Raw genomic sequence first — 55404 nt, forward strand, 5'->3', positions numbered from 1 at the left:
TCCGGGCCGGTAGCGCGCACCTGTGCCAGGTCCACACGCAGCTTGCGCGCCAGCGCGCGCACCACCGGCATGGCGCGCACGCCGCCGACGGTAATGGCCTGCTCGCTCTGCACGGCGTTGGAGCTCTGCATCGCGCCGACCACGGTGCCGGCATCGTCGCGATCGCCGCTGCCATCGCCAGCATCGGCATCGGCATCGGCAATTTCGCCGCCGTTATCGGAGGCCACCACGCGCGTGGTGTGCCCAGCCGCGCTGTCGCCGGTGCTGGGCGTGGGTGCGTGCGTCGGCGCCGGTCCATGCGAATGGCCGGTGTCCTGGCCGTCGGCGCGTTGCGGCTGCGAGGCATCCAGCGCGAACTGCGCCAGCACCGAGCCGGTCACGATCACATCGCCGGCGGCGCCGGCGAGCTTGACCACGGTCCCGGAAAACGGCGAGGGCACCTCGACCACCGCCTTGGCGGTTTCCATCGACACCAGCGGGTCGTCCAGGCGCACGGTGTCGCCCTCCTTGACGAACCATTCCACGATGGTGGCGTCGGGCAGGCCTTCGCCCAGGTCGGGCAGGTGGAAATTCTTGTTGTCGCTCATGGCAGGTTCTCTTGCGCGGCCGGCAGCTGCGGCGTGGTGTCGTCGAGGAGTTCAAGGTCGGCGGCCGGCAGCCAGCCCTGCGTGCCGTCGGCACGTTCGGACCACCACCAGCCACCGTGTTCGTGATGCAGCAACACGTCCTCGCCTGTCTGGGCATCGAGTTCGCGTGCGTCGTAGTCGCGCAGGGCTTCGGCCCGGCCGTCCCCCAGCGGGCGCAACCAGGCCAGCGGCGCCCAACCGGCGCGTCCGCTATCGGTCGTGACCCAGGCAAACGCCGGCCATTCTTCGTCGCGCACGCCCACGCCAACCTGCTGGCCTGCCTGGAAACGGACCGGGTTGGCATAGGCGGCGCGATGGTCGCAAAGCAGACGGGCGCGCATATCAGCCGGCAGCCACCGCGCGACGTGCCGCGGCGACGATGCGCTCCACGCTCGGCAGGAACTTCATTTCCAGCCGGAACAGCGGGATATGCGTGTCGTAACCGGTGACGCGTTCCACTGGCGCCACCAGGTCGTACATCGACTGTTCGGCCAGGCGCGCGGCGATTTCCGCACCGAAACCGGCGGTGCGCGGGGCTTCCTGCACGATGACGCAGCGGCCGGTCTTGGCCACCGATTCGGCGATGGTGTCGAAGTCCAGCGGGCGTAGCGTGGCCACGTCGATGACTTCGGCGCTGATGCCTTCGCCAGCGAGTTTGTCGGCCGCTTCCAGCGCCTCTTTCACCTGCGCGCCCCAGGTCACCAGGGTGACATCGGTGCCGTCGCGCAGCACGAAGCACACATCCAGCGGCAGCGCTTGCCCATCGTTGGCCACTACTTCCTTGTACTGGCGATAGATGCGCTTGGGCTCCATGTAGATGACCGGATCCGGGTCGCGGATGGCGGCCAGCAGCAGGCCGTAGGCGCGCTGCGGCGAGGACGGCAGCACCACGCGCAGGCCCGGCACGTTGGTGAAGATGGCTTCGTTGGCTTCGCTGTGATGTTCCGGCGCGCGGATGCCACCGCCCCACGGCACGCGCAGCACCATCGGGCAATGCAGGCGGCCACGGGTGCGGTTGCGCAGGCGGGCGGCGTGGCAGATCAGATGGTCGACCATCGGATACACGAAGCCGTCGAACTGCGCTTCGGCGACGGGCTTCATGCCTTGCGCAGCCAGCCCGACGCTCAGCCCGGCGATGGTGGTTTCGTCCAGCGGCGTGTCCAGCACGCGGTCGCTGCCGAAGCGTTGCTGCAGGCCGGCGGTGGCACGAAACACGCCACCGTTGACGCCGACATCCTCGCCCAGCACCAGTACCGCGGGGTCGTGTTCCAGCTCCCAGGCTAGCGCCTGGGTGATGGCTTCGATCAGGGTGATGGGCGAACTCATGGCGATCTCTCCGCGCGTTGCCGCAGCGTTGTAGGGGGCACTGGCGTGCTGGGAGGTGTCGGCAGGCACATGGGTGAGCTCATCCATGGCGCGACTCCAGCGCCATCACCTCGGCGCGCTGTGCCAGCAACTCGGCCGGCGGGTCGCCGTAGAGGTAATCGAACATCGCTTCGACCGGCTGCACCGGCGTGTTGAGATAGGCGTTGACCTCTTCGTCCACGCGCGCGCTGCATTCGGCCTTCCAGGCGTCTTCCTGGGCGGCGTCCCACAGGCCTTGCGCGGTGAGGTAGCGGCGCAGGCGCAGCAGCGGTTCGCGCGCCCAGCCCTGCTTGACCTCTTCCTCGCCGCGATAGCGCCGCGCGTCGTCGGCGGTGGTGTGGTCGGACAGGCGATAGGTCAAAAACTCGATCACCGTGCCGCCATCGCCGGCCAGTGCGCGCACGCGTGCCTGACGCATGGCTTCGAGCACGGCAACCAGATCGTTGCCGTCCACCTGCAGGCACTGCAGGCCGCCGGCCAGGCCCTTCTGCGCAAGCGTCTGCGCGCCGGTCTGCGCCGAGCGCGGCACCGAGATCGCCCAGCCGTTGTTGATCACGCACAGGATCAGCGGCAGCTTGTAGGCGCCGGCCGAATTGAGTGCGGCATAGAAGTCGGTCTTGGAGCTGCCACCGTCGCCGCAGCAGGCCACCGCAACCTGCGGTTTGCCCTGCAGCTTGAACGACAGCGCCGAGCCGGCGGCGTGCAGGCACTGGGTGGAAATGGGCACGCAGATCGGGAAGTCGATCGCCGCATCGGCATCGCGCGGATAGTCGCTGCCGCGCTCGTCGCCGCCCCAGTACAGCAGCACATCGCGCGGGCGCACGCCGCGTTCGAACATGGTGCCGTATTCGCGGTAGCTGGGCGCGAACACATCGCCGCTGCGCATCGAAGCGCCGATGCCCACATGCGTGGCCTCGTGGCCGATGCAGGCCGCGTAGGTGCCCAGCTTGCCGGTGCGCTGCAGGGCCACTGACTTGGTGTCGAAGGTGCGCACGAACAACATGCGCTTGAACAGGGCGAGCAGTTGTTGCGGGTTGGCAGCGTCGGCCGGAAGGTCGTCGCGGACCCATTGGCCGTCCGCGTCCATGTATTGCAGATAGTCGATCTGGAACTGCGCGGCTACGCTCATTGCGACGACACCTTCATCAAGAAGTTTCAAATGATATGAGTTGCCATGTTAAGGACGGCGAAGCAAAACGCTGTCCTGCACCGCAGCAGACAATCATGCTGGCTTGCACAAAAAAAAGGGCGCGGACCAGGCCGCGCCCTTTGTCGCAGTAGAGAACTGCGACGTGTTGCACTGCGATTAGCGGCGCCCATCACCTCCGCCGATCGGCGTCACGATCAGCGCAGTGTTGTCGGCTGGGTTGGCATCGGGCGAACGCGAGGTGGCCGTGGCCTGCACCCGCACCGCGCCGTCGGCCGGGATGGGCCTGGCAGCGACGGTCAACTGGAAAGTTGCCTGCGCGCCGGGCAGTACCACCGCGGCGGTGCTGCAGACGAAGCGGGCCCGACGCAGCGATTGGGTCTGCTTGTCGCAACGCCAGCCTTGCGGCGGTACCAATTGCGACAACGCCGACACCGTGTTGCCTTCGAACACCAGGCCGGAGCCTTGCGCCGGTGCGGCGCCGACATTGCTCACCAGCACGCGGTAGGTGGCGCTGAAGGCGGTGGTCGGCAGGCTGCTTGGGCCGTCGAAACGTACCGCCAGGTCGCTGCGGGGTTGCGCCTGTACCGTCACGCTGGCCGCATCGGTGTCGTTGCCCGACTGCGGATCGGGGGTTTGCGAAGCCGCCGATGCAGCCAGGGTCAACGTCCGTCCGGCCAACGCCGCACCCGCCTCCACCTGCACCGAGAAGTTCTGCGCGTTACCGGCTGCCAACGCTGCAATGGTGCAGGTGACCACCGTCTGGGTGCCGGTCTGCGGCGGTTGGCACACCCAGCCAGGTGCGGCGGTGACGCGTGGGCTCACTGCGGCATCGAACGCGAAGGCAACCGCAGCGAACGCCGCACTGTCGGGGCCGCGGTTTTCGACGTCCACACTGAAGTCGATGCGCTCGCCTTCGGTGACCTGATCGCGCGCAGCAGTGACCGCCACGCCCAGGTCCGCATTGACCTGTTTGGTCATGCGCAACAGCACCACGGTGGGATCGTGATCGGACAGCCGCGTCGGCGTATTGGCATCGTTACGCGCGGTGCCGGGGAAGTCGGCATTGATGCGCGCGTGGCCCACCGACAGCGAGGCGATCTGCGGCGCGCGCATCAGCGCATCGTTGGCCAGGATGTGATCCAGCGACTGCACGTTGCCGTCGAAGGCGTATGAGTAGCTCTGGTCGGGCGTGTTGAACCAGGTCAGGTCGGTGTAATCCGGGTTGACCAGATCGGTGCCATCGCCGCCCACCACGGTCTGCGCATCCGGCGCCGGTTTGCCGGTGACGGTGCCCATCGCATCCACATAGCCGTCGTTGAATTCGAAGGCGTTGAAGTCGCCCATGACCAGCACTTTTTCGTCAGGGTTCAATTGCTGACGCGTTTGCAGCAGGCGCGCCAGATACTCGGCCTGCGCCTGACGTTTGGCGCGGATGCGCATGCCGGCGGCATCGTCGGTTTCGGCGCCGTTGAGCGAACGCTGATGCACCACGATGGCGGTCAGCGGCAGCACGCGGCCGTCGGCCTGGTGCACGTTGGCGGTGAGCACCAGCGGCGGGCGGTCGTTGAGCAGGCTCACGCCGCCACCCGGCTCGGTCCAGGTGGTGGTCTTGCCTTCCTGAGCGATCGAGAGAACTTCCACGCGCGCCACGCCGCCAGCGATCTGTGCGGTCTTGACCAGGAAACCGACGTCGATGCCGCCCACGTCGTTGCCTTCCTGCAGGTACGCCACGTACTTGGGATCCTGCTGGCCGGCGGCCACCGCATCGGCGTTGACGCGTGCGGCCAGCGTCTGCAGCACGCTGAGGTTTTCCACTTCCACCGTGCCCAGGATGTCGGGCGTGTGCAGGTAGTTGCGGATCGCCAGCGAGGCCTTGTTGAGGCGGGCCTGGAAGGCGGCCGGCGTGAGCACCGGTTCGCCGATCGCCGGGTCGTTCTGGTCGTCGAAGAAGCGCTCCATGTTGTAGGTCGCCACGGCCACGTCGTCGGCCTGCGGTACCGGTGCCGGGCGCGGTTGGTCGGCACCGTTGCAGCTCACCTGCGGGGTGCGTTCCGGATACAGCGTGTAGCGGCGGAAGCTGTAATCCAGCGGGCCGACCACATCGAGCACCTGGCAGCCGGAGGCCAGATCCAGCCGCTCGGCGCCGACGCCGGCACTGCCGACCGCGATCACTTCGGGATTGGTATTCCAGCGCGGCACGCCGGCAGGCGAGCCGGCCGGCAGCGGGTCGGGCAATTGCACGCCCGGCTCGCGGTAGGCGCGTGGCACGCCGGTGACCACGGCATGGAAGACGCCATTGCTGGTCGCCGTGGCGTTGGTCTCGTTGACGCTGCCGCCGGTGGGGGTATTGACGGTGAGGCTGGCGGCGGCCACGCGCATGCCTTCCAGCGCTTCGAGCTGATCGAAGGCACCGTTGGGGTTGGGGAAGTTCGCGCTCAACGCCACCGGCATCGGCAACGGGTTGCCGGTGGAATCGGCCAGCACGGTCAGGCTGCCGCCGATCTCGGTGAGCGGTGGCTGGGTGGGGTCGGCGGTGGGCACGTATTCGATCACCGTGCCCTGCACGCGCACCCGGTTGCCGATGGCGGCCGCCTCCGGCGGTGCGCTGCCGGTGTAGACGTACACGCCTTCGGAGGTGGACGGGTCGGCGTCGGCTTCGCTATCGGGTGCCTGCAGGAAGAACCCGGCGCTGCGGCGTGCGGTGACGATGCCCGAGGTGGCCACCACCTGGCCCTCCAGCGGCGAGCGCGCACCCTTGCCCTGGATGGCGTGGATCGGCAGCAGGCTGAAGTCGTCGTTGAGGATGGTGCCGGTGGCGCTCAGCGTGGCCGGCAGCGCGCCGGTGAGGCCGCTGATCTGCAGCCGGAAGCTTTCATCCGGCTCCGGCGTGGTGTCGCCCAGGACATCGACGGAAATGGTGGCGCTGCGTTCGCCAGCGGCGATGCGCAGGGTGGTGGCGGGCAGGGCGACATAGTCGCTGCCGGCAGTGGCGGTGCCATCGACGGTGGCGGCGGTGAAGCTCACCCCGCCCGCACCGGCCGGCTGGCTCAGGCTCAGGGTGAACACCAAGCTGCGGGTGCCGGCATTGCCTTCGGCCTGGCTGACATCGGCCAGCGTGGCGACCGGCTGGCCGCCGCCGCTGCACAGGCGCGCGGGGCTGGCGGCATTGCGCGGGGCAGGCGCGCCGGTGGCGAAGTCGGCGGCGTTGTTGTCGGTATCGGTGCAACCGTCGTTGCCGCGCAGCACCGCCAGCGTGTTGCTGGGGGCCGGCGTGGGCGCATTGCCTTCGGCGCAGCTGGCCGTGCTGCCATAGCCGACCAGATCGGCATTGCCGGTGGGGCAGGTGCCGCTCAACGCGGAGGCGCTATTGCTCAGCGCCACCTTGCCGGCGGTGCCGCTCATGGCCAGCGTGCCGGTGGCATCGGGCGTGGGCAGCGCCACGCTGCCGCCGCTGCCGTCGGCCTGCTTGATCAGGTAATAGCCGCCGGCCGGGACAGTGCCCGCCAGCGGGGTGACCTGCCAGCTGCTGCCGGCCGCGGAGGCGTACTGCACCGACCAGCCGTCCAGGCTGACCGGGGCACCGCCGATGTTGTGCAGCTCGATGAAATCGCTGCGGAGGGTGGCGCCGCTATTGCCGCCACCGCCGTAGACCTGGCTGATGACGACCTGGGCATTGGCGTGGCCGGCCACGGCCAGCGCACACAGAAATACGGCTGCACGACGCTGCAACACATGCATGAGATGAGAGTCCCCTGATCCTTGAGACGTGAAACGCTCCCCTGGTCCGGCCACGTCCCTGGCCGGCAGCGCCGTTCGATTCTGCATGAATTTGCAGACCTAGGTTGACGATATGGTGACAGCGGCGCAGTGGCTGAGACCGCACCGGGCGCCTGCCAAGTGGTTCAAAGCTGAAGGAAGCGGGCTCGACGCTGAGGCCTGGGCGTGCCAATCGTGCATACGGATTTCTACGAGGCACCTGCGCACGTATCTCGCTGGCCCCGATCCCCTCAGGCAATCCCGCCAGGGCTGCAAGCAGCCAGCCAGGGCCGGCGATAGCCGTGGGCCAATACGCTTCGCCATCCGCCATCCGCCATCCGCCAATCCCGAATCCCGAATCCCGAATCCCGAATCCCGGCCGCTGCGTTACCCTGCGTGGCCCGATCTTCAGCGCGATGCCATGCCCGTCGACAAGAACCTGCGTGACCTGGAACCTGGCATCCACACCGACCTGGAGGGGCGGCTGACCTACGGCGGCTATCTGCGGCTGGATCAACTGCTGTCTGCGCAGCAGCCCCTGTCCGAGCCGGCGCATCATGATGAAATGCTGTTCATCATCCAGCACCAGACCTCCGAGCTGTGGCTGAAGCTGCTGGCGCACGAGTTGCGCGCGGCCATCGTGCATCTGCAGCGCGACGAAGTCTGGCAATGCCGCAAGGTGCTGGCGCGCAGCAAGCAGGTCCTGCGGCAACTGACCGAGCAGTGGTCGGTGCTGGAAACGCTCACCCCGAGCGAGTACATGGGGTTTCGCGACGTGCTGGGGCCGTCGTCGGGCTTCCAGTCGCTGCAATACCGCTACATCGAGTTCCTGCTCGGCAACAAGAACCCGCAGATGCTGCAGGTGTTCGCCTACGACCCGCACGGCCAGGCGCGGCTGCGCGAGGCGCTGGAAGCACCCAGCCTGTACGAGGAGTTCCTGCGCTATCTGGCGCGCTTCGGTCACGCGATTCCGCAGCACTACCAGGCCCGCGACTGGACCGCCGCACACGTGGCCGACGACAGCCTGCGGCCGGTGTTCGAGCGCATCTACGAAAACACCGACCGCTACTGGCGCGAGTACGCGCTGTGCGAGGACCTGGTGGATGTGGAAACCCAGTTCCAGCTGTGGCGCTTCCGCCACATGCGCACGGTGATGCGGGTGATCGGCTTCAAGCGCGGCACCGGCGGCTCCAGCGGCGTCGGCTTCCTGCAGCAGGCGCTGGCGCTGACGTTCTTCCCGGAACTGTTCGACGTGCGCACCTCGGTGGGCGTGGACGGCCGCCCCCCGCAAGGCGCCCCGGACACCGCGCAGGGCTGAGCAAGGCCAGGCATGCGCAAGGGCAAGGCAAGCGCACGCAAGCGCTTGTGTTTTCGGAAGAGGGCCGGCGCGATCTCACGCCGGCCCCTGGTGCCCCAGCACGCGGCCAAATTCCGCCAACTCCACCCACGGGCATCAGGCAGCTGACTCCGGCGAATTTGACGCGTACATGACGTCTAAGTGATCCTCGCGCGTCGCCCGGGCTCGCCTCGGTGCACCCAGCCATCACTGAATACGCAAGGGACCTCTATGAGCGTTGACGCGACCGCGCCGACATCCGCCTCCACACCGCCGCAGCCGCCGGCGCCTCCCGAGTTCCCCACGTTGCTCGGCCACCCCCGGCCGTTGTGGCTGCTGTTCATGACCGAATTCTGGGAACGCTTTGCGTTCTACGGCATTCGCTGGGCGCTGGTGTTGTACATCGTGGCGCAGTTCTTCAATGGCGATGCCACTGGCCAGGCGCCGGCGGGGCGGACCTATGGCGCCTACCTGGCGCTGGTGTACGCGGCGGCGATCTTCGGCGGCTACGTGGCCGACCGCGTGCTCGGTTACCAGCGCTCGATCCTGGTCGGGGCGGCCGTCATGGCGACCGGCCTGTTCCTGATCGCCATTCCCGACCACACCATGTTCGAGATCGGCCTGGCCACCGTGGTGGTCGGCAACGGGCTGTTCAAGCCGAACATTTCCACCATGGTCGGCAAGCTGTATTCGGTGGCCGATCCGCGCCGCGACAGCGGCTTCACCATCTTCTACATGGGCATCAACCTGGGTGCGATGATCTCGCCGGTATTGACCCAGTTGCTGGCCGAAAAGGTGTTCGGCACTGAAGTCATGCCGTCCTACAAGATGGTGTTCATGGCTTCCGCCGTGGGCATGCTGATCAGCCTGGTGTGGTTCTGGTTCGGCCGCGTCCAGCTCAAGGGCATCGGCGCACCGGCGCCCAACGCGCAGGGCATGGGCCGCGTGCTGATGGTGCTGGTGGGCTGCCTGCTGGCGATTCCGGGCGTGTACTTCCTGCTCGCCGTCGGTGCGGACGTGTTGCAGATCGTGCTGACGGTGCTGTTCATCGGCCTGTCGGTGATGCTGCTGGTGGAAGGCATCCGTGAAGGCAAGGTACAGCGCGACAAGGTGATCGCGATGCTGATCATCTTCGCCTTCAACGTGCTGTTCTGGATGTTCTTCGAACAGGCCGGCAGCTCGTTCACCTTCCTGGCCGACAACATCGTCAACCGCAACTTCGGCAGCTGGACCTTCCCCACCGCGTGGTTCCAGTCGGTGAACTCCATCGCCATCATTGCGCTGGCACCGGTCATCGCGTGGATCTGGGTCAAGTCCGGCCGCTTCAATCCGTCGATTCCGCGCAAGTTCGGCCTGGGCCTGCTGTTCAACGGCCTGGCCTTCCTGCTGCTGATGTTTGCGCTGTCCAGCCTGGTCAACGACGCCGGCAAGATTCCGTTCTGGACCTTGTTCATGGTCTACGTCATCCAGTCGGTCGGCGAGCTGTGCCTGTCGCCGATCGGCCTGTCGATGGTGACCAAGCTGGCCCCGGTACGCCTGGTCGGTTTCGGCATGGGTGGCTGGTTTTTGTCCACCGGCATCGGCAACAACCTGTCGGGCATTTTCGCCGGCCATGTCAGCGGAAACGAAGGCATGAGCGTGTCCTCGGCGCTGGGTGGGTATACGTTCGGGTTCTGGGCGCTGGTGGGCGCCGGCGCGTTGCTGTTCCTGATCGCGCCGCTGATCAATAAATTGATGCATGGTGTGAAGTGAGGAGAACAGCGATGCCGATCAAACCCCTTGTCTGTGGCCTGCTGCTGACCGGTCTGTTGAGCGCCTGCGGGCAGACCAGCAGCCCGCAGGAGGCGCCCAAGCCGTTGGATACCTCGATGCAGAAGCCGCCCAGCGCCGATCCCAGCCAGCCGGTGTCTTCGGGCAACACGCCGACCGCGGCCGACATCGCCGCGGCCGCTGCGCTCAATGCGCAATACGACCCCTCGCGCGATCCGGCGGCCGATCTGGAGACGGCCAAGGTTGAGGCCAAGCGCGGCGGCAAGCGCATCGTGCTCAATGTCGGCAATGCCGCCTGTGAGCCCTGCAAGGCGCTGGACGAGTTGATGGGCGGCGATGCGGAGCTGCGCAGCTTCCGCGACGCGCACTTCGTGGTGGTCAAGGTCAACCGCGATGCAGCCAACGAGAACGCTGCCTTCCTGTCGGCGTTCGCCCAGCTCAACGACGCCCCGTCGCTGCTGGTGCTGGACAGCGACGGCAAGCTGCTGACCACGCAGTCCGGCCCGGAGTTGCGCAAGGGCGAGGGTTTCGACCGCAAGAAGCTGTTCGATTTCCTCAAGCAGTGGGCGCCACCGCAGGCCTGACGTTGCGCGAACACGTCACACAAAAACCCCCGCATTGCTGCGGGGATTTTTGTTTGCATCGTGCCGATGGCTATCGCCCGGCGCGAACTCAGCCTGTGACTTCCACGCGCGCAGCCCTGGCGCGATGTGATGAGGCCTTGCTGGCGACGGCAGCCACACCGGCATGCGATGCGCTGCGTCAATGCGCGATTTGCGAGCCAGCGAACAGTCGTTTCCGAGCGCGCCGACAATCTATCGAAATCGCGCGACAGCGCCGCGGCACGGCATCCAGGCCAGTGCTGCGCCAGCGCCGATTGCAACCGGATCCGATCCTGGGCGGCGCCAAGGCACCACGCATTGGCTCCCGGCGTAGCGCTGCTCAGTCCTTGCTGGCCATGCGCGGCAGCCCGTCCTTGGCCAGCCGGTCGATCAGCGTTTCCAGGACCTGCTGTTCTTCGGCGCTGAACACCGACATCAGCCGTTGTTCCATCTCGTTGACCAGCGGCGCGACGGTCTCGTAGACCTGCCGCCCGGCTGGCGACAACGCCAGCATCGAGCGGCGGCGATCGTCGCCATGGGTCTCGCGGCGGATGAAGCCGCGCTCCAGCAGGCGCGCCACGGCGCGGCTGACTGCCACCTTGTCCATCGCCGTGCGGTCGGAGACCTCGCTGGCCGAGGAACCCGGATACAGCGCCAGGATCGTGATCACCCGCCACTCGGGAATCGCCATGCCGTAACGATCGCCGTATACCTTGGCGATGTTGCTGCTGATACGGTTGGACAGCACGCTCAGGCGATACGGCAGGAACTGCTCGAGGTTGAGCAGCACGGGATATTGCGGCGGGTGGGGGCTGTCGAGATCGCTCATGTTGCACTGTGTCTTGATTTTGGTTTCATTTGCAACTACAAACCGAGGGTGGCCTGCGCATTCTCGCGGGTCTTCTGCTACTCCGCATAGCCCTGCGGCCCCCCAAGCGTGGAGAAACGAAGATGAGCGCACAACCGAACACCACTGCAACCCGCCCCGATCCTGGCATGCAGGTCACCACCTTCGACAATCCGATGGGCATCGACGGCTTCGAGTTCGTCGAATTCGCCGCACCGGCCGGCCAGGGGGAACAGCTGCACGATTATTTCCGCAAGATGGGCTTCAGCGCGGTACTGCGTCACCGCAGCCGCCCCATTACCGTCTATCGCCAGGGCGGGGTCAACTTCCTGCTCAACGAAGATCCCGATTCGTTCGCTGCCGATTTCGCCGCCGCGCACGGCCCCTGCGCCTGCGGCTTTGCCATCCGCTTCCGCACCCCGTCCGAGACCGTGCTGCAGACGGTGCTGGGCAACGGCGGTGAAGCCGTGCAGAACAAGCCCGACACCCGCGCGGTCCCGGCGCCGGTGGTCAAGGGAATCGGCGATTGCATGCTGTACCTGGTGGACCGTTACGGTGAGGCCGGCAGTATCTACGACGCCGATTTCGAGCCGATCGACGGTGCCGACCAGCACCCGGCCGGCTTCGGACTGACCTTCATCGACCACCTGACCCACAACCTGTATTTCGGCAACATGCAGCGCTGGTCGGACTATTACGAGCGCCTGTTCAACTTCCGCGAGATCCGCTATTTCGACATCAAGGGCGCCAAGACCGGCCTGGTGTCCAAGGCGATGACCGCGCCGGACGGCATCGTGCGCATCCCGCTCAACGAATCCTCCGACCCCAAGAGCCAGATCAACGAGTATCTGGACGCGTATCAGGGCGAAGGCATCCAGCACATCGCCTGCTTTACCGACGACATCTACACCAGCGTGGAAAAGATGCGCGCCGCCGGCGTGAGTTTCCTGGATACGCCGGACACGTATTTCGATGTGGTGGACCTGCGCATCCCCGCACATGGCGAAGATGTCGAACGCCTGCGCCGCAACAAGATCCTGATCGACGCCGACCCCGATACCAAGCAGCGCAAGCTGCTGCAGATCTTCACCACCAACTGCATCGGCCCGATCTTCTTCGAGATCATCCAGCGCAAGGGCAACGAAGGCTTTGGCGAAGGCAATTTCCAGGCGCTGTTCGAAAGCATCGAGCGCGATCAGATCAAGCGCGGGGTGCTTTGAGGGCGGGGATTGGGTATTGGTGATTCGGGATTCGGGATTCGGGATTCGCTTGGAGCAAGACCCTCGAGCGCCACCTCAGCAAGACCAGGCTGTCTGATAAGAAAAGCCCATGAAAACGGACGTGCTTGAAGCCCCTCTCCCCACGGGAGAGGGGTTGGGGTGAGGGTACGGTGGAGCGATGAAAATCAAACCGCCATTGCCTACCGTCACCCGTGCCCACGCACGCGCATTGCGTCGCCACATGACCGACGCAGAGCGTGCACTTTGGCGCCGTCTGCGAAGCAATCAGCTACAAGGCTTCAAGTTCCGAAGGCAGCATCCGATTCCACCGTACATCGCAGACTTTTGTTGCATTGAAGCTAAGGTGATTGTTGAGCTGGACGGATCGCAGCATCAGGCATCCTTCGATCAGGCAAGGACGCGGTGGCTTCAATCGAAAGGCTGGATCGTGCTGCGCTTTTGGAATAACGATGTGCTGCTTTCGCTGGATACTGTGGTTGAGGCGATCTTCACGATAGTCGCGACGCCGTACCCTCACCCCAACCCCTCTCCCGGTGGGAGAGGGGCTTGAACATTGCGTTTCTCTAACATCGCACCTCCCTGCAACGGTGGTGCCGCAACCAAAGAGCCCACGCCCATGCATGACCAGACTTCCTACATGACCGGCTTCGGCAATGAGTTCGCAACCGAGGCGGTGGCCGGCAGTCTGCCGGTCGGGCAGAACTCACCGCAGCGCGTGGCGCATGGCCTGTACGCCGAGCAGTTGTCCGGCACCGCCTTCACCGCGCCACGCGGCGAGAACCGGCGCAGCTGGCTGTACCGCATTCGTCCGGCAGCGGTGCATGGGCGTTTCTCGCTGATCGAGCAGTCTCGGCTCCACAACGACTTCGGCGGCGGCCCGGTGCCGCCGGACCAGATGCGCTGGAGTCCGTTGCCGTTGCCGGTCACGCGCACCGATTTCGTCGATGGCCTGTACACCATGGCCGGCAATGGCAGCCCGGAGGCGATGACCGGCGTGGCCGTGCATCTGTATGCGGCCAACGCCTCCATGCGCGATCGTTTCTTCTACAACGCCGACGGCGAGCTGCTGCTGGTGCCGCAGCTTGGCCGGTTGCGGGTCTGCACCGAACTGGGCGTGCTCGAACTGGAGCCGCAACAGATCGGCGTGATACCGCGCGGTGTGCGTTTCCGGGTGGAACTGCTCGATAGTGAAGCGCGTGGCTACGTCTGCGAAAACTTCGGCGGCCTGCTGCGCCTGCCGGACCTGGGGCCGATCGGCGCCAATGGCCTGGCCAATCCGCGCGATTTCCAGACCCCTCGCGCCGCCTTCGAACAACGCGAAGGCAGGTTCGAACTGGTGGCCAAATTCCAGGGCCATCTCTGGCGTGCCGACATCGGTCACTCGCCGCTGGATGTCGTCGCCTGGCACGGCAATTACGCGCCTTATCGTTACGACCTGCGTCGCTTCAACACCATCGGCTCGATCAGTTTCGATCATCCCGATCCCAGCATCTTCACCGTGCTGACCTCGCCCAGCGACACGCACGGGACGGCGAACATGGATTTTGCGATTTTCCCGCCGCGTTGGCTGGTGGCACAGCACACCTTCCGCCCGCCGTGGTTCCATCGCAACGTCGCCAGCGAATTCATGGGCCTGGTGCATGGCGTCTACGATGCCAAGGCCGAAGGCTTCGCGCCCGGTGGCGCCTCGTTGCATAACTGCATGAGCGGGCACGGCCCGGATGCGGCCACCTTCGACAAGGCGTCACAGGCAGATCTCACGCGCCCGGACGTGATCGCCGACACCATGGCCTTCATGTTCGAAACGCGCGCGGTGTTGCGCCCTACGCAGCAGGCATTGAACGCCGCCCATCGGCAAGCGGATTACCAGCAGTGCTGGTCCGGATTGCGCGCTGCGTTTCAACCGCCGACAACGGAAGACGCAACCTAGCGCGCGGCCAAGACCTCGCAAGCAATTGGCAGATGGTGCGGACGATGCTCAGGCACACGGTGCCTGGAGTGGATGGCGGCCAGATGCCTGCCCCGAGTACCAGCCGGCTGCGCCTGGCGGCTGAGCGGCAGGGGTCCGACGCTCCCAAGCCGGACTGCAGCTGCTCTGTCTGCGCGTCAGCGATGTGATGCGAGCGGTGGGTGAGCGGGCTGCTGCCGTTGCGGTGATGCGGCGCTCGGCTCCAGCCCCTGCGCATGTTGAGCGACTCGGCAAGAGCCGGTCGGCGCGCGCTGGCCACCACTGCCATATCACGCGGCTTGCAAGGTCTCCGGCAGCAGCTCGCCGATCCGTGTGCGGACGCGTTCGGCGTAGCTCGCCGAGGTGATCTGCGGCAGCGCGTGCAACGCCTCGGCGATGGTCGTGCGGATCTGATCGTCGTCGCGCGCGGCGTGCAGTTGCCGATGCAGCGCAGCGGCAAGGGCATTGCGTTGCAACTGCAGGATATCGAGCAAGTACAGGCGTGCATTGGTCGCTGCACGGCGACGCAGGCGCCGCAGCTCTTCTTCGCTGGGCCCTGCGTCCGGTAGGGCCACAGGTGCTTCGTGCACATCGGGCAGCGCGGCAGTGGCTGCCGTGCGCGTTTGACCCGCAGCACCGCATGCAGCGGGTCCAAGATCCAGATACCCCATCGCGCACAGGCTCTGCACCAAGCCGGTGCCGTCGCCGCCCAGCAGCATGGCGAGCGTGGCCAGATCGCGCTGGCCGTCGGCCAGGATCAACGCGCGCCGTTGCAGCAGCGTCAGCGGGCTGCGGTGCGATTGCAACGTGGTTAGGGCGAGCTCGGTCTTGCGTGGGATCATGGCGGCGGTCCTGCGAAGCCAATAGCGTGACGCCCGCCAATGAAGCGCCGATGACATGGCGGCGACGGTGTGTGGCCACGCTCTGCACATGGTCGCGATGGTGGCTGTGTACGCTGTACTGCAACTCTAGGAAACGCGCAGATGACATCCAGACTATTGGGCCTGATGAGCGCATTGCTCGTACTGACCAGCTGCAACCGCGCCGACCAATCGCCCGCGCCGGCCGCGCCCGCCAACGCCGAGCACGCACCGGTTGCGGCCGCTGACGACCAACCGGCGGCCACTGTCCCGCCGGCCACGGCGCCAGCTGGCACATTTCCACCGCGCACCCAGCAGGACCCCGCTGCGCTTGCGCGCATGGATGGCTATGGCGATTTGCGCTTTGGGATGGATGCCAGCCAGGCGCGGGCTGCCTGGGGTGGCGATTTGCAGGGCAAAGCGGCACCCGATAATGGCTGTTACCTGCTGCGCCCACGGTGGGCCAGCGATGCGCGTCGCTTGGGCTTCATGTTCGAAGGCGGGCAATTGGTGCGCTTGCAGACCAACGAAGCGAAAGAGACGGCGCCGGGCGGCGGCAAGGTCGGCATGACATTGGCGCAGCTGCGTGCGTTGTACCCCGACGGCCTGACCGAGCAGCCGCATAAGTACATTCCAGGCGCGCTGACGCTGCGTCTCCCCGACGCTGCCACGCAGACCGCGCTGGTATTCGAGACCGATGCAGACGGCAAAGTCACCAGCTGGCGCGTGGGCAAGCCGCCGCAGGTGGATTACGTCGAAGGCTGCGGCTGACATGCAAGGTGCGATGGCGGTGTCGTCTTGCGCAGGCGTTTGTATCCTGCGCTAGCGGAGGGTGTGTCATTCCTGCTGCGGCCCATGCGTCGCGCCGGTTAGCGATGGTGGGCGGTCGCAGAATCGCTCTGCGCAACGGTGGCGCAGCGCCACGCGTGATTGTTGAGTCGCGCCGCACTGCAGTTGCATGCCCATCTGTGGTAGGCGAACGCACGAAGTGAGCGCTCGTGAGTCGATGCCCCATGTGCGGGCTACCGGCTCAGCCAGTTGCGCCGTTGAGAAGGTTCTGAGCAGCAACGGGACCTGATCGGCAAACACGCCACGCCGGGCAGCAACGCCTCAGCCACCCTCGGACGCAGGCCCCGGATGCTGCTTCTCGGTTTCTTCGTTCTCGCCAAGATCGCCTTTGACCTGCGGCAATCCTTCCTGCTGCGCGTCGCCGTGGTTCGGTACTTCCGGGCGGTTTTCCATCATCAGCGACAGCGCTGCCTTGGCCATCAAGTGCGCGCTGATCGGTGCGGTGATGAACAGGAATACGGTGATCAGCAATTCGCGCGGCTGCGGGTCCACGCCGAGAAACAGGTGGTATCCCACTGAGGCCAGCAACACGCAGCCCACGCCCAGCGTGCTGGCCTTGGTCGGTGCATGCAGGCGCTTGAAAAAGTCCGACAGCTTCACCAGACCGAAAGCGCCGATCAGGATGAAAAACGTGCCCGCCAGCAGCAAGGCGCTGAGCAAATATTCGGTGAGGGCGATCATTCGACGATACTCCGCCGCAACACGTACTTGCTCAGTACCACGGTGCTACCGAAGCCAAGCATCGCAATGACCAGGGCCGCCTCGAAGTAGATCGGCGAATCCAGGTACATGCCCAGCAGCATCAATTCGGCAATGGCGGTGACCGAGAGTGTGTCCAGCGCCAGGATGCGGTCTGGCACGGTCGGCCCGCGCAGCAGCCGCCACAAAGCCATCAGGATGGCCAGGCCCACCGCGTGAATGCAGATCACGATGGTCGATTCGATGAACATGTGGCCGGTCATGGAAAGATCTCCATCAGGGGCTTTTCGTAGCGGGTCTTGATCTCGGCAATCAAGGCCTGCGGATCGTCCAGATGCAGCACGTGCACCAGCAGATATTTGCGGTCGTCCGACAGCGCGGCCGAGACGGTTCCCGGTGTCAACGTGATCATGCTGGTCAACGCAGCAATGCCGTGGATGTTGGCGATGTCCAGCGGCACCCAGATGAAACCGGGATGGATACGCGATTCTGGCCCGAGCACCTGCGCAGCGACCTTGATGTTGGAGCGCACGATGTCGCCTGCGGCCACCAGCAGCATGCGTGGCACCGAGCGCAGCGAGCCGATCTGTGCGAACTCGCGGTCCAGCCGCGCTGCAAAGATCGGTACCACCACGCCCAGCAGCATGCCCAGGACCCATTGCTGCGGGCCGAAGCTATCGCTGAGCAGCAGCCAGAACACGAAGACCGTCACGCTTAAGGGCGGCGAGGGAAACAGGCGGCGACGCAGTGGCAGACACGTGTTCATGGCTGCCTCCGTTGCGGCGTGGTGGCGCGGACCTGGTCGACATACGCGCCGGGGTCGCGCAACTGCGCAGCGGCCGCATCGGTGTAATGCATCAGGGGACCTGCGGCGCCGGTCATCACAACCAGCCCGCTCAGCAACAGCACCGTGGCGGCGGTCTCCACCGGACGCATGCGGCCACGCCGCGGCGGCTGCAGTTCCGGCGCATTTTCCGCCGCCGCCGGCACCCGCCAGAACAACCGCACGCCGGCGCGGGTGAGGCCGATCACGATCAGCAGGCTACTGCCGAGCACCGCGATCCACACCGGTCCCACCAGCCCTTCAGGCACGTGTTGCAGCAATGCGGCCTTGGCCAGAAATCCGGAGAGTGGCGGCAACCCGGCCACCGCCACCGCGGCAATCATGAACATCGTGCCCGGAATGGCCCGCCCCGGTAGCGGCGCCACCACTTCCTTGCGGTCGCTGGCACTGCCGCGGCGACGGCGGATCAGGTCAGAGACCATGAACAACGCAGCGGCGACAAAGCTGCTGTGCGGCAGGTAATACAGCCCCGCGCCCAGTGCGCCGGCATCGTCCAGCGAAAACGCGATGAACAAGGTCGCTGCCGAAAACACCACCAGGTACGACACCATCACCCGCAGCCGCGATGCGGCCATCACCCCGAACGCGGCCATCAACAGCGTTGCGATGCCCAGCCACAACAGCGCGTGGCGACCGAAGCCGTGCAGCGCGCCGGCACCGGCGCCGAACCACAGCGACGATACCCGCAGCGCTGCGTACAACCCCACCTTGGTCATGATGGCGAACAATGCAGCCACCGCCGCCGGCGCACGCGAATAGGTTTCCGGTAGCCACAGATACAGCGGTAGCAGCGCGGCCTTGCTGCAGAACACCAGCAGCAACAAGCCCAGCGTGGCCTTTGCCAACGGCAGGTCCTGCGCCGGCAGATCGGCAATGCGCTGCGACAGCTCGGCCATGTTGAGCGTGCCGAACACACCGAACAGCAGGCCCAGCGCAATCAGGAACAACGTCGACGCACACACGTTGAACACCACGTAATGCAGGCCCACCCGCATCTGCAACCCGCGCCCGCCGCTGAGCAGCAGGCCGTAGGAGGCGATGAGCATCACCTCGAAGAACACGAACAGGTTGAAGATGTCGCCGGTCAGGAATGCGCCGTTCAAGCCCATCAACTGGAACTGGAACAATGCATGGAAATGCGGTGCGCGCCGGTCCCAGCCTGCGCATGCATGCAGCAGGCACGCCGAGCCCAGGATCAAGGTCGTCAGCAGCATCCACGCCGACAAGCGGTCGCCCATCAGCACGATGCCGATGCGCGCCGGCCAGTCGCCGAGCAGATAGACCAGGATCTGGCCGTCGGCCGCGCGTGCGAACAGGGCGATGACCGCCGCAGCCAACAAGGCGATGCTGACCCACGCCACGCTGCGCTGCACGCGCGGCCCATAGCGGCGGTGCTCGACGAACAACGATGCCGACGCGCCCAGCATCGGGATCAGGATGGGCAGGATCAGCAGATGGTTCATCGCCGGGCCTGCCGCGTATCCGTGCCGGTCGCGGCATCTTCGTGCGCATCCACATGGTCGCTGCCATTGTCGCTACGGCTGCGGATCGCCAGCACCAGGCTCACCGCGGTCATCGCAAACGCGATCACGATGGCGGTCAGCACCAGGGCCTGCGGGAGCGGATCGGTGTGATGCATCAGCTCGGCCGGCACGCCGTCGCGCAACACCGGCGCCTGGCCACTGCGCAGGCGCCCACCGGCAAAGATCAGCAGATTGGTCGCATACGACAGGAAGGTCATGCCCAGGATCACATCGAAGCTGCGCGCGCGCAGCAGCAGATAGATCGCCAGTGCGGTGAGGACGCCGATCGCGCTTGCCATTGCCAATTCCATCAATGCTGCTCCGCGGTGCGTGTCGAACGTTGGGTGGGGTCGATCTCGCCGCGCTGCGAACTGCGCGTACGCGAGGGCTTGATCGTGCCCATCATCGACAGCATCAACATCGCCGCACCGAACACCACCAGGTACACGCCGGTATCGAAGCCCAGCGCACTGGCCAGTTCCAGCTCGCCCAATAGCGGCAGCGGAATTTCCAGATGTCCGCTGCTCAGGAACGGCAGCCCGAACACCAGCGAGCCGGCGCCGCTGACCAGCGCGCACAACAAGCCGATGCCGATCAGGCGGATGTAGTCGAAACCAAAGCGCGACTCCACCGAGGCCGTCCCCTGAATCACGTACTGCATCAGCAATGGCACCGCCAACACCAGCCCGGCAATGAAGCCGCCGCCCGGCGCGTTGTGCCCGCGCAGGAACAGGAACAGCGACACCGTCAATGTCAGCGGGAACATGATCTGCGCCAGATCGGCCGGCACCGGCAACTTGATCGGCGGCCCCGGCATGGTGCGCTCCGGTGCCATGCGCGCGCGGCGCAGCAAGGCGTGCACCACCAGCCCGGCGATGGCGAAGACGGTGATCTCGCCAAAGGTATCGAAGCCCCGGAAATCCACCAAAATTACGTTGACCACATTGCGCCCATACGCTTCGGGCAAGGCGCGCTGCAGCAGTTCGCCGGCGACCGAATGGCTGGGTTGCGTCATCAAGGTATACGCCAACGCCGCAAGACCGGCACCGCCGGCAATGGCAATTGCGGCATCACGCATCTTGCGCAGCCGCGCACGTTCGGGCAACGAGCGCTCGGGCAGGTAGTTCATCGCCAGCAGCATCAGCACCAGCGTGACCATTTCCACCAGCAACTGCGTCAGCGCCAGATCCGGCGCCGACAAGAACACGAACGTCAGGCTGACCGCCAGCCCGGTGCCGCCGAGCACCAGCACCGCCAACAGGCGCTGCTTGTACAGGAACAGGCTGCCCAGGGCGCATGCGATCATCAACAGCCACACCATCCACCCCAGCGCCGGCATTGGCATGGGTGCAGGCCATTGCGGCAATGCACCGCCTTGCAGGAACGGCACCAGCGCCACCACGACCGCGCTTAGCACCAGCAGCATCAACATGCGCTGCAGGTTGCCGTTGGTGACGGCGTCGGTCATGCGTGCGGTGGCACTGAACAAGGCACGCAGGTTCCATTGGAACAACGCCTTTCCCGGCGAACGGTTCTGGATTGCATACAGATCCAGCGTGCGGCGCAGCGCCACGTACAACAACGCACCGCCGACGATGCCGGCAACGCTCATCGCCAGCGGCAAATTGACGCCATGCCACAGCGCCAGGCTGTAGTCGGGCAGCCGGTCGCCCAAGATCGCGGTGGCACCGGCGCGCAATACGGGCGCCACTGTCCATGCCGGCACGATGCCCACCGCCACGCAGGTAAGTACCAGCACGTCGACCGGAATCCGCATCCAGCGCGGCGGCTCGTGCGGCGTGGTGTCCAGCGCGCGCGGGCCTTCGCCGAAGAAGGTGTCGTGCACGAAGCGCAGGCTGTAGGCCACGCCCAGCAGGCCGGCCAGCAGCGCAGCGGTGCTGGCCAGGATGCGCATCAGTTGCGGCGCTTCGGTATCCAGCGCAACCGCGAAGAACATTTCCTTCGACAAGAAGCCGTTGAGCAGCGGAATGCCGGCCATGGCCAGCGAAGCGGTGATGGCCAGCGCGCTGGTCACCGGCATCAACCGGCGCAGATTGCCCAGCTTGCGCATGTCGCGCGTGCCGGTCTCATGGTCGATGATGCCGGCGGCCATGAACAACGACGCTTTGAAGACCGCATGGTTGATGAGGTGAAACACGCCGGCCACCACCGCCATCGGCGTGGACAGGCCGAACAGCATCGTGATCAGGCCCAGATGCGAAATGGTCGAGTACGCCAGCACGCCCTTGAGATCGTGCTGAAAGATGGCGTGCCAGGCGCCCAACAGCACCGTGATCGCGCCGATGCTGGTCACCGTGTAGAAAAACAGATCGGTACCGGCCAGCGCCGGATGCAAACGCGCCAGCAAAAACACGCCGGCCTTCACCATCGTGGCCGAATGCAGATACGCCGACACCGGCGTGGGCGCCGCCATTGCGTGTGGCAACCAGAAGTGGAACGGGAACTGCGCGCTCTTGGTGAAGATGCCCAGCAACACCAGGCCCAGCGCGTACGGATACAGCGGGCTGGCGCGGATCACATCGCCGGCGGCCAGGACGGCATCGAGCTGAAAACTGCCCACGATGCGGCCGATCATCAACACGCCGCCCAATAACGCCAGGCCGCCGCCGGCAGTCAGCACAAAGGCCATGCGTGCGCCTTCGCGCGCGTCCTTGCGATGCGACCAGAAACCGATCAACAGGAACGAGCTGATGCTGGTGAGTTCCCAGGACACCATCAGCAAGAGCAGGTTGCCCGACAACACCATGCCGAGCATCGCGCCCATGAACAGCAAGAGATAGGCAAAAAAGCGCGACGCGCTATCGCGTGCGCTCAAATAGTAATGCGCGTACAGCACCACCAGCGCACCGATGCCCAGCACCAGCAGTGCGAACATCCAGGCCAGGCCGTCGAGCCGCAGCGAAAACATCAGGCCAATCTGTGGCAGCCACGCGTGCTCGCTGGCAATCACCTCGCCGCGCAGCACCGCGGGCGTCAACAGCGCCAGCACCAGCAGCCCGGCCAACGGCGCGGCCGCAGCCAACCACGCAGTGATCGAACGGGAGGCGCGCCAGAGCAGCGCAGCGGCAGCGGCCATGACAAATGGCAGCGCCAGCAGAATTTCCAACGAGAAAGGCATGCAGGGAACACAAGATTCGCGAGCAGGCCCGAGAGCTTAACAAACCCTTGACTGACGTCCGCGTCAACGCCGCCAGCGCACATGGCCTGCCATCGGCCCCACTGGGCTGCACATTGCAATGCCGCACTCGCTATGCTGCAGGCATTCATGCATCGATAATGCCCTGTGACTGCCGCCAATCCCGCTCCGTCCACCGCTGCATCTGCGCCGCGCGCCCTGGCCTTCGGCGGCAGCGGGCAAATCGGCGAGCGCTTGCTGACCCGTCTGCTGAGCGGCCGATGGCAGGTGACAGCGTGGTCGCGCCAGCCGCGCGCAGCGCGCTCCGGTCTGATCTGGCGGCAGGGCGATCTGGCTGTGCCGGCAGCTGCCGGCGAGGCGTTCGAGGTGATCTTCAGCTGTGGTCCGCTGGACCACTTCGCACGCTGGTATGCCGAAAACCCGGTGGTAGCGCCGCGTATCGTGGCGTTCGGTTCCACCAGCGTTGAGGTCAAGGAACACTCCATCGACGCGGCCGAGCGCGACGTGGCCCAGCGTCTGGCCACTGCCGAACAGGTGCTGTTTTCCGCCGCGCGTGCGCGTGGCGCTAGCGCCACCGTGCTGCGGCCGACCCTGGTCTACGGCGCGGGACGCGACAAAACCTTGACCCAGATCGCCGGGCTGGCGCAGCGCACCGGCGCGTTCGTACTGCCCGCCAACGCCACTGGCCTTCGCCAGCCCGTGCATGTGGAAGATCTGGCCAGCGCCGCTCTGGCGGTGGTTGGCCAGCCGGCCACCCAGCAGCGCAGTTATGCCGTGGGCGGCGGCGAAGTGCTGGCGTACACGCAGATGGTAGAGCGCGTACTGGAAGCGCTGCCACGGCCTGCACGTCTGTACCAGGTGCCGCCGAGCCTGTTCGGTCTTGCACTCACCGCAGCGCAACGCCTGGGCCGCCTGCGGGGCTTGAATGCCGCCGCGCTACAGCGCATGCGCGAGGACCTGGTATTCGATCTGGAGCCGGCACGCCGCGATTTCGGCTATGCGCCGCGTGCATTTCGCCCACTGCCCGAAGAGCTCGGGATCGGCGCGTGAGGCCTGGCTGGTCTGTCGGCGACGCTCAGTAACGCCAACCCAGCTGGCGATACGCCTTGGCCAGCACCCAGATCGGCCCGATCAGCAGATAGGTCAGATCGGTCAGGAAGCTCGGTTTGCGGCCTTCGATCTTGTGGCCGACGAACTGCGCAATCCACGCCAGCACGAACACCGTCAGCGCGGTGGTGAACAGGCCGCCAAGCCCGACGCGGCCTTCGATCAACCGGCACACACAGCCGAAGAAGAAAAAGATCCCCAGCATGCCCAGCCCCAGCGGGCGCGACAGCCGGTTGTAGTACGACCACGCCGCAAACATCGACAGCGCGGCCCACACGCCGCTGCTGAACCAGCTACCGCCGACCGGGATGCACCACAACAGCGCCACCACCGACCACAGGATGGCAGGCACCGCCAGCACGTGGATCTGCTGATTGGTCGCGTTTTGATGATCGTCGGAATAGCTGGCGAAATAGCGCTCGATCGGTCGCGCGGTCGTGGTGCTTTGGCTCATGTTCCCTCCCAGGAATGATCCAAGCATACGCGCGCGGATGGCGCCATGGCAGATGTGCCCTCGCCACGCCTTGCTGGCGTGGCGAGGGACGCACCGTCAGTTCACCGAGACCGCGCTCCACGCCGCCGCTACTGCGCGGTATTGCGTGGACGTGCTGCCGTACAGATCGGTGGCCGCGCTCAGCGTGGCCCGACGGGCCGCCGCGTAGTTGGTGGACGAGGTCATGTAGACCGTCAGTGCGCGATACCAGATGCGGCTGGCCGCGGCGCGGCCGATCGCGGTGAGTGCCGTGGAGCCGCTGCAGACCAGACTGGTCGGGGTCAGGTTGTAGCTGGTGCCCGAGCCGAACCCGCTCGGCACCACCGCCCCTTCGGCCAGTAGATAGTAGAAGTGATTGGCCACGCCCGAGCTGTAGTGCACATTGAGCGAGCCCAGGCTGCTGCTGTAGCAATCGGGCGATTTGCCATCCAGGCTTGGCTTGAACATGTAACGCAACGCCAGTGTGCCGGTGCTGTTGTTGGGGATGATCTTCTCGCCAATCAGATAATTGCCCGGCTCGGCACTGTTTGCAGCGGAGTACTCCACCATGGTGCCCATGATGTCGGACGTGGCTTCATTCAAACCGCCCGATTCGCCCGAGTAGGTCAGCGCGGCGGTGCGGCTGGTCACACCGTGGGTCATCTCGTGACCGGCCACATCCACCGACACCAGCGGCGTGAACGTGCTGCCGTCGCCATCGCCGAAGGTCATGCAGAAACAGCTGTCCTGCCAGAAGGCGTTGTTGTAGCGACTACCGTAATGCACCCGGCTCCGTGCACCGGCGCCATCGTTTGCAATGCCCGTGCGCGAATGCGTGGTGCGGTAATAGTCCCAGGTCAACGCCACGCCGTAATGCGCATCGACCGCTGCGGTGACCGTATCGCCGGTGGTGCCGCTGCCCCAGGCATTGTCGGCATCGGTGACCAGCGTGCCATTGCCGGAGGTGCTGTTGCGCATGTTGTAGGTCGCACCGCTGCCGCGACTGAGATCGGTCATTTCGTAGCTGGTGCTGCTGCAGCGCGTCGTGTTCACCGTCACGCTGCCCGCATACAACGAACGTCCTGTGCCAGCGGCGCTGGTGCCGCCGCTACATGCGGTATGCACGGTATCCCAGGATTCGAGGATGCGCTGGTTCACCGCATCGACGATGTAATGCATCTCGGTCGGTGTCTGGTCGGGTTTGACGCCGCTGTAAATTACCTCGTACACCAGGCGCGGCGCGCCCTGGCGTGCATACAGCGCCAGACTCGCACGCGGCGCGGCATCCTGCGCCACATCGAAGTGCGAACCGGCCACACGCAACGCGCTTGCCGCATCGATTCCCGGCACCAGGCTCGGACGCACCGTGGTGTCCATGGTCTGGCTCAATTCACGCATCACCCCGCGACGCGAGTGCACCACCACGTCGCCGCCGATCACCGGCAGGCCCTGATAGGTGCGATCGAAACGCACATGTTCGGTACCGTCGGCATCGACGATGCTGTCGCGTGCGATGAAGGCGTCGGCCGGCGCGCGATTGGCCAATGCAGACGCGTTGTTCCCCAATAACGATTGCGCGCGCGAAATAGCGGCATTTGCCGATACATCGGCAGCATTCGCGGCAGCAGAAAACGAGAGCGCGCAGCAGATTGCCGCGCCCAGGACATGGAATTGCATGACGACTCTCTCCAGAAAACGTGTAATGCAAAGACCGGCAGCCCCCCGACAGCCGGTCGCCGATGGCACCTTGGGTGCCGGCAGTTACGCTTGCACAGTCACGAACTGGACAGTAGTAAAAATTACGGATGTGTTTCGTTCTGTGCGCCCGGCCACTTTCCGCTGTGGCGCACATCGCAGAGGCGCAGCGGATGCATGGTGTCATTGGCCGCTGCGGCCAAGCATGCGCGCAATGCAGTGGTATCAGGCAGGGTTGCGCCGTATCGTGCGCCAGCGCGGGGGTGTTGCGGTGTTCCATCACCACACGCGCTGGCCGTTGAATGACGATCAGCTTGCGCGATGTGTCGTGACTCCCGCGGTGCATGTGGAAACAAGAACGCCGGCCAATCTCCTGGCCGGCGTCTTCTTGATCTATCGCTGAAAGATCAGCGACCTCCCATCGCAACCTTCTGCTGTTCTTGCTGGGCCTGTTGCTGCTGCGAGTGACCAGCCAGCAACTGCGCGCTGGTTTGCTCAAGTGTCGGGGCAGGTTGGTTCAGGTCCACCGCCGCACGGAAGCCCGGCGTGGTGCCCATGACGAACGCCTTGCCGTCCTGCACTGTCACGTTCTGCAACTTGTCCGCGCTGTCGATCCCATTCTGCTTCGCCTGCAGCGTGACATGTGCCGCCGTCTCGTTGGAGATCATGCTCGGCAGCTTGCTGCGGATTGCGTTATGTAGCGCGTGGTCGGGATGCGATGCATCGTTGAGCGAAGGCCCTTTCGGCGCAGCAACCTGCGCCTCGCGCGTCTGCGCCGGTTGTGCAGCCAATGCTGCACGCGTATCGCGGCCGACAACACCGTCCTGCTGCAGCCCATGCTGCTTCTGGAACGCCATTACCGCCTCACGCGTGTTGTCGCCGAAGCGCCCGTCTTCGGCCAGGCGGTTGCCTTGTGCATCGCGTACACCGAGACGGTTGAGGTCCTGCTGCAGCTTGCCCACATCCTGACTGTTGTCGCCATGCCGCAGGGCACTTGTGCCGCTTGCCGGTGCTGCCTGCGTGTGGCGCGCACCCGCTTCGTGTTGGTGACCCTGATTCCAGAAGGTCTCGGGGCTGGTCAATTTGCCGTTGGCATCGCGCAATTGGTAATGCACATGCTGCGCATATTGGCTTGCGCCATTGGGCCCACGTCCCCCCATCGTGCCGATCGCGTCGCCTGCCGACAATGTTTGCCCTTCTTTGACCTTGACGCCATCCAGATGCAGGATCTCGTGCGAGTTGACTTGTGCATCGCGAATCTTGACGGTGCCGTAGCTTCCGCCAGCAAAGGTCACCGTTCCGGCGACCGGCGAATGCACGGTTGGATGCTGCAGATTGCGTCCTGCCTGACCGCCCTGATAATTGAAGTCGGTGCCGCCGTGGTCGCGCGCGCTGCGGTGCTCGCCGTAATGCCCGGTGATATGCGGCGCAGTGCCGTTCTGCGGCGGAAGCATGCGCTCCATGGTGGCCTGGAACGAATGCGCGTTCGAACCGGCATGCGGTGCTTGCGTCGGTGCCGAATGCTGCGCGGGCGCGACGGTCTGTCCGAGTTGACCGTGTTCGAGCTTGTGCATCACATCGGGCGTGAGGTCGCGCTGCCAGCGCGCGAAGCGGCTTTCGCGGTCAGCCAGTCCATTCGGCGGATCGCCGCCGTTGATCGCAACGCCTGCTGCATGCGCATCCTGCCTGGCCGCTTGCGGCACATTGTGCTGCCAGTACCAGGTTGCGATCCGCGACGCGTTTTCCGGTTGCGCGGCCAGTTCGGGGTGCGCGACCAGGTCGAGTTTCAACGCTTCGCCGGCCTCGCGATACTGATCCTTGCCGGTGAGCTGGATGTAGCCGCGACCACGGTAAAGATAGCCATCGCCGGGCTCGTTGTTGCCCATGCGCCCGCCATACATCAATTCGGCGAGTTTCTCCGGCTGGCCGCGCAATGCCTCAAGGCGCGCTTCTTCCAGCGCCTCCGGTCCTTCGCGCAGTGCAGAACGCACTTTCGAGCTCACTTGGGAGGGGCCGCGGGTATAGCGGAACCCTTCTTCCAGGCGATTGAGTCCGCCCGATTCGTGGCCTACCTGGGCCATGAAATTCGCCAATTCGTTGGGCCGGGTGATTCCCGCTGCATAGGCTGCCTGCAGCAGCCCAGTTTCGCGATCGGTTGCCATGGTGTAACTCCTCATTTCTCAGCAACATGAAAAGACGGACCCATCCTTGTCCGCGTCAGCCATTACTTCCCTTTAATTTTGTTTCTGGGCTCCAGCCTCATCCAGCGCCGCGACTTTCTTGAGCGTGGCGGGGTCGAAGTCCTGGAACGTCACCGTCCCAAAATCCTTGTCGGTTAATTCCAGGGTGTTGTGTTGTTCGGTCTCGGTATCGGAAAGATCGCGCACGACCTTGTCCAGCAACCAGGTCTGCTTGTCTGCCGAATACTTGAACGTGAAGTCGTCGGCCCAGCGCTCGCGCGACCCGCCTGAGATGGAGATGGTGAATTGCCCGGGCTGGACGCGCGAAAACGCATACGGGTCGCCTGCCAGACCGCCGCAGCGGGCACAGGGCACGATGCGATTATTTTCAGCGGCCTTTTGCAGGCTGCCATCGGCGTTCTGGGTCAGCAGCAGGACGCGACGTGGCTGCCCTTCGCCGAGCTTTTCGTTGCCGGTTGCCGGCGGAGAAATCACGACAAGTGCGTCCGAATGTCCGGCGCCAGTCAGGTCGCCGCGTTGGGTATCCAGTGCCTTCGATCCTGCTGGAACGAAGGAGTCGATCGTTGCCATGGGTACAGTCCCTTGTGTCGGTGTGGCAGGAGGTGTCGCGGCCGGTGCGGGTGGGCCAGCCGCGGCTGCGGGTGCATTGGCCGGCGTTTCAGGCGCATCGGCTGCCTGCGGACCGTTACACGCGGCAAGCGCTACTGCCAGCACGGGGATGAGCACTCTGAAGGGGGGCACGGCCGTCTCCTGATTTGGGTTTTTGCGTGGCGCGGTGTTGGCCGCGCCGTTACTTGCCCGCGCCGTTACAGCGACTGGTCGTCGACCTTGACCAAGGTCCAGCATGGGCGCTGGGCGAAGTGGTAGACCTGTTGGTCGCCGCTGTCAGGTGTACGCACCAGCACCTGGCGACCGCCTGCGTTCTCGGACACCACGACCTCGCGGCCCGCGGAGCGGGCCACGTCCAGGTTCGGGATAACCGGCCATTTGACGTCGGCCAGCGCAACCTCGCGAGTGACTGGCGCCGGTTCCGGCTGCGCATCCGGATCGATCCGGATCATGGTCAGCGGGTCGGCCGTGGCTTTCTCCTGGGCCGCGATGTCTGCACTGAAGCTTTTTAGAAATGCAGAGAAGTCGGCGGTGGGGCAGGTCGTCGGCTGAGCGGGCGTGGCTGACGCCGTAGCAGGGGTTGAGGCGGCAGGCGCGGTGCCCGCTGCCTCTGCTGTCGCTGCGGGCATTGCCGCGCCTGCTGGCTCTGTTTGCGGTTTGCAGGCAACCAGCGCCAGGCTCAGTGCGAGGGCATGCAGAGATGTTCGTAAAAGGGCCAACGGATCCTCCTGATCGTATCGGGCGATGTGCGAGCGCGCAGGATGGTATCTGCGCATTGTGTGCAAATGCGTGAAGGCTTGCGGGGGCCAGAGTGCGGCGAGCCGGCCGGACGCGGCAGGCCCGCACCCTGGGAGCGTGACCGGAATGACGGTGGCCGATTGCTCAAACGATGCCAAGGCCGGTGAGTGTCCTCAACACGGGCCGGGTACCTCATCTGGATCCATTGCAGCAATCGTCATGCAGTGATGGATGGGTTGCCTGCAAATCACCCGTTTGGTGCGTGCAACTAGATTCCGTTCGAAAATACTTCGAGTGCGTCCGCACCCACCCATCCTTGCGCGCAATTGCCAGTGGATTGTCCTGGTGCTGCCGCGTGGCAGCTCTCACTACTTTCAGGCTTGATCTGCTTAATCGGCCTGTCGCCATAGGTTTTGCACAATGCGTTGTTTTTGCACTTTGCAATGGTGTCCGCTGGAATTGCGGCCACGTAGTAATAACGCGGGTTTTGTCCGGCTCGGCCGATCGCCTGGACGCAGACGAGCTGGCCTTGGGCAAGATTGGCTGTAGCCGTTGCGCTGCTGCCGGTGACGGGAACGGCATCCAATAGATCTGCTCCGTTCGCCTGGGCGACGCCGGCGAAGAAGCCCTTATCGCCACAATCGGGCAAAAACTCCACATCGTAAAAATCACGCGTGTCGACATTGCCTGCTGTGCATCCTGTTGCATCCGTGCAGGTTGCGCCAGCGGCCTGTATCAGCGCGGCTAGTCTGGCGTTGACCTGCAATGCTGCGGGTGCGTTGTTCTTCGCAGGTGCTACCGGTGCTGATGAGGGAACGGCGTGGGGTGCAGATTCGCCGGGAGTGCAGGCGCTCAGTGCGAGCGCTAGACCTGGAATTAGTGCGCTGCGCAAGGCAGGCAGCACGCGACACAAGTGACTTGACATGGTCATTGCGGCCTTGCTGGGCAAGAGAACACACCATCGCAGTGGGCGCGGTGGGGATACTGGTGGGCGAGTGTGTGCGATAGCCGTCATGAAGCTTCACGCTTGATCACCAACCTGGCCTTCAGTCGGTAGTCGAGAAATCGAAGCGCCGAGAATGTCGGCGCTCGCAGTCATAGCGGCGTCTGCGTACTGCGCCGCCTCGCCCCTTTCACCGGGCGCGTGCATTCAATCCACCGAAATATCCGCCAGCCGCTGCAGCGCTTCGGCATATTTCGCACGCGTGCGATCGATGACGTCGGCCGGCAGGCGCGGGCCGGGCGCGGTCTTGCCCCAGTCCAGGGTTTCCAGATAATCGCGCACGAACTGCTTGTCGTAGCTCGGCGGGCTGGTGCCCGGTTCGTATTGGTCGGCCGGCCAATAACGCGAGGAATCCGGAGTCAGCATCTCGTCCATGATGTACAGGCGGCCATCGGCATCGGTACCGAATTCGAACTTGGTATCGGCCAGTAATATGCCGCGTTCGGCAGCAAAATCGGCTGCGAACCGGTAGATGCGCAAGGTGGCATCGCGCACGCGTTCGGCCAGCTCGGCGCCGACCGTCTTGACCATTGCATCGAAGTCGATGTTTTCGTCGTGGTCGCCAACCGCTGCCTTGGTCGAAGGAGTGAAAATCGGCTCGGGCAGTTTCTCGGCCTGACGCAGGCCGTCGGGCAATTCGATACCGCTGATCTTGCCGGTGCGCTGGTAATCCTTCCAGCCGCTGCCGATCACATAGCCGCGGGCGATGGCTTCCACCGGCACCGGCTTGAGCTTGCGCGTGACCACGGCGCGTTTGGCGTACAAGGCCGGATCGACACCCTCGGGCAATACCTGCTCCACGCGGATGTCCACCAGGTGGTTGGGCATCAGGTGTTCGGTCTTGTGGAACCAGAAGTTGGATACCTGGCACAGCATCTCGCCCTTGCCGGGAATCGGGTCGGGCAGCACCACGTCGAACGCGGACAGGCGGTCGGTGGCCACCATCAACAGATAGTCGCCCGGGGGCGCATCGGCGGGCAGGCGGTCGCGGGGAAGATCGAAGACATCGCGGACCTTGCCACGGTGACGCAACGGCAGGCCGGGCAGATCGGATTGCAACAGCGTGGTCGACACAGGCACTCCTAAGGACGTCGCTATGACGCTGTCCCCGGGACCCGGCGGGCCCGCGGGTAGGCAGCGGGCCGCGTAGTGTACGGCGCTTCGCCGCCTCCCGCAGAATTTATTGGAAGCCCGCGCGGTGGGGCTTGTGCAGGAGCCGTCAGCCAGGCCGGGCGGGCGTTCGGGTAAGATCGCCAGCCCGCCTCCCGCCCCCGATCGCCCCCATGTCCTGGTACGGAAAACTGCTCGGCGCATTGGCCGGTGCCTTGCTGTTTCGCGGGGCGCCGGTGGTGGGGCTGCTGATCGGGCTGGCGATCGGCCACGCGGTCGACGCCGGCTGGTTCAAACGGCGCGCGGAAAATCCGTACGAGGCGCTGGGCCTGGAGCCGGACGCCACCACTGCCGAGATCGACCTGGCCTATCGCCGGCTGATGTCCCGCTACCACCCGGACAAGGTCGCCAACGCCGACCCGGAAGCCCGCCGCCAGGCCGAAAAGAAGGCCAGCCAGATCAACGCCGCCTATGACCGGATTCAACGGCAGCGCAAGCGCTGAAGCAAAGGCTGCACGCCGAAAACCGCTGTGTTACGTAGTGCCGGGCGTCGATGCAGCGCGCTGTACATCGAAATCCCCAGCGCCCAGCGGCATCCGGCTTTCCTCGCCGGGCCACGGTTGCGACAATGGCGCTCCTGCATTTTTCCGAGCTGCCCATGCAACCGACGGCGATCGCCCCGTCCATCCTGTCCGCCGATTTCGCCCGTCTGGGCGAGGAAGTGAACAACGTCCTCAAGGCTGGTGCCGACTGGGTGCACTTCGACGTGATGGACAACCACTACGTGCCCAACCTCACCATCGGCCCCATGGTGTGCCAGGCGCTGCGCAAGCACGGCATCACCGCGCCGATCGACGTGCACCTGATGGTCGAGCCGGTGGACCGCATCGTGCCGGATTTCGCCGAAGCCGGTGCCACCACCATCAGCTTCCACCCCGAAGCCAGCCGCCACGTGCACCGCACGATCCAGCTGATCAAGTCGCATGGCTGCCAGGCCGGACTGGTGCTCAATCCGGCCACGCCGGTGGACATCCTGGATTGGGTGCTGCCCGAGCTGGACCTGGTATTGGTGATGTCGGTCAACCCGGGCTTTGGCGGGCAGGCCTTCATCCCGTCCGCACTGGACAAGCTGCGCGCCCTCCGCCGCAAGATCGACGCGACGGGCAAGCCGATCCGGCTGGAGATCGATGGCGGGGTCAAGGCCGACAACATCGGTGCGATTGCCGCGGCCGGCGCCGACACCTTCGTCGCCGGCTCGGCCATTTTCAATGCGCCCGACTATGCGCAGGTGATTGCGCAGATGCGCGCGGCGGTGGATGCGGTGCGATGAGCCGGCCCGCGCCGCAGATCCGCAGCGCCACGCCTGAGGATGTGCCGCTGCTGCATGAACTCATCACCGCGCTGGCGGTGTACGAGCGCGAGCCGGACGCAGTCAAGGCCGGCCTGGAGGAGTTGCGCGCCAGTCTGTTCGGCGACGGCGCCACCGCGCATGCGCTGATCTGCGAGCAGGACGGTCAGGCGCTGGGATTTGCGGTGTATTTCTTCAACTACTCCACCTGGCTCGGCCGCAACGGCCTGTACCTGGAAGACCTGTTCGTCCGGCCGGAAGCGCGCGGCAAGGGTGCGGGCCTTGCACTGTTGCGGCACCTGGCGCAGCTGGCCGTGCAGCGTGGCTGCGGGCGGTTCGAATGGTCGGTGCTGGACTGGAACCAGCCGGCCATCGACTTCTACAAGGCGGTCGGTGCGCGCCCGATGGACGGCTGGACCGTGTACCGGCTCGACGGCGAACGGTTGGCCGCGTTTGCGGCAGGCGACTGAGCCGGGCACGCCGCGCAATCCAGCCTCATGCAAAAGGAAGGCCGCCCCCATCGGGGCGGCCTTCAAGAAAATTGGAGGCTGATCCTGCCTCCGCCCGTCGTCCCTGCTATGGCCTTCCACTCTCCGGGTCATCGATGACACCGCAATGACAGTGCGCCGGCAGCGCCTATTCACGATCTGCCCATTGGCCCGCTGCTAGCCTGCGGCCATTACCCTCACAGCATCGGCAGCGCGCATGGCCCCGTCCCACTGGCGTGTGATCCTCAACGGCAAGTCCACCGACAACATGGACCTGCGTGAGGCGGTGGGAACGCTGCGCAAGCGCGGCATCCAGCTCGATGTGCGGGTCACCTGGGAAGACGGCGATGCCGAGCGTTACGTGGGCGAGGCGGTGGCCGATGGCGTGCACACGGTGGTGGCCGCCGGTGGCGACGGCACCCTGAGCGAAGTGGCCGCCGCCCTGGCGCACCACGAGGGCGATGCGGCCTCGCTGCCGTCGCTGGGCCTGGTGCCGCTGGGCACCGCCAACGACTTCGCCACCGCCGCCAATCTGCCGATCGCCCCGCTGGAGGCGTTGACCCTGATCGCCGAGCGCGTCGCGCAGCCGGTCGACCTGTTGCGGATCGACGCCGACCACGGCCCACACTGGTGCGCCAACGTGGCCAGCGGCGGCTTCGGCACCCAGGTCACGGTGGAAACCGACGAAGGCCTGAAGAAGATGCTCGGCGGCCTGGCCTATCTCATCACCGGCATGTCGCGGCTGGGCCGCATCGACCCGATCAGCGCCCGCTTCAGCGGCCCGGAGTTCAGCTGGGAAGGCGAATTCATCGCACTTGGCCTGGGGAACGGGCGCCAGGCCGGTGGCGGCCAGGCGCTGTGCCCGGAGGCACTGATCGACGACGGCCTGCTGGATGTCACCATCGTCCCCGACCTCGACGGGGAAGTGGCCGCCACGCTCGGCACCCTGGTCACTGGCGGCAAACAGGCCGCGCTCGAACGCGTGGCCGTGCGCGCCCGCGTGCCGTGGCTGGAAATCGTTTCCCAGCAACCGCTGACTTTGAACCTGGACGGCGAACCGGAAACCTCGCGGCACTTCCGCATCGAATGCGTCCCGGCGCGTCTGCGAATGCACTTGCCGGGTGAGTGCCCTTTGCTTGGCGGGTGAGAATCGGGAATCGGGGATGGGGGTATCGGGAAAGCTTCGCATGCGTTTCGGGTGGGCCAGGCAATCGCCGCGCCCACCTTCGCCGTTGTTGAACGACGTTCGCCCCCGCCTGCTGCCCTGGGCCAGCAGTTGCGCTACAGTAGCGGCGTGTCCCGCCTGACGACTCCACGCTCCTTCTCTTCCGCTCGCCGCTGGTGGCGATGGTGGCCCGTTGCCGTCGTCCGCCCCGCCACAGAGTCCCGGAAGGAAAGTCGTCTTGATCACTGCAGAGCAGTTCCAGCGCCAGGCCGCTGAAGGCCACACCCGTATTCCCGTTGTCCGCGAAGTGCTGTCCGACCTGGACACGCCACTGTCGGTCTATCTGAAGCTCGCCGACGGCGCCTACACCTATCTGTTCGAATCGGTCGAAGGCGGGGAGCGCTTCGGGCGCTACTCCATCATCGGCCTGCCGGCGCGGCGCGTGTACAGCTTTCGGGGCCACACGCTGGAGGTCAGCGAACACTGCGAAGTCGTCGAGACCCGTGAGGTCGCCGACCCGTTGGCCGAAGTTGATGCGTTGCGCGCCGAACATTCGGTGCCGCAACTCGATGGCCTGCCCGGCTTCACCGGCGGGCTGGTCGGCTGGTTCGGTTTCGAATGCATCCAATACATCGAACCGCGCCTGGGCAGTGGCGACAAACCCGACGAACTCGGCACGCCCGACATCCTGCTGATGCTCTCCGAAGAGCTGGCGGTGTTCGACAACCTCAAGGGCCGTCTGTACCTGATCGTGCATGCCGACCCGCGCCAGCCGCAGGCCTATGTGCGCGCCAATCGGCGCCTGGACGCGCTGGCGCATCGCCTGCGTCAGGGCGGCGCCGGTTATCCGCGGGCGCAGATTTCCGATGCGATCGACGAAGCGGACTTCCATTCCTCGTTCACCCGCGAGGAGTACCACGCCGTGGTGCGCAAGGCGCAGGAATACGTGCGCGCCGGCGACATCTTCCAGGTGGTGCCATCGCAGCGCTTGCGCGTGCCGTTCCGCGCGCGCCCGGTGGACGTGTATCGCGCGTTGCGTGCGTTGAACCCGTCGCCGTACATGTATTTTCTCGATGTCGGCGGTACCCAGGTGGTTGGTTCGTCGCCGGAAATTCTGGCGCGCCTGCGCGATGGCGTGGTCACTGTGCGCCCGATCGCCGGCACCCGCCCACGCGGCGCCACGCCCGAACTGGACAAGGCACTGGAAGCCGAACTGCTGGCCGACCCGAAGGAACGCGCCGAGCACGTGATGCTGATCGATCTGGGGCGCAACGATGTCGGCCGCGTGGCCGAACCGGGCACGGTCAAGGTCGGCGAGCAGTTCGTGATCGAACGCTATAGCCATGTCATGCATATCGTCAGCGAAGTGACCGGCACCCTGAAGGCCGGCCTGAATTACAGCGATGTGCTGCGCGCCACCTTCCCGGCCGGCACCGTCAGCGGCGCGCCGAAGATCCGCGCGCTGGAAATCATTCGCGAGCTGGAGCCGGTCAAACGCAATGTCTATTCCGGCGCGGTGGGCTATATCGGCTGGCATGGCGATGCCGACACCGCCATCGCCATCCGCACTGCCGTCATCCAGGACGGCTACCTGTATGTGCAGGCCGGCGGCGGCGTGGTCTATGACTCCGACCCCGACCTGGAGTGGCAGGAGACCATGAACAAGGGGCGCGCGCTGTTTCGCGCAGTTGCCCAGGCGGCCAAGGGCCTGTGATGGACGGGCAGGGCAGCACGACGCGCATCAGCTTTCGCAACGACTACAGCGAAGGCGCGCATCCGCGGCTGTTGCAGGCGTTGGCGCAGGCCAGCGCCGATCAGCACCCCGGCTACGGCACCGATCGGCACACAGCGCGTGCGGTTGCGTTGATCCGCCATGCCGTCGCGCAGCCGCAGGCCGACGTGCATCTGCTGGTCGGCGGCACGCAGACCAATCTGATTGCGATCAGCGCGTTCTTGCGCCCGCATCAGGCCGTCATCGCGGTGGACGCGGCGCATATCGCCACGCACGAGACCGGCGCCATCGAAGCGACCGGCCACAAGGTGCTCACTGTCCCGGCGCTGCACGACAAGCTGACGCCTGCGTTGATCCAGCCGGTGCTGGCTGTGCATGGCAACGAACACATGGTGCAGCCGCGCCTGGTCTACATTTCCAACAGCACCGAAAGCGGCACCCTCTATACACGTGCAGAACTCGAAGAATTGTCTGGCTTCTGTCGCGCGAACGATCTGCTGCTGTACCTGGATGGCGCGCGCCTGGGGGCGGCGCTGACCGCCGACGGCAACGATCTGGATCTGCCCACCATTGCCGCGCTGACCGATGCGTTCTATATCGGCGGCACCAAGAATGGTGCGCTGCTCGGCGAAGCGCTGGTCATCGTCAATCCGGCGCTGCAGCCCGATTTGCGTTATCTGATCAAGCAGCGCGGCGCGCTACTGGCCAAGGGCATGGTGCTTGGTGTGCAATTTGCGGCGTTGTTCGAAGATGGTCTGTTCTTCGAACTGGCCGCGCATGCCAATGCCATGGCGCAACGCCTGCGCGCTGGCCTGCTTGCGGCAGGCGCGCATTTCACCAGCGACTCGCCGACCAACCAGCAGTTCATCGCCGTCAGCGCGCAGCAGGCCGCGCAGCTGGCGCAAGGCTACGACTTCGAGCGCTGGGAAATGCGCACCGATGGCAGTCAGGTGATCCGCTTCGTGACCTCGTGGGCGACCACGGCCACGGCGGTCGATCGGCTGTGTGCGGATGTGGCGGCCCTTTTGCAGCAGCACGCAGTGCAGGGCCATGACTAGACCTCAAGGACGACAACGATGAACACAATCGCTGGTTGGATGCTCGCCGCTGTGCTGACGCTACCCACTGTTGGAATGGCGCAGATCAATGCCCTGCCGTCGCAGCCGCATTTGTTGGTCAAAGGCCAGGCGTTTCGCACGGTCGATCCAGACCGCTTTATCGTTGACCTCAAGATCAGCAAGACGGAATTACAGCCCGACTTGGCGCGGAAGTTTGTCGAAGACCGTGCCAGGTTGGTTCTGGATGGATTACAGCGCGATCACGTTCTCAAGGACTCCCTTTACGCCTCTGCACTCTCGATTTCTCCGCAATCGCGTTATGAGGCGGGCAAATCCGTCTTCGAGGGGACCCGGGTGGAGCGCAGGATTCGTGGCACCTTTACTTCATTGAAAGATGTGCGTGCCTTCCTCGGCGACTTGGACGCCAACGAGAATGTGCAGGTGTTATCGATGCAAACGGCCTACGCCGATGCTGCCGCGTTACGTGCGGAACTCAAGCGTGAAGCCGCGACGCAGTCACGCCAGTCCGCTCAGGGGCTTGCCGCTGCGTACGGCGTCCGGCTCGGCGGCATTTACAGCATTTCGGATGTCGCTCCCAATTTTGCCTATGGCGTCGAAGCAGGCACCTGGTCGGCCGCCACAGCGGCAACGCCAGGCTCGATCGTGTCTCCGCCTTCGCCGCCGGCTCCACCGTCGTCGCCTGCGCCAAGCGCAGTGGGCCAGGGAGTCGGCGAGAGCCTGATGACCGGCACTATCACTTATACCGAAAACATCTATGCGGTCTTCCTGATCGCGCAATGAGTCCTTTGCCATGCTGCTGATGCTCGACAACTACGACAGCTTCACCTACAACCTCGTGCAGTACCTGCAGGCGCTGGGCGCCGAGGTTATTGTGGTGCGCAACGACGCCATGAGCGTCGACCAGATCGCCGCGCTCAAGCCCGAGCGCATCGTCATCTCGCCCGGTCCGTGCACGCCCAACGAAGCCGGAATCTCGCTGCAATTGATCGAGCAGCTGGGCCAGACCACGCCGATCCTGGGCGTGTGCCTGGGCCATCAAAGCATTGGCCAGGTCTACGGTGGCGATGTGATCCGCGCCGGCAACATCATGCACGGCAAGACCTCGCCGATTCGTCATCAGGGCAAGGGCGTGTTCGCCGGCCTGCCGGACAGCTACGAGGCCACGCGCTATCACTCGCTGGTGGTGGACAAGAGCACCTTGCCGGACACACTGGAGGTCACCGCCTGGACCGAAAATCCGGATGGCTCGATGGAAGAGATCATGGGCCTGCGCCATCGCCAGTTTCCGGTCGAAGGCGTGCAGTTCCATCCCGAATCGATCCTGACCCAGCACGGACATGCCTTGCTGAAGAACTTTCTGCAGCGTTGATTGCGATGTGCCTGTGCCATCGTGACGTATCGCATTGCGGCATCGGTGCAGCGACGATGCGAAATCGCGACATCGCCCGACGCGCGCCGTACTACGCACCGTGTTCAAACACCGCGCCGCCTTCCACTGCATTCGAATCACGATGAGCACACCCGACGACAGCATCCATTTCTACGAGCCGACGCAGGGTCACGGGCTGCCGCACGATCCGTTCAACGCCATCGTCGGCCCGCGTCCTATCGGTTGGATCGGCTCGCGCAGCGCCGAGGGCATCGCCAATCTGGCGCCGTACAGCTTTTTCAACGCATTCAACTACATCCCGCCGATCGTCGGCTTTGCCAGCATCGGTCGCAAGGACAGCCTGCGCAACATCGAAGCCACCGGCGAATTCACCTGGAATCTGGCCACCCGGCCGTTGGCAGAAGCAATGAACGCCAGCGCGGCGATGGTGCCTGCGGAGGTCGATGAATTCGGTCTGGCCGGCCTGCAGGTGGCGCCATCGCGGCTGATCGCTGCGCCACGGGTCGCTGCCAGTCCGGTCAGTTTCGAATGCCGGCTCAGCCAGCTGCTGCCGCTGCAAACCGCTGCCGGTCACGCCATCCAGACCTGGTTGGTGCTGGGCGAAGTGGTCGGCGTGCACCTGGCCAGGTCGGCGCTGCACGAGGGCATCTATGATCCGGGCGCAGTGCAGACGATTCTGCGCGCGGGCGGGCCGGCCGATTATTACGAAGTGCAGCCGCAGGCGCGTTTTCGCATGACGCGTCCAGGCCAATGATCGTCGCAGCTGCGACGGCAGTCGCCTCGCCTGGCGCTTGCGCTTTCCTGCATTGATCGCGCGCGTCGCAAGCCGCCTGCGTCTCCATCCATCACGTTCTGCCACGGTTGTTTCCATGCCCATCACGCCGCAAGAAGCCCTGCAACGCACCATCGAACACCGCGAGATCTTCCACGACGAAATGGTCGAGTTGATGCGGCAGATCATGCGCGGCGAGGTCTCCGACATGATGGTCGCGGCCATCCTCACCGGGCTACGGGTCAAGAAAGAGACCATCGGCGAAATCGCCGGTGCGGCCACGGTGATGCGCGAGTTCTCGCGCCGCGTGGACGTGGCCGATCGCCAGCACATGGTGGACATCGTCGGTACCGGCGGGGACGGTTCGCATACCTTCAACATCTCCACCTGCGCCATGTTCGTCGCCGCAGCCGGCGGTGCCAAGGTGGCCAAGCACGGCAATCGCAGCGTCTCGTCCAAATCCGGCAGTGCCGACGCACTGGAAGCATTGGGCGCGGTGATCGAGCTGCAGCCCGAGCAGGTTGCCAGCGCGTTGGCGCACACCGGCATCGGCTTCATGTATGCACCAGTGCATCACCCGGCCATGAAGGTGGTGGCACCGGTGCGGCGCGAAATGGGGGTGCGCACCATCTTCAATATCCTGGGTCCGCTGACCAATCCGGCCGGCTCGCCGAACATCCTGATGGGCGTGTTCCACCCCGACCTTGTCGGTATCCAGGCGCGCGTCTTGCACGAACTCGGCGCCGAACGCGCGTTGGTGGTGTGGGGGCGCGACGGCATGGACGAACTTTCGCTTGGCGCTGGCACGCTGGTTGGCGAATTGCGCGATGGCCAAGTGCGCGAATACGAAGTGCACCCGGAAGATTTCGGCATCGCCATGTCGGCCAGCCGTAACCTCAAGGTGGCCGATGCTGCGCAATCGCGCGCGATGTTGCTGCAGGTATTGGACAACGTGCCCGGCCCCGCGCTGGATATCGTGGCGCTCAACGCCGGTGCTGCGTTGTACGTGGCCGGCGTGGCCCACAGCATTGCCGATGGCGTGCTGCGCGCACGCGCGGTCATCGCCGACGGCTCGGCGCGCGTGCGGGTGGACGCCTATGTCGCCTATACCCGCCAGCTTGCCGTGCAGGCCTGAGCCATGCCGGCAACCGCCGCGCAGCGGCCATCGCCCGCCAGCATCCTCACCGTGGCGCTGGCATGCTGCGTGCTTGCGCGCAGCCGCGCTCCAGTGCGCCCGTCTTGACCGATAATGCCCGCCCGCCAGGACCCGATACGATGAGCGACATCCTCAACACCATTCTTGCCCGCAAGGCCGACGAAGTCGCCGAGCGCAGTGCGCGCGTGCCGCTGGCCGAATTGATCGCGCGCAGCGCCGACCTACCGCTCACGCGCGGATTTGCAGCTGCCATGCAGGCCAGCATCGCCGCAGGCGACCCGGCCGTGATTGCCGAAGTGAAGAAGGCCAGCCCGTCCAAGGGTGTCATCCGGCCGGACTTCCAGCCGGCCGATATCGCGGTCAGCTATGAATTCGGTGGCGCGACGTGCCTGTCGGTGCTCACCGATGTGGATTTCTTCCAGGGATCGGATGCCTATCTACGCCAGGCGCGCGACGCCTGCACGCTGCCGGTGCTGCGCAAGGATTTCACCGTCGACCCGTATCAGGTCTACGAAGCCCGCGTGCTCGGCGCCGACTGCATCCTGCTGATCGTGTCCGCGCTGGAAGACGCCCAACTGGCCGATCTATCGGGCCTGGCCATGCAGCTGGGCCTGGACGTGCTGGTGGAAGTACACGACATCGACGAGCTCGAGCGTGCGGTGCAGGTGCCGGTGCCGTTGATCGGCATCAACAATCGCAACCTGCGCACCTTCGAAGTGACGCTGCAGACCACGTTGGACATGCGCGCGGCGGTGCCGCGCGATCGCGTGCTGGTCACCGAGAGCGGCATCGTCACCCAGGCCGATGTGCAACTGATGCGCAGTCACGATGTGAACGCGTTTCTGGTCGGCGAGACCTTCATGCGCGCGGCCGAACCCGGCGAGTCGCTGCGTCAGCTATTCTTCGCGCATGACTGAGTCGTATCCCGTTCCGCGCGAAGACGCACCGCTGGTGGTCTTCGACTTCGACCACACGTTGTACGACGGCGATTCCGGCAGTCATCTGTTTGCCTGGCTGATCAAGCGCAACCCGTTGCGCTTGCTGGTTGCGCTGTTGGCCTCGCCAATTCTCGGCCCGATGGTGGCGATGCTGCCAACCCGGCGGCGCGGCGTGTCCGGCTATGTGTGGATCGCCACGTTCGGCCTGCACCGCGCGCGCGAGTTCAACCGTTTCATCGACGCATACGTGCTTAAGCATGAAGCGCAGATCCGCCAGCGCCTGCTCCCGCATGCCTTGAAGGTCTTCACCCAGCACCGCGCCGCCGGCGACCGTGTGGTGGTCGCCACCGGCGCACCGCCGGAGTTGGCGCGCGCCATTCTCGGTTTCGTGGCCCACCAGGACGTGCCGGTCATCGGCAGCCTGGTCGGCCCGCGCCTGGGCGCAGTCACTGCGCGACGTCACTGCCATAACGAAGAAAAGATGCGCATGCTGCGCGAGCGCGGCTACGCCGATATCGCCATCGCCTACTCGGACAGCACCGCAGATCTGCCGCTCTTGAAGGCCGCGCGCGCGCCGGTGGTGGTCAATCCCAAGGCCAACCGCGAAGCGCTGTTCCGCCAGGTACTGCCGACAGGCACGCCCATCCTCAACTGGGGTTGCCGCGACCGCGGTGGCAAGGCGCTGTAAGCGAGCGCAACATTCAGGCAGCTAGGTCGTTTCGCGCGGAGCGCAACGATTGCGCAGTCCAGCTTGCGATGGCGCACTTGCACGCCGGGTCGCGCGGGCAAACGGATGCGACCTGCAGCGCAACGAATCTTCAGGATCGTGACGCAGTCGCGATGCAGAGCGTGCGGTTCGACGGCGCGAAGACTCTCTTATAAGAGGTATCGCGCAAAAGTGCCGCTGCAGAGGACATGAAGTGCCGATGTTGGCACCGTCGCAATCAATCCATCGGAGCCGAAACCGGCATGCAGCCAGTGCACAAGGCACTGGCTGCACAGCGCCGTCAGCGGGTGCCGTACAGCACGACGGTTTTGCCGCGTGCATGCAGCAGGCCGTCGGCCTGCAGCTTCTTGAGCACGCGGCCGGCCATTTCGCGCGAGCACCCGACCAGGCGTGCCAGCTCCTGGCGCGAGACACGCAGCTGGGTGCCCTGCGGGTGGCTCATCGCTTCCGGCTCCTTGGCCAGGTCGTGCAGCGTGCGCACGATGCGGTCGGTCACGTCGAGGAAGGCCAGGCGGCTGGCTTTCCTTGTGGTATCGAGCAGCCGTTTTGAAAGCTGAACACCGATCGCATACAGGATCTTCGGCGCATCCGGCGACAGGCTGGTCTGGAACAGCTGCTGCAGCCGCTCGTAGCTGATCTCGGCAAGCTCGCACTGGGTGCGGGTGCGCAGGATCACCTCACGGGTATCGGATTCAATGAATAACCCCATCTCGCCGACGAATTCGCCGCTGCCGAAGTAGCCCAGCACCAACTCACGGTCGTCATCTTCCTCGGCGATGATGCTCACCGAGCCGCTGATCACGTAGTAGAGGGTGCCGGCCGGGTCTCCTGGCCGGAAAACATCGGTCCGGGTCGGATAGCGCCTTCGGTGGCTGTGCGCCAGGAAACGCTCGATGGTGCCCGCGTCCAGCGCCAGGGAAGGGGTAGCGTTACGTACCGTCGTAGTGACAACCGTCGTATTTCCTGGGCTCATGGTAGTTCCGCGTGTGATTCCTGAAGCTTAACGGCATGAGTCATGCAAGGTAAACCACTCTTAACATCGGCATTTCGTTGCTGGGATCTTTGGCTCATAATTGACTCCTTTCCCGCTTTCCATAAGGACAGACCGACGTGGTCAAGCCGTTGCCTCGTCTGAGGCTACAGGGGTTCAACAACCTCACCAAGGCGTTGAGCTTCAACATCTACGACGTCTGTTATGCGCGTACCGAAGAGGAGCGTCAGCGCTACATCGAGTATATCGATGAGCAATACGACGCCGATCGTCTGACGCAGATCCTGACCGATGTGGCCGAGATCATTGGCGCCAACATCCTCAATATCGCACGTCAGGACTACGATCCGCAGGGCGCATCGGTGACGATCCTGATCTCCGAAGAACCGGTGATCGACAAGAAGCAGGCCGGCAAGGAGTTGATCTCCGATGCCGTGGTTGCTCATATGGATAAGAGTCATATCACTGTCCATACATATCCGGAAACGCACCCGCAGGAAGGCATCGCCACGTTCCGCGCCGACATCGACGTCGCGACCTGCGGCGTGATTTCGCCATTGAAGGCGCTCAACTACCTGATCGAGAGTCTGGAATCGGACATCGTGATCATGGATTACCGCGTGCGTGGCTTCACGCGCGATGTGAAGGGCAAGAAGCATTACATCGATCACAAGATCAACTCGATCCAGCAATTTCTCGCCAAGAACGTGAAGTCGCGCTACGAGATGTTCGACGTCAACGTCTACCAGGAAAATATCTTCCACACGAAGATGCACCTGAAGGACTTCGACCTGGATCAGTACCTGTTCGAAGAGCGCGCCAAGAACCTGTCGTTCAAGGAGCGCATGAAGATCGAAACGCTGCTCAAGCGCGAAATCGAAGAACTGTTTCACGGACGCAACCTGAGCGAATAAGCGCAGGCGCATCCTGTCGCGTGCTTGCTCGCAAGCGCGCAAACGCCACAAGGCGGGACGGCCCGCCACGCGACGACCTCGCGTTCCACAGCCGACGGCGGCCCAGTGTGCAGACACTGGGTCGCTTTTTTTTTTGTCCGTTTTTTCTGTGAGGAGTACTGCAATGCCCTGGATCTATCTGTTGCTGGCCGGCCTGTTCGAGATCGGCTTTGCCATGGGACTGAAATACAGCGACGGGTTCACTCGCCTGTGGCCGACCGTGCTGACAATCGGCCTTGCCGGCATCAGCCTGTGGTTTCTGACGCAGGCGCTGAAGACCATTCCGGTGGGCACCGGCTATGCGATCTGGACCGGCATCGGCGCCCTGGGCGTGACCATTGCCGGTATCGCGCTATTTGGCGATAGCGCCTCGTGGTCGCGATTGGCATGCATCGGTCTGATCGTGGCCGGCGTGATCGGGCTGAAGCTGGTCGGGTAGTCAGTCCTCCAGCGTTTGCTGCGCAAACCCTGGGCTCCGACTTGGAGGCTGCCTATCCCCGCGCATTCGGCCGTAGCTGCACGCGCAATGCGGGCACAGCCCCAAGTTTGCGGCGCAAACCTTGGGACCCCGACTCAGAGGTTGCCTATCCCACGCCTTAGGCGCGCCCCCCTCAACAAGGGGGGCTGTGCTTCAGTGGTGTGCCGGCCAGCGGTTGATCGCCGTGTTGGGTGTACTTAGGTACGGGCTAGATTCTGGTTGCCAGTCCCCAATTCCCAATTCCCAACTAGAGGCGGTAAGCAACCGCCTTCATCAGCTTGGAGGCCAGGGCCATCGCGCTGGGGATCGGAGCCGGGAGCGGGCGGGCGCCAGCCTGCTCGGCCTGGTCGGCATGGCGGGCCTCGTCGATCTTCATCACGCGCAGGATGGCGCGGCTGCGTTGGTCGTTCTGGGGCAGGGTTTCCAGATGCTCGTCCAGGTGCGCTTCGACTTGGCGTTCGGTTTCGACCACGAATCCCAGGCTCCAGTCGTCGCCGCGCAGCCCGGCCAGCGCGCCGAGCGCGTAGCTGCCGGCGTACCACACGGGGTTGAACAGGCTGGGGCGGCTGTCCAGCTCGTGCAGGCGGTCGGCGCACCAGGCCAGGTGATCCGTTTCTTCCTGGGCAGCTTCCAGCAGGTGGTGCTGGGTGTGTGCGTCGCGGGCGACGGCGGCCTGGCCGAAATACAGGCCCTGCGCGCACACCTCGCCAACATGGTTGATGCGCATCAGGCCGGCCGCATGACGACGCTGCTCCGGGTCCAGGACGACGTCGGGCGTGTCGGCGGCGGGATTGGGACGCTCGGCCGGCGGATTGCCGAAGACGGTGTCCAGCGCGCGCTGGGCTTCGACCAGCAGCCGGTCGAGCGGGCTATGCAGGCGGGTGGGGGAGATCTGGGTCATACGGCGATTCTGGCCCCGCTCCGCCGTGCTGCCAACCGCCATGGCGCGGTTGTTGCTGCAACTTGCGCCGCCGCCGAACGTCCCGTACAATCCCGCCTCTTCTGTTTCGCCTTCACAACGCGTGGCAAAGTTCCAGTGGTCATCGGCCGCTGCAATCCGCCCGACCACTCAAGAGTTTTCTCATGACTACGTTCACCGCCAAGTCCGAGACCGTCCAGCGCGACTGGTATCTCGTTGACGCCGCCGGCAAGACGCTCGGCCGTCTGTCCACCGAACTGGCCCGCCGCCTGCGCGGCAAGCACAAGCCGGTTTATACCCCTCACGTCGATACTGGCGATTACCTGGTGGTGATCAACGCCGAGAAGATCGTCGTCACGGGCAACAAGCTGAAAGACAAGAAGTATCACCGCTTCACCGGCTACATCGGTAACTTGAAGACCGAGAGCCTGGAGCAGGCGCTGCAGCGCCACCCGGAGCGCGTGATCGAAATCGCCGTCAAGGGCATGCTGCCGAAGGGCCCACTGGGCCGCACCATGTACCGCAAGCTCAAGGTCTATTCGGGTGCCGAGCATCCGCACGCCGCCCAGCAGCCGCAAGTTCTGGATATCTAATCATGGCTATCACGCAAAACTACGGCACTGGCCGCCGCAAGTCCTCCACCGCTCGCGTGTTCCTGCGCAAGGGCACCGGCAACATCACCGTCAACGATCGTCCGCTGGACGAATTCTTTGGTCGTGAGACTGCGCGCATGATCGTGCGCCAGCCGCTGGAACTGACCAAGAACACCGAAAGCTTCGACATCATGGTCACCGCCTCCGGCGGCGGCACCACCGGCCAGGCCGGTGCGATCCGTCTGGGCATCGCCCGTGCGCTGGTCGAGTACGACGAAACCCTGAAGTCCGAGCTGCGCAAGGCTGGCTTCATGACCCGCGACGCTCGCGAAGTCGAGCGCAAGAAGGTCGGTCTGCACAAGGCCCGTCGCGCCACCCAGTTCTCCAAGCGCTGATCCAAGGCGTTTGGTGCATCCCGGTTCGCCGGATGCCTGCTTCAAGAGCCCGGCCATGCCGGGCTTTTGTCGTTTTGGGTCCTGGTGTGTGCCCTGTACGAGCGCGTGGCCAGGATCGCCCTGGAGGCCGAACGCGATATGCATGAACGCAGATGCGCCATGCGTCGCCGCCGGACGCCGGGCAACAAAAAAGGCCCGATCTTTCGATCGGACCTTTTGAGTTTGGCTGCCCCGGATGGATTCGAACCACCGAATGCCTGAGTCAGAGTCAGGTGCCTTACCGCTTGGCGACGGGGCAATAAAACGTGTTGGCCCAAGATTATTGCATGCCGGTGAGGGCGTGAACACCTTGGTGGCTATGGGTGGACTCGAACCACCGACCCCAGCATTATGAGTGCTGTGCTCTAACCGGCTGAGCTACATAGCCTAGGGAGCCGGCAATTCTCACGATGCGTCGTGCTGTTGTCAAGCATTTCGTTTTCAGCTTGTGAGCCGGGCGTCGCCGTGGCAGAGTCGGTGGCAGTAGATTTTCAGGAGTCCGCATCGTGATCGATCCGGACGGTTTCCGGCCAAACGTCGGCATTGTGCTGATGCGGCAGGACGGTCAGGTATTCTGGGCACGACGCGTGCGCAGGGACGGCTGGCAGTTCCCGCAGGGTGGCATGAACACCGATGAGACACCCGTTGAAGCCATGTACCGCGAGTTGCGCGAAGAAACCGGGTTGTTGCCCGAGCATGTGGAATTGCTCGGCGCCACGCCTGGCTGGCTACGCTATCGGCTGCCCAGCAGGGCAGTGCGCCGCAATGAGCGGCAGGTGTGTATCGGGCAGAAGCAGGTCTGGTTCCTGCTGCAGTTCACCGGCGATGAATCCCATCTCAAGCTCGACCATACCGACACCCCGGAGTTCGACCACTGGCGCTGGGTGGATTTCTGGTATCCGGTCGAGCACGTGGTGATGTTCAAGCGCGGCGTCTATGCGCGCGCGCTGCGTCATCTGGCGCCGCTTGCGCAAAGCCTGGCCGGCCCGGCGGCAGTCGGTGCGATGCCCCAACGTGCGCTGGAGGCGTGGCTGCCGGGCAGCAGCGCGGCGGGGCACGACAGCCCACGCAAGCGGCCGCGCAAGCGCAGCGGGGCTCGCGCGATGCGGATTAATAATGATTAACGGATGGAATTGACACCTATTCTCGTTTGCGGTGCAATCAGCGCCGGTCCTTTCCGGATCGCCAACACCCGACCGATACTGTGTACGTCTGCATCTGTAATGGGGTCACCGACCACCAGATCCGCGAAGCGGCCGAGAATGGCTGCGCCAGCCTTGCCGAACTGACCATGCGTACCGGCTGTGGCTCCAATTGCGGCTCATGCCTGGAGATGGCGGGTGATCTGTTGAACCAGGCACATGCCACTCGCGCATTGCCGTTGCCGCTCCTGGGGCTGGCCAGCGCCGCCTGAGGCAGGTGCTCGGGGCCGAGTCCCGACGATGGCTGTTCCGGGATTCCCACGCGGTACCTGATGCCAGATGCATCCGGCCCGGGCCGCGAATGCCAGTTCCATTCCTGCCTCGCCGGCGCCACCTGCGGCGAAGTGGTCGCCCGTTGATAGCCAGCACAAGACTGCGGCGGTTCCACGCCTGATCCGCGATTTCAGCTGGCAGCTGCCAGGCAACTGGCAGCTGCCCGCGGCGCGTCCCGCAACTGATCACGATTCGCGTTCCTTCATGTGCCGCGCCAACGCGCTAGAGTGCGGCCGGCTCACTGTCTCGGAGACATCGCATGAAGGGCGATACCAAGGTCATCGAGTACCTCAACAAGGTGCTCTACAACGAACTCACTGCGATCAACCAGTACTTCCTGCACGCCAAGATGCTGAAGAACTGGGGCCTGAAAGAACTGGCCGAGCATGAGTACAAGGAATCCATCGACGAGATGAAGCATGCGGACAAGCTGTCCGACCGCATTCTGTTTCTCGAAGGACTGCCCAATTTCCAGGCCTTGGGCAAGCTGCGCATCGGCGAGAACCCGACCGAGATGTTCCGCTGCGATCTGACCCTGGAGCGCGAGGCGGTTGTCGTGCTGCGCGAGGCGGTGGCGTATGCGGAGACCGTCAAGGACTACGTGAGCCGCCAGTTGCTGGTGGACATCCTGGAGTCCGAAGAAGAGCACATCGACTGGCTGGAAACCCAGCTGGACCTGGTGGCGCGCATCGGCGAGCCGAATTACCTGTTGACCAAGCTGGACGACTGAACGCGCATGGTCAGGGCTGTCTTGTTTGGCCCTGAATTTGCGGATGCGCGGTACTGCTGCCGGTCGGGGTTCTCAGCGATTGTTCGCTGATGATTTGCTTCTACAGATTCTGTTGCCGGGTGAGAGTGCGCGGCTTCGTCCTTACCCTCGCCCCAACCCCTCTCCCGCAGGAGAGGGGCTCTGGTGTCCTTTCGGAACCAGGATCCCGGGCCGCTCACCGCGCTGTCAGGGCAGCGGCCGAATAACGTTCGTGGTTAGGGCGGCTCTACCCGAGCGTGTTCGCGGCCGGGATGGCATCCCTCAGCAGTTCGATGCAGGTGGCGGCGCCAGGCGTCTGCTGCTGCTTCGACAGCGCTGATGCGACTACGGATTTGTGGTGCTGGCGGCGGCTTGCAGGCGGGCGACCTGGCCTAGCAGCGCCAGGCGGGCGCGGGCGTATTCGGCGATGACCAGGGCGACCATGACCGAGGGGCGTTCGATGGTGCCGGTGCGGGCGGCCAGTTCGATGCGTCGGGCCGCGTTGGACACCGCCTGCGCACCGACGTTGGCGCTGGAGGACTTGAGGGTGTGGGCGAGGTCGCGAAGCTGCATGCTGTCGCGGTTGGCGGCGGCCGCTTCCAGTTGCTCGATGATCAGCGGTGCGTCTTCCAGGAACAGCTGCAGGATGGTGATGGTGTCCGCGCCGGCCACTTCGTACAGCTCGTCGATCACGCTGTTGTCCAGGATCGGCAGTGCGCGTGCCTGGGCAGCGGCGCTGGCGCTTTCGGGGTCGTGGGTCGCCTGGCCGGCGCTGCTTGGGCCGGGCAGCAGCGCCTGACGCGGCAGCCAGCGCTGCAGACAGGCGTCGAGCTGTTCGCGTGCGACCGGCTTGGACAGATAGTCGTCCATGCCGGCGGCCAGGCAGCGTTCGCGATCGCCGGCCATGGCGTTGGCGGTCATGGCCACGATCGGAATCGGGCGGCCGCCGCTCTCGGTTTCCATCGCGCGCCAGCGGCGGGTGGCGGCATAGCCATCCAGCACCGGCATCTGGCAATCCATGAAGACCATGTCGTAGCGGGTGGATTCCATGCTGGCCAGTGCGGCTTCACCGTCGGTGGCGGTGTCGGCCTCGAAGCCAAGCACGGCCAGCAGCTTCTGCGCGACCAGCAGGTTCACCGGGTTGTCTTCGACCAGCAGGATGCGCACCTCGCGCGCATTGGCCATCGGCGGCGGCAATGGCTCGGGGATCATCGCCGAGGCCAGCGTGGTGACGTGGGCGGGCTTGGGCTCGGGCGGCAGCACCAGGGCGCGCAGGGTTTCGTCCGGGCTCTGTCGCGGCACCAGGGTGGCGTGATCCTGCAGTTCGGCCGGCACCGGTTCTTCGCCGTACAGCCAGATCAGCCGCGCGCTGTTGGCGTTTTCCGGGCGGGCGAGCGCGCGGTGCACCGCGCGCGCGCTGTAGCGCAACGTGTCGTGGTCGGCGATGACGCAACGGAAGCCCTCGCTGTCGTTGTGCCGGCGCACGCGTTCGAGCGCTTCCTGGGTGGTTTCCATGAGCACGTGCGACACCCCCCAGCTGTCGAGCAGGCGCTTGAGGCGTTGCGACAGGCGCGCGTCGGAGCTGATCACCATCACCCGTGCGGCATCGGCGTCGGTGGCCTGCTGGAGATCGCCGATGACCTTGAGCAGCGGGATTTCGAACCAGAAGGTGGAGCCGCGCCCGGGTTCGGATTCCACCCCGATGCGGCCGCCCATCAGGTCGATGATGCGCTTGCAGATCGCCAGCCCCAGGCCGGTGCCGCCGTACAGCCGCGTGGTGGAGGCATCGGCTTGTGCGAAGGAGCGGAACAGGCGTGCCTGCTGGTCCGGGGCGATGCCGATGCCGGTGTCGCGCACCTGGAAGCGCAGCAGGTGCTGGGCGCGCGTTTCGCCCAGGCGGCGCAGCTGGATGTCGACGCTGCCGCGTTCGGTGAACTTGATGGCGTTGCCGATCAGGTTGCCCAGCACCTGGCGCAGGCGGATCGGGTCGCCGCGCACCAGCAGCCGTACCGACGGTTCGATATCCAGGCTCAGGCGCAGTTGGCGGCCTTCGGCGGTGCGCTGCAGCAACTGGATGACGCCGTCGAGCAGCTCGCGCAGGTTGAAGGTGGTGATTTCCAGTTCGAGCTTGTTGGCTTCGAGCTTGGAGTAATCGAGGATGTCGTCGACGATGCGCAGCAGCTGCAGCGAGCTGCCGGTGGCGGTCTGCAGCATGTCGCGCTGGTCAACGCTGAGCTGGCCGCTGGAGATCAGCTCCAGCATCGGAATGATGCCGTTGAGCGGGGTGCGGATCTCGTGGCTCATGGTGGCCAGGAATTCGCCCTTGGCCAGGGTGGCGGCCTCGGCGGCCTGCTTGGCGCGCAACAGTTCCTGTTCGAGTTCGCCGTGGCGCCGCAGTTCCTGCTGCAAGCGTTCGCGGGCCAAGTCGGCCTCTTCCAGGCGCTGTGCCAACGCATGCTGCGCCTGGGCAGCCCGGTGGGCCGCAAGTGCGGCGCACAGCCCGCAGACCACCGCCAGTACTGCCGACACCGCGCTGACGGCGCGCCAGGGGCCTTGCAGCGACGACCATTGCAGGCCTGCGCCGAGTGCGGCCGCCAGCGCGGCCAGCACTGCCAAGATGCTCCAGGCGCGAAGACCTGCTGCCCGCTCTCTCACTCAGAGCACCGCGCTCGTGAAGTCGAAGTCCAGTTCCTTGCCGACCGTCTGCACCAGGTTGCCCTGGATGAAATCCACGCCGCTCATCCACATCGCAGCCGCGGCCTGCGGGTCTTCGATGCGTTGGCCGATGATCAGCAGGCCGCGCTGGTGGGCGATGTCGATGACGCCGCGCAGTTCGTCGCGCACCGCCGCGTTGCCGTGCGCATCGGCGAAGCGGTTGGCCATGCGCACGAAGCTCAGCGGCAGCTGGGCCAGCAGTGCGTTGGCTTCGTCGCCGGGTTCGAACTGGCTGAGGCAGAACTGCACGCCGGCCGGCATCAACTTGGCGCAGAACTGCTGCACGGTGACGGCATGGATCAATGCATCGTCCAGGCGCAGATCCACGATCAGCGACTGGCCGGCCACGCCACGTTCGACCAGCGCCTTGAGCAGCCAGTCGGCGAAGGCGTCGCGGGCCAGCGTGCGCGGCGATTGCGAGACGAACAGGCGCAGCGGCGGGCTGGCGTGCTGGTACAGGTGCAGCAGGCCCAGCGCGTGGTCCATGACCTGCTGGTCCAGATCGGCGATGCGCCCGGCCGCTTCTGCGGCAGGAATGACCTGGCCTGCCGAGAGCAAGGTGCCATCGGCCTGGCGCAGCCGCAGCAGCACCTGGTACTGCGCGGTGTCGCCGCCGGCCACGGCCACGATCGGCTGATAGGCCAGTTCGAGCTGGCCTTCGACCAGCCGCAGTTGTTCCTGCTGTTCGGCCTGGCTGGGCGCCAGGTAGGTCTGCACGCCGTCGCTGCGCAGGCGTGCCTGCAGCGCGGTGCGTTCGACCGCTTCCAGCGCGCTGCCGGTGTCGTCGAAGCCCTCGCCCAGCGGTGCCACGCCGATGGCGCAGCGCACGTGCACGGATTCTTCTTCGCGCACCGGGAAGGCGTTGGCAGACAGCCGCTGGCGGATCTCCAATGCCTGCTGTTCCAGGCTGGCTTCGGGCATGTCGACGGCCAGCAGCAGGAAGCTGTTGTCGTTCAGGCGCGCCAGCGGGTAGGGCTGGGCGGCGCTGGCCAGGCGGTGCCCGGCCTGGGTCATCAGGCGCTCGTAGGCGGCATAGCCGTAGCGCTCGCGCAGGCCGAGCGCGCTGGCGATCTCGATGAAGAACAGGCCGCCGGACTGCTTGCGCTCCAGCGCATCGGCGAGCAGGTCCATCACGTGGCCGCGGGTGGGCAGACCGGTTTCCGGATTGCTGCGCGCGCTGACCTGTTCGCCGGCTTGCTGCAGCGCCTGTTGGCGTGCGCGCCGGATGCGGTTGGACACCGCAGCGATCAGATGGCGCGGGCGGATCGGCTTGGTGAGGAAGTCGTCGGCGCCGCTGTCGAGCACTTCGAACTGGCGCTCCGGGTCCGGGTCGCCGGTCAGGAACACGATCGGCAGCAACTGCTGACCGGGCTGCTGGCGGATCAGCGTGGTCAGGCGGATGCCGTCCAGCTCGGGCATGTGCAGATCCATCAGGATCAGATCCGGGTGATAGTCCTGGATCGCCTGCGGCACGCTGGCGGCGGTCATTTCGACCTGCGCATGCATGCCGGCGCCATGCAGCACGCTCTGCGCAAACAAGGCCTGCGAGCGGTCGTCCTCGACGATGAGGACGCGGTACGGCGCATCGGCGGCGACATTGTCCTCGCCGTCGTGCGGCGCGGTGGCCGCTGCCGATGTGGGTAACGCCGTGGGCGCCGATGCTGCGGCAGCACGCGCGCTGCCGCTGGCCGCCGACGCGCGCGGCGCCGACACGGCCGCGGCCGGGCTGGGCACCGCTGCAGCGGCAGGCGCAGGAATGATCGCCGCGCTCACCGGCACAGCGGTGTCGACCGGCGACGCAACCTCATCGGCCCAGCGACGCCAGTGGTCGGCCGGCGGCGTCTCGGCGCGAAGTGGACGATTACGCGTGGCGGTGTCGTCACGTGTGGTGGAAGAAACCGGATCTCGGGCGGCCATCGATACTCCCTACAGTCGCTGTGATTATGCGATGAACTTCACGGTAGCGGGGAGCTGCGTGCAGTTGGCGTAGCGGCGGGGCGCATCGGCGCAACCAGCCGACGCATGCCCCGCCACAGCAATCGCCAGACCCACCACACCACCAGCCCCGCCAGCAGGCTGGAACCCACCGCAAGACCCAGTGCCAGCCAGGGGTGCGCCAGTGCCAGTGCCAAGGCCGTGGTGGCGATGGTGTCCTCGGCCAGCGAGGCGATCCAGTTGCTGGCCGGTTCGGGCGAGGTGTTGAGCAGTGCGCGCGTGCCGGCCTTGAGCGTGTGGCTGGTCAGCGCCACGCCGGCACCGGCCGCCAGGGCGCCCGCGCCCAGGTCCCCATCGGGCGAGAGCGTTGCCGCGGCCAGGAAGGCGCCAGCGGGCACGCGGGCCAGCGTCTGCAGCAGGTCCCAGCCCGAATCCACCCCCGGGATCTTGTCGGCGAAGAACTCGGCCACTGCCAGCGCGCCGGAGGTGCCCAGGACCCACCACGACTGCGCCGGATGCAGCGCCGGCGGCAAGTCGATCCAGCCCAGCAGGCCGGCCAGGCCGACGCCGAACACGGTGAGATAGACCCGGATGCCGGCCAGCCAGGCCAGCAGGATGCCGATCACGAACAGATGCGCTTCGCTCATGGCGTGGTTCCCTGCAAACAATTGCAGAACTATCGCAGAACTTTGGGATAACCGCCGGTCCAACGCCAGCGCGACCATTGTCTGGGCTCTGGCACACTACGCCGCCCATGATTGCGCCGGCCCGTCCGGACCCGATGCCTATGAGACCAGCCGCACGCGTGCAGATCGTCCAACGTGCCTCCGGCGGCGGCCGGCCCGGTCGCCGCTGGTTGTGGCTGCTGGTGGCCATCGTGTGGCTGGCTTCGCTGGGCGGGGTGTGGTGGATGGCCACGCGCACGGCCGCACCGCGGCTGGTGAAGGCCGAGGCAGCGCTGCAGCAGGCGCAACGCAGCCAGGCCCAGCAACGTCGGCAGATCGAGCAGTTGCAGCAGCGCCAGGTCAATCTGGCGATGTCCGACAAGATCAGCCGCGCGGCCAATACCGAAGTGCAGGCCTCGCTGGCCGAGCGCGACGAGCAGATCGCCGCGCTGCGCGCCGACGTGGCGTTCTACGAGCGGCTGGTGGGCTCCACCGCGCAGCGCAAGGGGCTCAACGCGCACTCGGTGCAATTCACTGCCGAAGCCGGCGGCACCTGGAATTACAGCGTGGTGCTGACCCAGAACCTCAACCGCGGCGCGATCAGCCAGGGCCAGCTGCGCTTTGCGGTGGAAGGCGTGCGCGCCGGCAAGCTGGTGACGGTGAGCTGGAACGAATTGCACCAGAAGCCCGATGCCGCCGGGCAGCCGTACTCGTTCCGCTATTTCCAGCAGCTGGACGGTAGCGTGATCCTGCCGAAGGATTTCACCCCGCAACGTGTCAAAATCTCCCTGAGCGGCGATGGGGCGCCGGTCAGTCAGACATTCGATTGGAAAGTCGCCGGCAATGGCGCGGGGGAGTAGCTCATGTTCGGAAACAAGTCCAACCGTGGTGCGCAGACCGTGGTCGATACCTTGATCGGGCCGCAGGTGGTCATCCGCGGCGACCTGATGTTCAGCGGCGGGCTGTATGTGGAAGGCCGCATCCTGGGCAAGGTGATCGCCGAAGACGGCGCCAGCGCGACCCTCACGGTGGCCGAGCAGGGCAGCATCGAAGGCGAGGTGCGTGCGCCGGTGGTGATCATCAACGGCCAGCTGACCGGCGATGTGCATGCGGCCGAGCGGGTCGAACTGGCCGCCAATGCGCGCGTGCAGGGCAATGTGCACTACCAGGTGGTGGAAATGAGCGCCGGCGCGCA

General features: G+C 65.3%; 54 protein-coding genes and 2 tRNA genes (2 of these 56 running past the window's edge). 29 read left to right on the plus strand and 27 right to left on the minus strand.

Annotated features, from left to right (window positions below):
• The 5 genes from ACCQ07_RS02245 to ACCQ07_RS02265 form a co-directional block, all read right to left on the minus strand.
• A protein-coding gene (locus tag ACCQ07_RS02245) for a dihydrolipoamide acetyltransferase family protein (RefSeq protein ID WP_372165061.1) crosses the window boundary here: on the minus strand, window positions 1-587 show its start. 928 nt of this gene lie to the left of the window's left edge; the window shows 587 of its 1515 coding nt (coding positions 1-587); the start codon lies at window positions 585-587; its stop codon lies beyond the left edge, outside the window.
• On the minus strand, window positions 584-967 hold the full coding sequence (locus ACCQ07_RS02250) for an SH3 domain-containing protein (RefSeq protein WP_008575527.1): 384 nt from the start codon (window positions 965-967) through the stop codon (window positions 584-586). The genes ACCQ07_RS02245 and ACCQ07_RS02250 overlap by 4 nt, the downstream gene beginning before the upstream one ends.
• A 1-nt stretch (window position 968) precedes the next feature.
• Window positions 969-2039: an alpha-ketoacid dehydrogenase subunit beta gene (locus ACCQ07_RS02255; protein WP_011346140.1), complete on the minus strand. Its 1071-nt coding sequence runs from the start codon at window positions 2037-2039 to the stop codon at window positions 969-971.
• Entirely contained in the window at window positions 2032-3120 is a 1089-nt protein-coding gene (gene pdhA / locus ACCQ07_RS02260) for a pyruvate dehydrogenase (acetyl-transferring) E1 component subunit alpha (protein WP_008575531.1), read from the minus strand. Before pdhA ends, ACCQ07_RS02255 begins: the two co-directional genes overlap by 8 nt.
• A 177-nt stretch (window positions 3121-3297) precedes the next feature.
• Window positions 3298-6879: a lamin tail domain-containing protein gene (locus ACCQ07_RS02265; protein ID WP_372363741.1), complete on the minus strand. Its 3582-nt coding sequence runs from the start codon at window positions 6877-6879 to the stop codon at window positions 3298-3300.
• Between the two features lie 439 nt (window positions 6880-7318).
• Between ACCQ07_RS02265 and ACCQ07_RS02270 the strand changes: the two genes are divergently transcribed.
• The 3 genes from ACCQ07_RS02270 (at window position 7319) to ACCQ07_RS02280 (ending at window position 10587) form a co-directional block, all read left to right on the plus strand.
• Window positions 7319-8215, plus strand: a complete 897-nt coding sequence (locus ACCQ07_RS02270) for a tryptophan 2,3-dioxygenase (protein WP_029818459.1) — start codon at window positions 7319-7321, stop codon at window positions 8213-8215.
• A 249-nt stretch (window positions 8216-8464) separates the two neighbouring features.
• Window positions 8465-9985 carry a peptide MFS transporter gene (locus tag ACCQ07_RS02275; RefSeq protein ID WP_372363742.1) on the plus strand — a complete coding sequence of 507 codons (1521 nt, stop codon included), beginning with the start codon at window positions 8465-8467 and terminating at the stop codon, window positions 9983-9985.
• A gap of 11 nt (window positions 9986-9996) precedes the next feature.
• Window positions 9997-10587, plus strand: a complete 591-nt coding sequence (locus ACCQ07_RS02280; RefSeq protein WP_008575538.1) for a thioredoxin family protein — start codon at window positions 9997-9999, stop codon at window positions 10585-10587.
• Between the two features lie 358 nt (window positions 10588-10945).
• Here the strand turns inward: ACCQ07_RS02280 and ACCQ07_RS02285 are convergent, their stop codons facing one another.
• Window positions 10946-11434 carry a MarR family winged helix-turn-helix transcriptional regulator gene (locus tag ACCQ07_RS02285; RefSeq protein ID WP_008575539.1) on the minus strand — a complete coding sequence of 163 codons (489 nt, stop codon included), beginning with the start codon at window positions 11432-11434 and terminating at the stop codon, window positions 10946-10948.
• Between the two features lie 122 nt (window positions 11435-11556).
• Between ACCQ07_RS02285 and hppD the strand changes: the two genes are divergently transcribed.
• The 3 genes from hppD to hmgA all read left to right on the plus strand — a co-directional run bounded on the left by hppD (window position 11557) and on the right by hmgA (window position 14623).
• On the plus strand, window positions 11557-12672 hold the full coding sequence (gene hppD / locus ACCQ07_RS02290; RefSeq protein WP_008575541.1) for a 4-hydroxyphenylpyruvate dioxygenase: 1116 nt from the start codon (window positions 11557-11559) through the stop codon (window positions 12670-12672).
• 178 nt (window positions 12673-12850) lie between these two features.
• Window positions 12851-13243, plus strand: a complete 393-nt coding sequence (locus ACCQ07_RS02295; protein ID WP_372363743.1) for an endonuclease domain-containing protein — start codon at window positions 12851-12853, stop codon at window positions 13241-13243.
• Between the two features lie 66 nt (window positions 13244-13309).
• Complete coding sequence (gene hmgA / locus ACCQ07_RS02300; RefSeq protein ID WP_372363744.1) at window positions 13310-14623, plus strand: homogentisate 1,2-dioxygenase; 1314 nt, start codon at window positions 13310-13312, stop codon at window positions 14621-14623.
• A 308-nt stretch (window positions 14624-14931) separates the two neighbouring features.
• Here the strand turns inward: hmgA and ACCQ07_RS02305 are convergent, their stop codons facing one another.
• Entirely contained in the window at window positions 14932-15483 is a 552-nt protein-coding gene (locus tag ACCQ07_RS02305) for a hypothetical protein (RefSeq protein WP_031420830.1), read from the minus strand.
• A gap of 165 nt (window positions 15484-15648) precedes the next feature.
• Between ACCQ07_RS02305 and ACCQ07_RS02310 the strand changes: the two genes are divergently transcribed.
• Complete coding sequence (locus tag ACCQ07_RS02310; protein WP_031420831.1) at window positions 15649-16272, plus strand: hypothetical protein; 624 nt, start codon at window positions 15649-15651, stop codon at window positions 16270-16272.
• 339 nt (window positions 16273-16611) lie between these two features.
• Here the strand turns inward: ACCQ07_RS02310 and ACCQ07_RS02315 are convergent, their stop codons facing one another.
• Genes ACCQ07_RS02315 through ACCQ07_RS02340 form a run of 6 tightly spaced genes read right to left on the minus strand, consistent with a single transcriptional unit; the run spans window position 16612 to window position 22555 of the window.
• Window positions 16612-17031 carry a Na+/H+ antiporter subunit G gene (locus tag ACCQ07_RS02315; protein ID WP_008575549.1) on the minus strand — a complete coding sequence of 140 codons (420 nt, stop codon included), beginning with the start codon at window positions 17029-17031 and terminating at the stop codon, window positions 16612-16614.
• Window positions 17028-17312: a K+/H+ antiporter subunit F gene (locus tag ACCQ07_RS02320; RefSeq protein ID WP_218555872.1), complete on the minus strand. Its 285-nt coding sequence runs from the start codon at window positions 17310-17312 to the stop codon at window positions 17028-17030. Before ACCQ07_RS02320 ends, ACCQ07_RS02315 begins: the two co-directional genes overlap by 4 nt.
• The gene (locus tag ACCQ07_RS02325; RefSeq protein WP_218555873.1) at window positions 17309-17815 is read right to left on the minus strand and encodes a Na+/H+ antiporter subunit E; all 507 of its coding nucleotides are present in this window, start codon (window positions 17813-17815) and stop codon (window positions 17309-17311) included. The genes ACCQ07_RS02320 and ACCQ07_RS02325 overlap by 4 nt, the downstream gene beginning before the upstream one ends.
• Window positions 17812-19356: a monovalent cation/H+ antiporter subunit D gene (locus ACCQ07_RS02330; protein ID WP_218555874.1), complete on the minus strand. Its 1545-nt coding sequence runs from the start codon at window positions 19354-19356 to the stop codon at window positions 17812-17814. Before ACCQ07_RS02330 ends, ACCQ07_RS02325 begins: the two co-directional genes overlap by 4 nt.
• Window positions 19353-19727, minus strand: a complete 375-nt coding sequence (locus ACCQ07_RS02335; RefSeq protein ID WP_008575556.1) for a Na+/H+ antiporter subunit C — start codon at window positions 19725-19727, stop codon at window positions 19353-19355. Before ACCQ07_RS02335 ends, ACCQ07_RS02330 begins: the two co-directional genes overlap by 4 nt.
• Complete coding sequence (locus ACCQ07_RS02340; protein ID WP_277572989.1) at window positions 19727-22555, minus strand: monovalent cation/H+ antiporter subunit A; 2829 nt, start codon at window positions 22553-22555, stop codon at window positions 19727-19729. Before ACCQ07_RS02340 ends, ACCQ07_RS02335 begins: the two co-directional genes overlap by 1 nt.
• Window positions 22556-22720: 165 nt before the next feature.
• Here ACCQ07_RS02340 and ACCQ07_RS02345 point away from each other — a divergent pair, with 165 nt between their 5' ends.
• Complete coding sequence (locus ACCQ07_RS02345) at window positions 22721-23623, plus strand: NAD-dependent epimerase/dehydratase family protein (protein WP_372363746.1); 903 nt, start codon at window positions 22721-22723, stop codon at window positions 23621-23623.
• Between the two features lie 25 nt (window positions 23624-23648).
• Here ACCQ07_RS02345 and ACCQ07_RS02350 read toward each other — a convergent pair whose 3' ends face one another.
• The 7 genes from ACCQ07_RS02350 to ACCQ07_RS02380 all read right to left on the minus strand — a co-directional run bounded on the left by ACCQ07_RS02350 (window position 23649) and on the right by ACCQ07_RS02380 (window position 31472).
• The gene (locus ACCQ07_RS02350) at window positions 23649-24134 is read right to left on the minus strand and encodes an Mpo1 family 2-hydroxy fatty acid dioxygenase (protein ID WP_014089180.1); all 486 of its coding nucleotides are present in this window, start codon (window positions 24132-24134) and stop codon (window positions 23649-23651) included.
• Between the two features lie 96 nt (window positions 24135-24230).
• Window positions 24231-25829, minus strand: a complete 1599-nt coding sequence (locus ACCQ07_RS02355) for a M4 family metallopeptidase (protein ID WP_218555303.1) — start codon at window positions 25827-25829, stop codon at window positions 24231-24233.
• 425 nt (window positions 25830-26254) lie between these two features.
• On the minus strand, window positions 26255-28009 hold the full coding sequence (locus ACCQ07_RS02360) for a peptidoglycan-binding protein (protein WP_372363747.1): 1755 nt from the start codon (window positions 28007-28009) through the stop codon (window positions 26255-26257).
• A 72-nt stretch (window positions 28010-28081) separates the two neighbouring features.
• Window positions 28082-28618, minus strand: coding sequence for a hypothetical protein (locus ACCQ07_RS02365; RefSeq protein ID WP_008575567.1), 537 nt, complete (start codon window positions 28616-28618; stop codon window positions 28082-28084).
• Between the two features lie 236 nt (window positions 28619-28854).
• Complete coding sequence (locus ACCQ07_RS02370; RefSeq protein WP_240495933.1) at window positions 28855-29433, minus strand: hypothetical protein; 579 nt, start codon at window positions 29431-29433, stop codon at window positions 28855-28857.
• 230 nt (window positions 29434-29663) lie between these two features.
• Window positions 29664-30326 (minus strand): hypothetical protein, encoded by a 663-nt coding sequence (locus tag ACCQ07_RS02375; RefSeq protein ID WP_080505873.1) that lies wholly within the window; start codon window positions 30324-30326, stop codon window positions 29664-29666.
• Between the two features lie 219 nt (window positions 30327-30545).
• Window positions 30546-31472, minus strand: coding sequence for a phosphoribosylaminoimidazolesuccinocarboxamide synthase (locus tag ACCQ07_RS02380; RefSeq protein ID WP_008575574.1), 927 nt, complete (start codon window positions 31470-31472; stop codon window positions 30546-30548).
• Between the two features lie 209 nt (window positions 31473-31681).
• Here ACCQ07_RS02380 and ACCQ07_RS02385 point away from each other — a divergent pair, with 209 nt between their 5' ends.
• The 12 genes from ACCQ07_RS02385 (at window position 31682) to ACCQ07_RS02440 (ending at window position 42264) form a co-directional block, all read left to right on the plus strand.
• The gene (locus ACCQ07_RS02385) at window positions 31682-32011 is read left to right on the plus strand and encodes a J domain-containing protein (RefSeq protein WP_014089186.1); all 330 of its coding nucleotides are present in this window, start codon (window positions 31682-31684) and stop codon (window positions 32009-32011) included.
• Window positions 32012-32136: 125 nt separating this feature from the next.
• The gene (rpe, locus tag ACCQ07_RS02390) at window positions 32137-32838 is read left to right on the plus strand and encodes a ribulose-phosphate 3-epimerase (protein WP_170922805.1); all 702 of its coding nucleotides are present in this window, start codon (window positions 32137-32139) and stop codon (window positions 32836-32838) included.
• Complete coding sequence (locus ACCQ07_RS02395) at window positions 32835-33326, plus strand: GNAT family N-acetyltransferase (RefSeq protein WP_057681082.1); 492 nt, start codon at window positions 32835-32837, stop codon at window positions 33324-33326. The genes rpe and ACCQ07_RS02395 overlap by 4 nt, the downstream gene beginning before the upstream one ends.
• Before the next feature lie 235 nt (window positions 33327-33561).
• Window positions 33562-34491, plus strand: a complete 930-nt coding sequence (yegS, locus tag ACCQ07_RS02400; protein ID WP_014089189.1) for a lipid kinase YegS — start codon at window positions 33562-33564, stop codon at window positions 34489-34491.
• Between the two features lie 256 nt (window positions 34492-34747).
• Window positions 34748-36223 carry an anthranilate synthase component I gene (trpE, locus tag ACCQ07_RS02405; RefSeq protein WP_057681083.1) on the plus strand — a complete coding sequence of 492 codons (1476 nt, stop codon included), beginning with the start codon at window positions 34748-34750 and terminating at the stop codon, window positions 36221-36223.
• A complete protein-coding gene (locus ACCQ07_RS02410; RefSeq protein ID WP_057681084.1) occupies window positions 36223-37299 on the plus strand; it encodes a threonine aldolase family protein in 1077 nt (358 codons plus the stop codon). Before trpE ends, ACCQ07_RS02410 begins: the two co-directional genes overlap by 1 nt.
• A gap of 18 nt (window positions 37300-37317) precedes the next feature.
• Complete coding sequence (locus ACCQ07_RS02415) at window positions 37318-38100, plus strand: SIMPL domain-containing protein (RefSeq protein WP_014089191.1); 783 nt, start codon at window positions 37318-37320, stop codon at window positions 38098-38100.
• A 10-nt stretch (window positions 38101-38110) separates the two neighbouring features.
• Window positions 38111-38689 carry an anthranilate synthase component II gene (locus ACCQ07_RS02420; RefSeq protein WP_372363749.1) on the plus strand — a complete coding sequence of 193 codons (579 nt, stop codon included), beginning with the start codon at window positions 38111-38113 and terminating at the stop codon, window positions 38687-38689.
• A 142-nt stretch (window positions 38690-38831) separates the two neighbouring features.
• Window positions 38832-39464, plus strand: a complete 633-nt coding sequence (locus tag ACCQ07_RS02425; protein WP_008575588.1) for a flavin reductase family protein — start codon at window positions 38832-38834, stop codon at window positions 39462-39464.
• Window positions 39465-39579: 115 nt separating this feature from the next.
• Complete coding sequence (trpD, locus tag ACCQ07_RS02430) at window positions 39580-40617, plus strand: anthranilate phosphoribosyltransferase (RefSeq protein WP_057681086.1); 1038 nt, start codon at window positions 39580-39582, stop codon at window positions 40615-40617.
• A gap of 62 nt (window positions 40618-40679) precedes the next feature.
• Complete coding sequence (gene trpC / locus ACCQ07_RS02435; RefSeq protein WP_170922806.1) at window positions 40680-41555, plus strand: indole-3-glycerol phosphate synthase TrpC; 876 nt, start codon at window positions 40680-40682, stop codon at window positions 41553-41555.
• Window positions 41548-42264, plus strand: coding sequence for a haloacid dehalogenase-like hydrolase (locus ACCQ07_RS02440; protein WP_007967853.1), 717 nt, complete (start codon window positions 41548-41550; stop codon window positions 42262-42264). Before trpC ends, ACCQ07_RS02440 begins: the two co-directional genes overlap by 8 nt.
• Before the next feature lie 319 nt (window positions 42265-42583).
• Here the strand turns inward: ACCQ07_RS02440 and crp are convergent, their stop codons facing one another.
• Entirely contained in the window at window positions 42584-43276 is a 693-nt protein-coding gene (crp, locus tag ACCQ07_RS02445) for a cAMP-activated global transcriptional regulator CRP (protein ID WP_005914205.1), read from the minus strand.
• A 137-nt stretch (window positions 43277-43413) separates the two neighbouring features.
• Here crp and speD point away from each other — a divergent pair, with 137 nt between their 5' ends.
• Entirely contained in the window at window positions 43414-44208 is a 795-nt protein-coding gene (gene speD, locus ACCQ07_RS02450; RefSeq protein WP_007967854.1) for an adenosylmethionine decarboxylase, read from the plus strand.
• 163 nt (window positions 44209-44371) lie between these two features.
• On the plus strand, window positions 44372-44686 hold the full coding sequence (locus ACCQ07_RS02455; protein WP_003483069.1) for a DMT family transporter: 315 nt from the start codon (window positions 44372-44374) through the stop codon (window positions 44684-44686).
• A 286-nt stretch (window positions 44687-44972) separates the two neighbouring features.
• Here ACCQ07_RS02455 and coq7 read toward each other — a convergent pair whose 3' ends face one another.
• On the minus strand, window positions 44973-45626 hold the full coding sequence (gene coq7, locus ACCQ07_RS02460) for a 2-polyprenyl-3-methyl-6-methoxy-1,4-benzoquinone monooxygenase (protein ID WP_109291331.1): 654 nt from the start codon (window positions 45624-45626) through the stop codon (window positions 44973-44975).
• 182 nt (window positions 45627-45808) lie between these two features.
• Here coq7 and rplM point away from each other — a divergent pair, with 182 nt between their 5' ends.
• Together rplM and rpsI are read left to right on the plus strand one after the other, a co-directional pair.
• On the plus strand, window positions 45809-46237 hold the full coding sequence (gene rplM, locus ACCQ07_RS02465; RefSeq protein WP_003483082.1) for a 50S ribosomal protein L13: 429 nt from the start codon (window positions 45809-45811) through the stop codon (window positions 46235-46237).
• Between the two features lie 2 nt (window positions 46238-46239).
• Window positions 46240-46632, plus strand: coding sequence for a 30S ribosomal protein S9 (gene rpsI / locus ACCQ07_RS02470; RefSeq protein WP_003483085.1), 393 nt, complete (start codon window positions 46240-46242; stop codon window positions 46630-46632).
• Window positions 46633-46855: 223 nt separating this feature from the next.
• On the opposite strand, the gene ACCQ07_RS02475 is transcribed toward rpsI, so the two are convergent.
• Together ACCQ07_RS02475 and ACCQ07_RS02480 are read right to left on the minus strand one after the other, a co-directional pair.
• A tRNA-Gln gene (locus ACCQ07_RS02475) sits at window positions 46856-46930 on the minus strand.
• A gap of 52 nt (window positions 46931-46982) precedes the next feature.
• Window positions 46983-47059: transfer RNA gene (locus ACCQ07_RS02480), tRNA-Met, on the minus strand.
• A 118-nt stretch (window positions 47060-47177) separates the two neighbouring features.
• Here ACCQ07_RS02480 and ACCQ07_RS02485 point away from each other — a divergent pair.
• From ACCQ07_RS02485 to bfr, 3 genes are all read left to right on the plus strand, one after another.
• Entirely contained in the window at window positions 47178-47795 is a 618-nt protein-coding gene (locus tag ACCQ07_RS02485; protein ID WP_011346181.1) for an RNA pyrophosphohydrolase, read from the plus strand.
• An 80-nt stretch (window positions 47796-47875) separates the two neighbouring features.
• Window positions 47876-48085, plus strand: a complete 210-nt coding sequence (locus ACCQ07_RS02490; RefSeq protein ID WP_008575600.1) for a (2Fe-2S)-binding protein — start codon at window positions 47876-47878, stop codon at window positions 48083-48085.
• A gap of 320 nt (window positions 48086-48405) precedes the next feature.
• Complete coding sequence (gene bfr, locus ACCQ07_RS02495) at window positions 48406-48876, plus strand: bacterioferritin (RefSeq protein ID WP_003483093.1); 471 nt, start codon at window positions 48406-48408, stop codon at window positions 48874-48876.
• A 363-nt stretch (window positions 48877-49239) separates the two neighbouring features.
• On the opposite strand, the gene ACCQ07_RS02500 is transcribed toward bfr, so the two are convergent.
• From ACCQ07_RS02500 to ACCQ07_RS02510, 3 genes are read right to left on the minus strand one after another with little or no spacing between them, the layout of a single operon-like run.
• Window positions 49240-51510, minus strand: coding sequence for an ATP-binding protein (locus ACCQ07_RS02500; protein WP_372363750.1), 2271 nt, complete (start codon window positions 51508-51510; stop codon window positions 49240-49242).
• Window positions 51511-51549: 39 nt separating this feature from the next.
• Window positions 51550-53526 carry an EAL domain-containing protein gene (locus tag ACCQ07_RS02505; RefSeq protein ID WP_164738659.1) on the minus strand — a complete coding sequence of 659 codons (1977 nt, stop codon included), beginning with the start codon at window positions 53524-53526 and terminating at the stop codon, window positions 51550-51552.
• 38 nt (window positions 53527-53564) lie between these two features.
• Entirely contained in the window at window positions 53565-54191 is a 627-nt protein-coding gene (locus ACCQ07_RS02510) for a DUF4126 domain-containing protein (protein ID WP_011346185.1), read from the minus strand.
• A 140-nt stretch (window positions 54192-54331) separates the two neighbouring features.
• On the opposite strand from ACCQ07_RS02510, the gene ACCQ07_RS02515 reads away from it, so the two are divergent.
• Together ACCQ07_RS02515 and ACCQ07_RS02520 are read left to right on the plus strand one after the other, a co-directional pair.
• A complete protein-coding gene (locus ACCQ07_RS02515; RefSeq protein WP_033837242.1) occupies window positions 54332-55069 on the plus strand; it encodes a DUF6776 family protein in 738 nt (245 codons plus the stop codon).
• A 3-nt stretch (window positions 55070-55072) separates the two neighbouring features.
• Window positions 55073-55404, plus strand: the 5' portion of a protein-coding gene (locus ACCQ07_RS02520; protein WP_008574004.1) for a bactofilin family protein. The gene runs 118 nt beyond the window's last position; the window shows 332 of its 450 coding nt (coding positions 1-332); its start codon is at window positions 55073-55075; its stop codon lies beyond the right edge, outside the window.

Source organism: Xanthomonas sp. NCPPB 3583 (genome assembly GCF_041475715.2).
In the GTDB taxonomy this organism is placed as follows: domain Bacteria; phylum Pseudomonadota; class Gammaproteobacteria; order Xanthomonadales; family Xanthomonadaceae; genus Xanthomonas; species Xanthomonas euvesicatoria.

Excerpts from the sequence above, each read along its gene's own strand:
- ACCQ07_RS02415 (WP_014089191.1), top strand. The coding sequence starts at position 37,318 with ATGAACACAATCGCTGGTTGGATGCTCGCCGCTGTGCTGACGCTACCC.
- ACCQ07_RS02325 (WP_218555873.1), bottom strand. The coding sequence starts at position 17,815 with ATGAACACGTGTCTGCCACTGCGTCGCCGCCTGTTTCCCTCGCCGCCC.
- ACCQ07_RS02250 (WP_008575527.1), bottom strand. The coding sequence starts at position 967 with ATGCGCGCCCGTCTGCTTTGCGACCATCGCGCCGCCTATGCCAACCCG.
- ACCQ07_RS02305 (WP_031420830.1), bottom strand. The coding sequence starts at position 15,483 with ATGATCCCACGCAAGACCGAGCTCGCCCTAACCACGTTGCAATCGCAC.
- bfr (WP_003483093.1), top strand. The coding sequence starts at position 48,406 with ATGAAGGGCGATACCAAGGTCATCGAGTACCTCAACAAGGTGCTCTAC.
- ACCQ07_RS02365 (WP_008575567.1), bottom strand. The coding sequence starts at position 28,618 with ATGGCAACGATCGACTCCTTCGTTCCAGCAGGATCGAAGGCACTGGAT.
- yegS (WP_014089189.1), top strand. The coding sequence starts at position 33,562 with ATGGCCCCGTCCCACTGGCGTGTGATCCTCAACGGCAAGTCCACCGAC.
- ACCQ07_RS02270 (WP_029818459.1), top strand. The coding sequence starts at position 7,319 with ATGCCCGTCGACAAGAACCTGCGTGACCTGGAACCTGGCATCCACACC.
- trpD (WP_057681086.1), top strand. The coding sequence starts at position 39,580 with ATGCCCATCACGCCGCAAGAAGCCCTGCAACGCACCATCGAACACCGC.
- ACCQ07_RS02360 (WP_372363747.1), bottom strand. The coding sequence starts at position 28,009 with ATGGCAACCGATCGCGAAACTGGGCTGCTGCAGGCAGCCTATGCAGCG.
- rpe (WP_170922805.1), top strand. The coding sequence starts at position 32,137 with ATGGCGCTCCTGCATTTTTCCGAGCTGCCCATGCAACCGACGGCGATC.
- ACCQ07_RS02280 (WP_008575538.1), top strand. The coding sequence starts at position 9,997 with ATGCCGATCAAACCCCTTGTCTGTGGCCTGCTGCTGACCGGTCTGTTG.
- crp (WP_005914205.1), bottom strand. The coding sequence starts at position 43,276 with ATGAGCCCAGGAAATACGACGGTTGTCACTACGACGGTACGTAACGCT.
- ACCQ07_RS02510 (WP_011346185.1), bottom strand. The coding sequence starts at position 54,191 with ATGAGCGAAGCGCATCTGTTCGTGATCGGCATCCTGCTGGCCTGGCTG.
- ACCQ07_RS02265 (WP_372363741.1), bottom strand. The coding sequence starts at position 6,879 with ATGCATGTGTTGCAGCGTCGTGCAGCCGTATTTCTGTGTGCGCTGGCC.
- hppD (WP_008575541.1), top strand. The coding sequence starts at position 11,557 with ATGAGCGCACAACCGAACACCACTGCAACCCGCCCCGATCCTGGCATG.
- ACCQ07_RS02285 (WP_008575539.1), bottom strand. The coding sequence starts at position 11,434 with ATGAGCGATCTCGACAGCCCCCACCCGCCGCAATATCCCGTGCTGCTC.
- ACCQ07_RS02310 (WP_031420831.1), top strand. The coding sequence starts at position 15,649 with ATGAGCGCATTGCTCGTACTGACCAGCTGCAACCGCGCCGACCAATCG.
- ACCQ07_RS02320 (WP_218555872.1), bottom strand. The coding sequence starts at position 17,312 with ATGACCGGCCACATGTTCATCGAATCGACCATCGTGATCTGCATTCAC.
- ACCQ07_RS02515 (WP_033837242.1), top strand. The coding sequence starts at position 54,332 with ATGAGACCAGCCGCACGCGTGCAGATCGTCCAACGTGCCTCCGGCGGC.
- ACCQ07_RS02370 (WP_240495933.1), bottom strand. The coding sequence starts at position 29,433 with ATGCGCAGATACCATCCTGCGCGCTCGCACATCGCCCGATACGATCAG.
- ACCQ07_RS02375 (WP_080505873.1), bottom strand. The coding sequence starts at position 30,326 with ATGACCATGTCAAGTCACTTGTGTCGCGTGCTGCCTGCCTTGCGCAGC.
- ACCQ07_RS02455 (WP_003483069.1), top strand. The coding sequence starts at position 44,372 with ATGCCCTGGATCTATCTGTTGCTGGCCGGCCTGTTCGAGATCGGCTTT.
- ACCQ07_RS02315 (WP_008575549.1), bottom strand. The coding sequence starts at position 17,031 with ATGATCGCCCTCACCGAATATTTGCTCAGCGCCTTGCTGCTGGCGGGC.
- ACCQ07_RS02340 (WP_277572989.1), bottom strand. The coding sequence starts at position 22,555 with ATGCCTTTCTCGTTGGAAATTCTGCTGGCGCTGCCATTTGTCATGGCC.
- rpsI (WP_003483085.1), top strand. The coding sequence starts at position 46,240 with ATGGCTATCACGCAAAACTACGGCACTGGCCGCCGCAAGTCCTCCACC.
- ACCQ07_RS02295 (WP_372363743.1), top strand. The coding sequence starts at position 12,851 with ATGAAAATCAAACCGCCATTGCCTACCGTCACCCGTGCCCACGCACGC.
- ACCQ07_RS02350 (WP_014089180.1), bottom strand. The coding sequence starts at position 24,134 with ATGAGCCAAAGCACCACGACCGCGCGACCGATCGAGCGCTATTTCGCC.
- ACCQ07_RS02355 (WP_218555303.1), bottom strand. The coding sequence starts at position 25,829 with ATGCAATTCCATGTCCTGGGCGCGGCAATCTGCTGCGCGCTCTCGTTT.
- ACCQ07_RS02255 (WP_011346140.1), bottom strand. The coding sequence starts at position 2,039 with ATGGATGAGCTCACCCATGTGCCTGCCGACACCTCCCAGCACGCCAGT.
- ACCQ07_RS02395 (WP_057681082.1), top strand. The coding sequence starts at position 32,835 with ATGAGCCGGCCCGCGCCGCAGATCCGCAGCGCCACGCCTGAGGATGTG.
- ACCQ07_RS02385 (WP_014089186.1), top strand. The coding sequence starts at position 31,682 with ATGTCCTGGTACGGAAAACTGCTCGGCGCATTGGCCGGTGCCTTGCTG.
- coq7 (WP_109291331.1), bottom strand. The coding sequence starts at position 45,626 with ATGACCCAGATCTCCCCCACCCGCCTGCATAGCCCGCTCGACCGGCTG.
- ACCQ07_RS02425 (WP_008575588.1), top strand. The coding sequence starts at position 38,832 with ATGAGCACACCCGACGACAGCATCCATTTCTACGAGCCGACGCAGGGT.
- ACCQ07_RS02410 (WP_057681084.1), top strand. The coding sequence starts at position 36,223 with ATGGACGGGCAGGGCAGCACGACGCGCATCAGCTTTCGCAACGACTAC.
- ACCQ07_RS02420 (WP_372363749.1), top strand. The coding sequence starts at position 38,111 with ATGCTGCTGATGCTCGACAACTACGACAGCTTCACCTACAACCTCGTG.
- hmgA (WP_372363744.1), top strand. The coding sequence starts at position 13,310 with ATGCATGACCAGACTTCCTACATGACCGGCTTCGGCAATGAGTTCGCA.
- ACCQ07_RS02330 (WP_218555874.1), bottom strand. The coding sequence starts at position 19,356 with ATGAACCATCTGCTGATCCTGCCCATCCTGATCCCGATGCTGGGCGCG.
- ACCQ07_RS02335 (WP_008575556.1), bottom strand. The coding sequence starts at position 19,727 with ATGGAATTGGCAATGGCAAGCGCGATCGGCGTCCTCACCGCACTGGCG.
- ACCQ07_RS02505 (WP_164738659.1), bottom strand. The coding sequence starts at position 53,526 with ATGGCCGCCCGAGATCCGGTTTCTTCCACCACACGTGACGACACCGCC.
- trpC (WP_170922806.1), top strand. The coding sequence starts at position 40,680 with ATGCTGCGTGCTTGCGCGCAGCCGCGCTCCAGTGCGCCCGTCTTGACC.
- ACCQ07_RS02275 (WP_372363742.1), top strand. The coding sequence starts at position 8,465 with ATGAGCGTTGACGCGACCGCGCCGACATCCGCCTCCACACCGCCGCAG.
- ACCQ07_RS02440 (WP_007967853.1), top strand. The coding sequence starts at position 41,548 with ATGACTGAGTCGTATCCCGTTCCGCGCGAAGACGCACCGCTGGTGGTC.
- rplM (WP_003483082.1), top strand. The coding sequence starts at position 45,809 with ATGACTACGTTCACCGCCAAGTCCGAGACCGTCCAGCGCGACTGGTAT.
- pdhA (WP_008575531.1), bottom strand. The coding sequence starts at position 3,120 with ATGAGCGTAGCCGCGCAGTTCCAGATCGACTATCTGCAATACATGGAC.